The 57,671-nt window shown below is 36.4% G+C and carries 61 protein-coding genes and 2 tRNA genes (2 of these 63 running past the window's edge); 23 read left to right on the top strand and 40 right to left on the bottom strand.

The genetic code is table 11. The annotated features are described in order from the left end of the window. The 3 genes from PXG98_RS05690 to PXG98_RS05680 all read right to left on the bottom strand — a co-directional run. Positions 1-105, bottom strand: partial view of a TonB-dependent receptor gene (locus PXG98_RS05690; RefSeq protein ID WP_276389485.1) — the 5' portion only. It extends 2,313 nt beyond the left edge of the window; 105 of the gene's 2,418 nt are visible here — the first part of the coding sequence; its start codon is at positions 103-105; its stop codon lies off the left edge, out of view. An 81-nt stretch (positions 106-186) separates the two neighbouring features. Then, positions 187-1,329, bottom strand: coding sequence for a DUF4249 domain-containing protein (locus tag PXG98_RS05685; RefSeq protein WP_276389484.1), 1,143 nt, complete (start codon positions 1,327-1,329; stop codon positions 187-189). Between the two features lie 111 nt (positions 1,330-1,440). After that, entirely contained in the window at positions 1,441-1,941 is a 501-nt protein-coding gene (locus tag PXG98_RS05680; RefSeq protein ID WP_276389482.1) for a DUF5004 domain-containing protein, read from the bottom strand. Between the two features lie 300 nt (positions 1,942-2,241). Between PXG98_RS05680 and rplM the strand changes: the two genes are divergently transcribed. The 4 genes from rplM (at position 2,242) to tsf (ending at position 5,281) form a co-directional block, all read left to right on the top strand. After that, positions 2,242-2,697, top strand: a complete 456-nt coding sequence (gene rplM / locus PXG98_RS05675) for a 50S ribosomal protein L13 (RefSeq protein ID WP_276389481.1) — start codon at positions 2,242-2,244, stop codon at positions 2,695-2,697. Continuing rightward, positions 2,698-3,084, top strand: coding sequence for a 30S ribosomal protein S9 (gene rpsI / locus PXG98_RS05670; protein ID WP_276389480.1), 387 nt, complete (start codon positions 2,698-2,700; stop codon positions 3,082-3,084). Between the two features lie 198 nt (positions 3,085-3,282). Next, positions 3,283-4,392, top strand: a complete 1,110-nt coding sequence (gene rpsB, locus PXG98_RS05665; RefSeq protein ID WP_276389478.1) for a 30S ribosomal protein S2 — start codon at positions 3,283-3,285, stop codon at positions 4,390-4,392. Positions 4,393-4,456: 64 nt separating this feature from the next. Further along, entirely contained in the window at positions 4,457-5,281 is an 825-nt protein-coding gene (gene tsf, locus PXG98_RS05660) for a translation elongation factor Ts (RefSeq protein ID WP_276389477.1), read from the top strand. A gap of 94 nt (positions 5,282-5,375) precedes the next feature. Here tsf and PXG98_RS05655 read toward each other — a convergent pair whose 3' ends face one another. Further along, positions 5,376-7,250: a M61 family metallopeptidase gene (locus tag PXG98_RS05655; RefSeq protein WP_276389476.1), complete on the bottom strand. Its 1,875-nt coding sequence runs from the start codon at positions 7,248-7,250 to the stop codon at positions 5,376-5,378. Positions 7,251-7,392: 142 nt separating this feature from the next. On the opposite strand from PXG98_RS05655, the gene pyrH reads away from it, so the two are divergent. Both pyrH and frr read left to right on the top strand, forming a co-directional pair. Next, positions 7,393-8,100, top strand: coding sequence for a UMP kinase (pyrH, locus tag PXG98_RS05650; RefSeq protein ID WP_276389475.1), 708 nt, complete (start codon positions 7,393-7,395; stop codon positions 8,098-8,100). A 37-nt stretch (positions 8,101-8,137) separates the two neighbouring features. Continuing rightward, positions 8,138-8,692 carry a ribosome recycling factor gene (gene frr / locus PXG98_RS05645; protein WP_276389473.1) on the top strand — a complete coding sequence of 185 codons (555 nt, stop codon included), beginning with the start codon at positions 8,138-8,140 and terminating at the stop codon, positions 8,690-8,692. 27 nt (positions 8,693-8,719) lie between these two features. Here the strand turns inward: frr and PXG98_RS05640 are convergent, their stop codons facing one another. After that, positions 8,720-8,863 carry a hypothetical protein gene (locus PXG98_RS05640; protein ID WP_276389472.1) on the bottom strand — a complete coding sequence of 48 codons (144 nt, stop codon included), beginning with the start codon at positions 8,861-8,863 and terminating at the stop codon, positions 8,720-8,722. 295 nt (positions 8,864-9,158) lie between these two features. Here PXG98_RS05640 and PXG98_RS05635 point away from each other — a divergent pair, with 295 nt between their 5' ends. The 4 genes from PXG98_RS05635 to PXG98_RS05620 all read left to right on the top strand — a co-directional run bounded on the left by PXG98_RS05635 (position 9,159) and on the right by PXG98_RS05620 (position 15,210). Further along, positions 9,159-11,564 (top strand): efflux RND transporter permease subunit, encoded by a 2,406-nt coding sequence (locus PXG98_RS05635; RefSeq protein ID WP_276389471.1) that lies wholly within the window; start codon positions 9,159-9,161, stop codon positions 11,562-11,564. A gap of 90 nt (positions 11,565-11,654) precedes the next feature. Further along, a complete protein-coding gene (gene asnS, locus PXG98_RS05630) occupies positions 11,655-13,088 on the top strand; it encodes an asparagine--tRNA ligase (protein ID WP_276389469.1) in 1,434 nt (477 codons plus the stop codon). Between the two features lie 59 nt (positions 13,089-13,147). After that, the gene (gene rpoN, locus PXG98_RS05625) at positions 13,148-14,605 is read left to right on the top strand and encodes an RNA polymerase factor sigma-54 (protein WP_276389468.1); all 1,458 of its coding nucleotides are present in this window, start codon (positions 13,148-13,150) and stop codon (positions 14,603-14,605) included. Next, the gene (locus PXG98_RS05620; RefSeq protein ID WP_276389467.1) at positions 14,605-15,210 is read left to right on the top strand and encodes a hypothetical protein; all 606 of its coding nucleotides are present in this window, start codon (positions 14,605-14,607) and stop codon (positions 15,208-15,210) included. Before rpoN ends, PXG98_RS05620 begins: the two co-directional genes overlap by 1 nt. Here the strand turns inward: PXG98_RS05620 and PXG98_RS05615 are convergent. From PXG98_RS05615 to PXG98_RS05580, 8 genes are all read right to left on the bottom strand, one after another. Then, positions 15,205-15,888, bottom strand: coding sequence for a porin family protein (locus PXG98_RS05615; protein ID WP_276389466.1), 684 nt, complete (start codon positions 15,886-15,888; stop codon positions 15,205-15,207). The two genes, PXG98_RS05620 and PXG98_RS05615, sit on opposite strands and share 6 nt — an antisense overlap. A gap of 101 nt (positions 15,889-15,989) precedes the next feature. Continuing rightward, positions 15,990-16,472, bottom strand: coding sequence for an ExbD/TolR family protein (locus PXG98_RS05610; protein WP_276389464.1), 483 nt, complete (start codon positions 16,470-16,472; stop codon positions 15,990-15,992). A gap of 18 nt (positions 16,473-16,490) precedes the next feature. Continuing rightward, entirely contained in the window at positions 16,491-17,099 is a 609-nt protein-coding gene (locus PXG98_RS05605) for an ExbD/TolR family protein (protein WP_276389462.1), read from the bottom strand. Between the two features lie 11 nt (positions 17,100-17,110). After that, a complete protein-coding gene (locus PXG98_RS05600) occupies positions 17,111-17,554 on the bottom strand; it encodes a hypothetical protein (protein ID WP_276389460.1) in 444 nt (147 codons plus the stop codon). 24 nt (positions 17,555-17,578) lie between these two features. After that, positions 17,579-18,364 (bottom strand): MotA/TolQ/ExbB proton channel family protein, encoded by a 786-nt coding sequence (locus tag PXG98_RS05595; protein ID WP_276389459.1) that lies wholly within the window; start codon positions 18,362-18,364, stop codon positions 17,579-17,581. Positions 18,365-18,557: 193 nt separating this feature from the next. After that, positions 18,558-18,645 (bottom strand) — tRNA-Ser (locus PXG98_RS05590). Between the two features lie 68 nt (positions 18,646-18,713). Beyond that, the gene (locus tag PXG98_RS05585) at positions 18,714-19,742 is read right to left on the bottom strand and encodes an asparaginase (RefSeq protein WP_276389458.1); all 1,029 of its coding nucleotides are present in this window, start codon (positions 19,740-19,742) and stop codon (positions 18,714-18,716) included. Between the two features lie 40 nt (positions 19,743-19,782). Further along, on the bottom strand, positions 19,783-20,550 hold the full coding sequence (locus PXG98_RS05580; protein ID WP_276389457.1) for a TatD family hydrolase: 768 nt from the start codon (positions 20,548-20,550) through the stop codon (positions 19,783-19,785). Positions 20,551-20,587: 37 nt separating this feature from the next. On the opposite strand from PXG98_RS05580, the gene PXG98_RS05575 reads away from it, so the two are divergent. Further along, entirely contained in the window at positions 20,588-21,031 is a 444-nt protein-coding gene (locus PXG98_RS05575; protein ID WP_276389456.1) for a retropepsin-like aspartic protease, read from the top strand. A 3-nt stretch (positions 21,032-21,034) separates the two neighbouring features. Here PXG98_RS05575 and odhB read toward each other — a convergent pair whose 3' ends face one another. Beyond that, positions 21,035-22,255 (bottom strand): 2-oxoglutarate dehydrogenase complex dihydrolipoyllysine-residue succinyltransferase, encoded by a 1,221-nt coding sequence (gene odhB, locus PXG98_RS05570; RefSeq protein ID WP_276389454.1) that lies wholly within the window; start codon positions 22,253-22,255, stop codon positions 21,035-21,037. A 4-nt stretch (positions 22,256-22,259) separates the two neighbouring features. Continuing rightward, positions 22,260-25,079 (bottom strand): 2-oxoglutarate dehydrogenase E1 component, encoded by a 2,820-nt coding sequence (locus PXG98_RS05565; protein WP_276389453.1) that lies wholly within the window; start codon positions 25,077-25,079, stop codon positions 22,260-22,262. Positions 25,080-25,176: 97 nt separating this feature from the next. Here PXG98_RS05565 and PXG98_RS05560 point away from each other — a divergent pair, with 97 nt between their 5' ends. Continuing rightward, positions 25,177-25,704 carry an alpha-ketoglutarate decarboxylase gene (locus PXG98_RS05560; RefSeq protein WP_276389451.1) on the top strand — a complete coding sequence of 176 codons (528 nt, stop codon included), beginning with the start codon at positions 25,177-25,179 and terminating at the stop codon, positions 25,702-25,704. A gap of 21 nt (positions 25,705-25,725) precedes the next feature. On the opposite strand, the gene PXG98_RS05555 is transcribed toward PXG98_RS05560, so the two are convergent. From PXG98_RS05555 to PXG98_RS05545, 3 genes are all read right to left on the bottom strand, one after another. Further along, positions 25,726-26,079, bottom strand: coding sequence for a hypothetical protein (locus tag PXG98_RS05555; protein WP_276389450.1), 354 nt, complete (start codon positions 26,077-26,079; stop codon positions 25,726-25,728). A gap of 42 nt (positions 26,080-26,121) precedes the next feature. After that, on the bottom strand, positions 26,122-27,138 hold the full coding sequence (gene galE / locus PXG98_RS05550) for a UDP-glucose 4-epimerase GalE (RefSeq protein WP_276389448.1): 1,017 nt from the start codon (positions 27,136-27,138) through the stop codon (positions 26,122-26,124). Positions 27,139-27,232: 94 nt separating this feature from the next. After that, positions 27,233-28,387 (bottom strand): DegT/DnrJ/EryC1/StrS family aminotransferase, encoded by a 1,155-nt coding sequence (locus PXG98_RS05545; RefSeq protein ID WP_276389446.1) that lies wholly within the window; start codon positions 28,385-28,387, stop codon positions 27,233-27,235. Between the two features lie 96 nt (positions 28,388-28,483). Between PXG98_RS05545 and PXG98_RS05540 the strand changes: the two genes are divergently transcribed. The 8 genes from PXG98_RS05540 (at position 28,484) to cls (ending at position 36,270) form a co-directional block, all read left to right on the top strand. After that, positions 28,484-29,719 (top strand): 3-deoxy-D-manno-octulosonic acid transferase, encoded by a 1,236-nt coding sequence (locus tag PXG98_RS05540; RefSeq protein WP_276389444.1) that lies wholly within the window; start codon positions 28,484-28,486, stop codon positions 29,717-29,719. A gap of 107 nt (positions 29,720-29,826) precedes the next feature. Then, positions 29,827-30,036, top strand: a complete 210-nt coding sequence (locus tag PXG98_RS05535) for a hypothetical protein (protein WP_276389443.1) — start codon at positions 29,827-29,829, stop codon at positions 30,034-30,036. 52 nt (positions 30,037-30,088) lie between these two features. Further along, entirely contained in the window at positions 30,089-31,441 is a 1,353-nt protein-coding gene (locus PXG98_RS05530; RefSeq protein ID WP_276389441.1) for a sugar porter family MFS transporter, read from the top strand. Between the two features lie 139 nt (positions 31,442-31,580). Further along, a complete protein-coding gene (locus PXG98_RS05525) occupies positions 31,581-31,709 on the top strand; it encodes a hypothetical protein (RefSeq protein ID WP_276389440.1) in 129 nt (42 codons plus the stop codon). 251 nt (positions 31,710-31,960) lie between these two features. After that, entirely contained in the window at positions 31,961-32,923 is a 963-nt protein-coding gene (locus PXG98_RS05520) for a TRAP transporter substrate-binding protein (RefSeq protein WP_276389830.1), read from the top strand. Continuing rightward, positions 32,920-33,381 carry a TRAP transporter small permease gene (locus tag PXG98_RS05515; protein WP_276389439.1) on the top strand — a complete coding sequence of 154 codons (462 nt, stop codon included), beginning with the start codon at positions 32,920-32,922 and terminating at the stop codon, positions 33,379-33,381. Before PXG98_RS05520 ends, PXG98_RS05515 begins: the two co-directional genes overlap by 4 nt. Positions 33,382-33,383: 2 nt before the next feature. Then, positions 33,384-34,679, top strand: coding sequence for a TRAP transporter large permease (locus PXG98_RS05510; protein ID WP_276389437.1), 1,296 nt, complete (start codon positions 33,384-33,386; stop codon positions 34,677-34,679). 112 nt (positions 34,680-34,791) lie between these two features. Next, on the top strand, positions 34,792-36,270 hold the full coding sequence (gene cls, locus PXG98_RS05505; protein ID WP_276389435.1) for a cardiolipin synthase: 1,479 nt from the start codon (positions 34,792-34,794) through the stop codon (positions 36,268-36,270). 138 nt (positions 36,271-36,408) lie between these two features. On the opposite strand, the gene PXG98_RS05500 is transcribed toward cls, so the two are convergent. Next, positions 36,409-36,579, bottom strand: coding sequence for a DUF6747 family protein (locus PXG98_RS05500; protein WP_276389433.1), 171 nt, complete (start codon positions 36,577-36,579; stop codon positions 36,409-36,411). 577 nt (positions 36,580-37,156) lie between these two features. Here PXG98_RS05500 and PXG98_RS05495 point away from each other — a divergent pair. Continuing rightward, positions 37,157-37,279, top strand: coding sequence for a hypothetical protein (locus PXG98_RS05495; RefSeq protein WP_276389432.1), 123 nt, complete (start codon positions 37,157-37,159; stop codon positions 37,277-37,279). 275 nt (positions 37,280-37,554) lie between these two features. On the opposite strand, the gene PXG98_RS05490 is transcribed toward PXG98_RS05495, so the two are convergent. The 14 genes from PXG98_RS05490 to PXG98_RS05425 all read right to left on the bottom strand — a co-directional run bounded on the left by PXG98_RS05490 (position 37,555) and on the right by PXG98_RS05425 (position 49,186). Next, complete coding sequence (locus PXG98_RS05490; RefSeq protein WP_276389430.1) at positions 37,555-38,424, bottom strand: phosphatase PAP2 family protein; 870 nt, start codon at positions 38,422-38,424, stop codon at positions 37,555-37,557. Between the two features lie 100 nt (positions 38,425-38,524). Continuing rightward, entirely contained in the window at positions 38,525-38,851 is a 327-nt protein-coding gene (locus PXG98_RS05485) for an ArsR/SmtB family transcription factor (RefSeq protein WP_276389429.1), read from the bottom strand. A gap of 199 nt (positions 38,852-39,050) precedes the next feature. Next, the gene (gene arsB, locus PXG98_RS05480) at positions 39,051-40,097 is read right to left on the bottom strand and encodes an ACR3 family arsenite efflux transporter (RefSeq protein ID WP_276389428.1); all 1,047 of its coding nucleotides are present in this window, start codon (positions 40,095-40,097) and stop codon (positions 39,051-39,053) included. Positions 40,098-40,099: 2 nt separating this feature from the next. Continuing rightward, a complete protein-coding gene (locus PXG98_RS05475) occupies positions 40,100-40,732 on the bottom strand; it encodes an arsenate-mycothiol transferase ArsC (RefSeq protein WP_420909559.1) in 633 nt (210 codons plus the stop codon). A 22-nt stretch (positions 40,733-40,754) separates the two neighbouring features. Further along, entirely contained in the window at positions 40,755-41,222 is a 468-nt protein-coding gene (locus tag PXG98_RS05470) for a DUF6428 family protein (RefSeq protein ID WP_276389424.1), read from the bottom strand. A 48-nt stretch (positions 41,223-41,270) separates the two neighbouring features. Next, entirely contained in the window at positions 41,271-41,603 is a 333-nt protein-coding gene (locus PXG98_RS05465; protein ID WP_276389423.1) for an ArsR/SmtB family transcription factor, read from the bottom strand. An 82-nt stretch (positions 41,604-41,685) separates the two neighbouring features. Beyond that, positions 41,686-42,732, bottom strand: coding sequence for a M14 family metallopeptidase (locus PXG98_RS05460; RefSeq protein ID WP_276389422.1), 1,047 nt, complete (start codon positions 42,730-42,732; stop codon positions 41,686-41,688). A 169-nt stretch (positions 42,733-42,901) separates the two neighbouring features. After that, positions 42,902-43,543 (bottom strand): metal-dependent hydrolase, encoded by a 642-nt coding sequence (locus PXG98_RS05455; protein ID WP_276389421.1) that lies wholly within the window; start codon positions 43,541-43,543, stop codon positions 42,902-42,904. A 442-nt stretch (positions 43,544-43,985) separates the two neighbouring features. Next, positions 43,986-44,783 (bottom strand): DUF6090 family protein, encoded by a 798-nt coding sequence (locus PXG98_RS05450; protein ID WP_276389420.1) that lies wholly within the window; start codon positions 44,781-44,783, stop codon positions 43,986-43,988. Positions 44,784-44,860: 77 nt separating this feature from the next. Continuing rightward, positions 44,861-46,288: an arylsulfatase gene (locus PXG98_RS05445; protein ID WP_276389419.1), complete on the bottom strand. Its 1,428-nt coding sequence runs from the start codon at positions 46,286-46,288 to the stop codon at positions 44,861-44,863. A gap of 444 nt (positions 46,289-46,732) precedes the next feature. Then, positions 46,733-47,314 carry a hypothetical protein gene (locus PXG98_RS05440; RefSeq protein ID WP_276389417.1) on the bottom strand — a complete coding sequence of 194 codons (582 nt, stop codon included), beginning with the start codon at positions 47,312-47,314 and terminating at the stop codon, positions 46,733-46,735. Between the two features lie 160 nt (positions 47,315-47,474). Beyond that, positions 47,475-48,329, bottom strand: a complete 855-nt coding sequence (locus tag PXG98_RS05435; RefSeq protein ID WP_276389415.1) for a CPBP family intramembrane glutamic endopeptidase — start codon at positions 48,327-48,329, stop codon at positions 47,475-47,477. Between the two features lie 178 nt (positions 48,330-48,507). Next, positions 48,508-48,888 (bottom strand): DUF2200 family protein, encoded by a 381-nt coding sequence (locus PXG98_RS05430; RefSeq protein WP_276389414.1) that lies wholly within the window; start codon positions 48,886-48,888, stop codon positions 48,508-48,510. 216 nt (positions 48,889-49,104) lie between these two features. Then, positions 49,105-49,186, bottom strand: a tRNA-Leu gene (locus PXG98_RS05425). A gap of 129 nt (positions 49,187-49,315) precedes the next feature. On the opposite strand from PXG98_RS05425, the gene PXG98_RS05420 reads away from it, so the two are divergent. Further along, on the top strand, positions 49,316-50,719 hold the full coding sequence (locus tag PXG98_RS05420) for a dipeptidase (protein WP_276389413.1): 1,404 nt from the start codon (positions 49,316-49,318) through the stop codon (positions 50,717-50,719). 123 nt (positions 50,720-50,842) lie between these two features. Further along, on the top strand, positions 50,843-51,943 hold the full coding sequence (locus tag PXG98_RS05415) for a DUF4407 domain-containing protein (protein WP_276389411.1): 1,101 nt from the start codon (positions 50,843-50,845) through the stop codon (positions 51,941-51,943). 10 nt (positions 51,944-51,953) lie between these two features. Here the strand turns inward: PXG98_RS05415 and PXG98_RS05410 are convergent, their stop codons facing one another. The 7 genes from PXG98_RS05410 to hemW form a co-directional block, all read right to left on the bottom strand. Continuing rightward, the gene (locus PXG98_RS05410) at positions 51,954-52,961 is read right to left on the bottom strand and encodes a metal-dependent hydrolase (protein ID WP_276389409.1); all 1,008 of its coding nucleotides are present in this window, start codon (positions 52,959-52,961) and stop codon (positions 51,954-51,956) included. A 3-nt stretch (positions 52,962-52,964) separates the two neighbouring features. Next, a complete protein-coding gene (locus PXG98_RS05405; RefSeq protein ID WP_276389408.1) occupies positions 52,965-54,743 on the bottom strand; it encodes a MutS-related protein in 1,779 nt (592 codons plus the stop codon). A gap of 36 nt (positions 54,744-54,779) precedes the next feature. Further along, the gene (locus PXG98_RS05400; RefSeq protein ID WP_276389406.1) at positions 54,780-55,139 is read right to left on the bottom strand and encodes an MmcQ/YjbR family DNA-binding protein; all 360 of its coding nucleotides are present in this window, start codon (positions 55,137-55,139) and stop codon (positions 54,780-54,782) included. A 20-nt stretch (positions 55,140-55,159) separates the two neighbouring features. Beyond that, entirely contained in the window at positions 55,160-55,561 is a 402-nt protein-coding gene (locus PXG98_RS05395) for a Dabb family protein (RefSeq protein ID WP_276389404.1), read from the bottom strand. A 24-nt stretch (positions 55,562-55,585) separates the two neighbouring features. Next, positions 55,586-56,209 carry a DUF4230 domain-containing protein gene (locus PXG98_RS05390; RefSeq protein WP_276389403.1) on the bottom strand — a complete coding sequence of 208 codons (624 nt, stop codon included), beginning with the start codon at positions 56,207-56,209 and terminating at the stop codon, positions 55,586-55,588. A 148-nt stretch (positions 56,210-56,357) separates the two neighbouring features. Further along, positions 56,358-57,125, bottom strand: a complete 768-nt coding sequence (locus PXG98_RS05385) for a cyclase family protein (protein ID WP_276389401.1) — start codon at positions 57,123-57,125, stop codon at positions 56,358-56,360. A 52-nt stretch (positions 57,126-57,177) separates the two neighbouring features. Then, positions 57,178-57,671, bottom strand: partial view of a radical SAM family heme chaperone HemW gene (gene hemW / locus PXG98_RS05380; RefSeq protein ID WP_276389400.1) — the end only. Its footprint extends 640 nt past the window's final position; 494 of the gene's 1,134 nt are visible here — the last part of the coding sequence; its start codon lies off the right edge, out of view — the gene reads right to left on this strand; the stop codon is at positions 57,178-57,180.

Below are 57,671 nucleotides of genomic sequence, written 5' to 3'. Positions count from 1 at the left end.
TGCCAAGACTTCAAACCGCAGGAGATATTCTTCGGCCTGTCCGTATACAAAGCCGAGACCTACAAAGCAAAATACTCCCAAACCCCTAAGTAAATCTCTCAACATAAATGATACTCAAATTTTTTAATAAACTTCCCATTTAACAGATGATGGTCTGGTGTTAAGGCAAAATGTAAAGCCTGAAAACTACGGCCAGTCTGCTGGTTCAATTCCGGTTCTAAATGTGCCTTCTTCACAGGGTGCCATTGTCTGAAATGGTTCTGGTGTACCACCGCCAAACTCTTCATAAATACCCGGAACAAATTCCTCCAATGGTGGCTCATCAATAAACAACCTTTCTATAAAAACACTTTGCGTTCTAGTAGATGCTGCGGTAAACCTTCCTAGTACAAATTCTTCACTGTCGTTAGGATTAAATAAGTTTCCCACCAAAGCCGCTGGTATTGGAGCGTTAAAACTTCCACTATTATCAACTATATCCTGTAAGGTTTTAAAATAAGAATAAGCGGAAGGAGTAAGCGAAAACTGCTGTACTTCAACGAGTATATTCTTTTTGGTATAAAGTAAAATATCCGCTATATCTAAGTCTGTAGTCGTTAGACCATCTGTAAACTCATCTGAAAAGATCTCAATATTTTGACTGAATCTGATTTGCCAACAATCAGATTCACACACATAAGTATAATAAGGCATAATAATCGGCAGTTCGGCCTGGGTAGCATTTACACATCCATCATCTCTAAAATACCCGGCAAAGCAAATTTCGCAATTAGTGAGTTTTTCAAAAGATTTATATCGCCAGTAATAATAATTCTCTTCATTTGCAGGGTCATCAAACGTGACCGATATTTTGTGTCCCGGAACGAAATCGTTAAACGAATCGCTAAATACTAATTCCGGATTGTAGGTTACCTTTGCATCCGTAATAGGCACAGATGGTACAATGGTCTCGGTCTCCGACAAAATCTCCTTACCATCTGCCAGTACAATTCGCAAAGACCAGGTCTCTCCAACATTTGCAGAAAAATCTGCAGGAGGCAAATAGGCCTCCTTAAATTCAGTACAAATCACTTCAGCGTTTGTAGTTTCATTGACCAGAACAACACTGGCACCTTGTTCAAATATATTCTTATTAATCCCAAATTCTTCTACCGTTTTATAGATGTTTATATAAGAAGCACCAGGTGAAGTAGAAGCTAAGGCATCGACATAAATCAGACCCAATTTAATCTGAAATTCAGGTGGTACCGGATCTATACAAGCCGACAAGAGTATAAATAATAGACTAAGTAAAGAAGATTTCCATGAAAACTTTAGGCTTTGGAGCATAGGGCTATTATAGTTATTTTAAATATACAACCTTTTATTCTAGTTAAAAGCAAAAACAATAAAACCTCACCGTATGGTGAGGTTTTTTCTGTAAATATGTAGTTATTAGTGCTATCTTTTGGTAAACACCAAAACACCCCCGTCATTGAAGTTGGCGAAATCTAAGTCTGTAGCACTGATGCGCATTGTATTTCCCGAAAAACTTACGCTAACTTTAGTCTCTTGTAAATCTTTGTCAATATAAGTCAAAACTTCCCCATCAAAGGTGTAGTTGTCTACACTTGTATCTTTGCTGGTAGGGCAGGGAACGTCTAAACCGGTTCCAGCAGAGTTCACATTAATCTCAAGATAGTTACCGGAATTCTCCGTTATAACAGATAGATCCTCATTAAAGGTCAGGGTTATCAAGGAACAATCAATAGCAGCTAAGAAATCTAAGATGTCACTGGCGTTTTTTTCATCGTCACTTGCGGCAGCCTCATCAATCTCTAAAGCAGTGAGTTCCCAGCTTCCTATTAAGTTATCTTCAGAAAGAGCAGGATCCTCTTTATCTGATGAACAGGAAAACATTAAAGTACAAGCCACGAACATGGTAAATAAATAGGTTTTCATTAGAATGGGTTTGTTATTGGTTAATCTTAGGTGAAAACGTAAAAAAGTTAATTTTATTATGGAGACAGAAGTAATGGACTGGCTAAAAAATAGTAGAAATTGAAGAAGAATTTCTAGTTCTAGTTTTAAAACTATAAGTAACATTTTCTTGGGTTTAGCCTTAGGTCCTTAAAATGTGCTAGCTAAGACTGTAAAAAATTAAAAAAATTGAGAAACAACCATTTGCTTTTCAACTTAATAGTTGTACATTTGCAGCCCGTTAAACGGGATTGAAGTGTTTAATTATAAAAACCTATAGTAGTGGATACATTAAGCTACAAGACAAAGTCTGCCAATAGAAATACCGTTGAAAAGCAATGGTTACTGGTAGATGCCGATGGTCAAACCCTTGGTAGAATGGCCTCTAAAGTTGCAAAAATATTAAGAGGAAAATATAAAACTGATTTTACTCCTCATGTAGATTGCGGAGATAATGTCGTAATCATAAATGCGGAGAAAATCCAGCTTAGTGGAAACAAATGGCAGGATAAGACCTATTTGAGATATACTGGTTATCCAGGGGGCCAACGATCTACTACCGCAGAAGAACTGTTGGCTAAAAACCCCTCTGCCCTTGTAGAGAAGGCAGTTAAGGGAATGTTGCCAAAGAACCGACTAGGGGCAGAATTGTTTCGAAACTTAAGGGTTTATACAGGTCCAACACACGACCAGGAAGCACAAAAACCAAAGACTATTAACTTAAACGACCTAAAATAAATGGAAATTATTCATAAAATAGGTAGAAGAAAAACAGCTGTTGCAAGAGTTTATATCTCCAAAGGAAAAGGTAACATCACTGTAAACAAAAGAGCTTTAGAAGATTACTTTTCTACAGACACACTTCAATACAAGGTTAAACAGCCTTTTACATTGACCAATACCGATGGGGATTATGATGTTAAGGTAAATGTATACGGAGGTGGTATTACCGGGCAGGCAGAAGCTGTTCGTCTTGCCCTTTCGAGAGGATTGTGCGAGATTGAAGCCGAAAACAGAGAAGTCTTAAAACCTGAAGGATTACTTACTAGAGATCCGAGAATGGTAGAACGTAAGAAATTCGGACAGAAGAAAGCCCGTAAGAAATTCCAGTTCTCTAAAAGATAAAATTATTTACCGGTTATTTGCCGGCATTATTAACCAAAGTTCATTGAAAGTCTCTTTTAGTAGAGGCAATTAAAGACTCTGTCATAAAATTATATACAGGAGTCGAATTTAGTTTAGCATCTAAATAAGGAAGGCTTTCCCTAGTGGAATACCACTTTCTTATTGCTAATTCAAAAAGAACGTAAACTAAGTATTAAAATGGCTAAAAAAGCTGAAGTTAAAGATTTATTAGAAGCAGGTGTTCACTTTGGACACTTAACCAGAAAATGGAATCCAAACATGGCTCCTTATATCTACATGGAGCGCAATGGAATACATGTTATTAACCTTTACAAAACTGTTGCAAAATTAGATGAAGCAAATGAAGCTCTGTCTAAAATTGCTGCATCTGGCAGGAAAATATTATTCGTAGCAACGAAAAAGCAAGCGAAGGATATTGTTTCGGAGAAGGTTTCAAATGTTAATATGCCTTATATTACGGAAAGATGGCCAGGTGGTATGTTAACAAACTTTGTTACCATTCGGAAAGCTGTTAAAAAAATGGCCTCTATTGACCGTATGAAAAAAGACGGTACATTCAATACACTTTCCAAGAAAGAAAGATTACAGGTAGACAGACTACGTGCAAAATTGGAAAAAAACTTAGGCTCTATTTCAGATATGACTCGTTTGCCGGGCGCACTATTTATTGTTGATACAATGAGAGAGCACATTGCAGTAAAAGAAGCCCAAAAGCTAAATATTCCAATTTTTGCTATGGTGGATACCAATTCAGATCCACGCCCAATAAATTATGTAATTCCTTCTAATGACGATGCATCAAAATCTATTGATGTTATTCTTACGGAAGTAACCAATGCCATTGCTCAAGGATTAGAAGAAAGAAAATCCGAAAAGATAGCAGCAAAAGAAGGTTCCTCTTCAGAAGATTCTAAAAAAGAAGAAAAGAAAGTGGCAGCTCCTGCACAAAAGGAAGAGGTTGCTAAGACCGAAACAGCTAAGCCAAAAGAAGAGGCTGCTGTTGTTGCTAAAGAAACCACAGAAGAAACTTCTACAGCGGACGATTTAACTAAAATTGAAGGAGTTGGACCTAAGGCTGCGGAAGCCTTGGTAGCGGCCGGAATAGACACTTATGCAAGTCTTGCGAAGTCGGAAGCTGAAAAGATCAAAGAAATTTTGACAGAAGCCAGTTCACGTATGGCACATCTTGATCCAGGTAGCTGGCCAAAACAGTCGCAAATGGCCGCCGATGGAAAATGGGAAGAGCTTAAAGAATGGCAAGAGAAGGTAAAAGGTGGTGTTGAATAACAGAAAATTAAAATTAATTCACAACGGAAACCCTAAATAAAGGCTTCCACAAAACAATATCAAAATGGTAAAGATTACCGCTGCAGACGTAAATAAATTAAGAAAAACCACAGGTGCAGGAATGATGGACTGCAAAAATGCCTTGGTTGAAGCTGAAGGTGACTTTGATAAGGCAATTGAAATTCTTAGAAAGAAAGGTCAGAAAGTAGCTGCCAAGAGAGCCGATCGTGATTCCTCTGAGGGTGCTGCAATTGCTAAAGTAAGTGAAGATAAAACAGAAGGCGTAATTATTTCTCTTAATTGTGAAACTGATTTTGTTGCAAAAAACGACAGTTTTGTTAGTCTGGCTAATGAGCTAGCAGATTTAGCCTTGTCTTTTGATTCAAAAGAAGACTTTCTAGCTTCGGCCTTTAATGGGGTTACCGTTCAAGAAAAGTTAACAGAACAGACAGGTGTTATTGGTGAGAAAATAGAAATAGGTGGCTTTAAAAGACTTAAAGCTCCATTTGTTGGATCTTATATACATGCAGGAAATAAGATTGCAACTTTAGTTGGTTTGTCTAATGCAGTTGAAGGCGCTGCTGTAGCAGCAAAAGACGTTGCCATGCAGGCGGCAGCGATGAACCCAGTTGCCTTAGATGAAGCCGGAGTTGACCAGACTGTAATTGATAAAGAAATTGAAATTGCAAAAGATCAATTAAGACAAGAAGGCAAGCCGGAAGCAATGTTGGACAATATTGCAAAAGGAAAATTAAAAAGATTTTTTAAAGACAATACGCTAGTAAACCAAGCTTTCATTAAGGATAGCAAACAAAGTGTTGCACAGTATGTAAAGTCTGTAGACGGTCAATTAGAAGTAGTAGGTTTCGAGAGAGTAGCCTTAGGTTAATCTTTTTAAGATAATATACTTGATCCCCTCTTTTGTTAAAGGAGGGGATTTTTTTTTCTATTACCTTCTAGACTTCCTTAGAATTGGAAGCCTATCAATCTTTTAACCAACGATGTTTTAGGTTTTGTTCCGCCTCACTGCTATTTGTGGAGGGTATAATTTCTGTACTGTTCATTACGGGAGTCCCTACCACTCCTTGTAAGGTAATTTCATTTTCACCACGTTTTACACGCATAGTAATATTCCTGGTGGGTTTCCATGCAAAACTTTCTCTAATAACCGACCCAATTGTTTCTAAGGATATGGAAACTCCATCTATGCTAACTAAAGTATCTCCTCCCTTCACCCCTAGGTTTATCCAAAAAGAGTTTAATGGAATTCCTTTGCGAACAAAAATTGAATTCTGACTATCAGGACGTACGTCAATAAATGGTTCTTGTCCATAAAAAAAATAGGCTGTTTCCGGCGTCTTAACCTCTACATGAAGCCCTACCTTTTTTAATACTTCATCATAATCTATAGGGGTATCACCAACAATATGTTCTTCAAAAAAGTTGCCTATCTCCGGATAGGTCATGGAAATGATTTCTTCAATAATTTTATCATCGTCGAAGGGAATATTCTGATTGTATTTGAAGCTTAGTTCTTTCATTAACCACAAGACTCCCCGCTCACCATCACTTAAGTCTCGCAAAAGAATATCAAGACACATACTAATTAGAGCTCCTTTTTCATATACGTTAGCGTAGTTCGACTTATTTGGTTCAACTAAGACATTAGAACTCATAGAAGTAAAAGACAAACTATCGTTATACATACTGGAATTATCTATTTTTTGCGACATTCTTAGCAAAAAGTCTTGCTCATCTATAATACCCTGTTGTATTTGAAACAGGTTTGCAAAATATTCCGTGGTACCTTCATACATCCACAAATGTTTGGACATTTTTGGATAGTTAAAATTAAAGTATTGAATCTCTCTTGAGTGCACATTCAGGGGAGTGACTATATGAAAAAACTCATGTGAGATCAGGTCGATCATGGTTTCTTCCAAGTCTTTTTTATTCATTTGCTCCGGTAATACGGCTACCGTGGAAGTATGGTGCTCTAAGGCGCCAAATCCAATAGCATCATCTTCATTAACAGCGGATAAATAGAGCAAAATAGTATAAGCAGGTGTGGAATTAATTTCACCAAGAAAACTCTTTTGAGCACGCATCATTTTTTCAATACTGGGCCTTAAATCTTCTGCCACATATACCCCATTTGGCGAGTACACTGCAATGGTGATTTCAATACCATCGACCATAAAAGAAGCGGTATTAAGCTCCGAATACATGATTGGATTGTCAATAACATCAAAATAACGCTTAGCGTAAAAGATGTCCACACCTTCTTTTGAAACGTTCGGACTAATATTTAAAGATGTTACTGGTTTGAGGTTTTCCGGAGCATAAATTTGTAACACGTAAGGGCTTTCTAATAGGTCTTTAAAATAACCAACGAAACCGTGAAGATTTAAAATAAAATTCTTGCCTTCAGAAATATTTGTGCCAGCCGGAGAAAAAATTGGTTCTTTTTTCTGTGTCTCCGTATCGTAAGTATCGTTTACATAATACCTTACTTTATCTAAATTTTTGGCATCTTCTATAAACCATTCATTTGTATTTCTATGAATAACCGGCAGCTCATTACCTTGATAGTCGTAGACCTTCAAATCTTCAATATTTTGCCCATAATTATCCAAGCTATAAGTGCCCGGGACTATCTTAGGAAGATAAAAAGTTGTACTTGAAGAACTAAACACTTCTGGATCAATAGTTACTTGAACTCTGTCTTCCTGAATATTTATGAGATCTATCTCTGCCCGGATTTCTTCTTTGCTATTCTGATTAATAGACTGTGAAGTTCCGCAACTAAAAACAATAGGCAGGAAAGAGAAAATGTAAATCCACTTTTTATAATACATATAGAGGCAACTTATTCTTAAGGACCAAATCATATGAAACACAACGAAAATTTAAATCGAATGTCATGACATTAAACTTATTAACGAACAGTTGCCATAAATATTTTTGATTATTTTTGTTTGCGAATCTGGAAAACATAATATGCAATACAAAAGAATTCTACTAAAACTAAGTGGAGAGGCCCTTATGGGGCAACAGAATTACGGAATTGATGCAAAAAGGCTCTCGGAATATGCTGAAGAGATCAAAGAAGCAGTAGATTTAGGTGTGGAATTGGCAATTGTTATAGGGGGAGGTAATATTTTTCGAGGTTTGGCCGCCGCCAATAAAGGAATGGATAGAGTTCAGGGAGATCATATGGGAATGTTAGCCACTGTAATTAACGGTCTCGCATTGCAAAGTGCCTTGGAAGACAAAGGTGTACAGACTAGATTACAGTCTGCTATTAAAATAAATGAAGTGGCCGAACCATTTATTCGCAGACGGGCGATGAGGCATTTAGAAAAGGGGAGAGTAGTTATTTTTGGTGGAGGCACTGGAAATCCTTATTTCACTACGGATTCGGCGGCAGTACTAAGAGCGATTGAAATTGAGGCTGATGTGATATTAAAAGGAACTCGGGTGGATGGCATCTACACTAGTGATCCTGAAAAAGATAAAACCGCAACAAAATTCGATACACTCAGTTTTAACGAAGTCCTGACCAAAGGATTAAAGGTAATGGACACCACCGCATTTACACTTAGTCAGGAAAATAATTTACCGATCGTAGTTTTTGATATGAATAAAAAGGGGAATCTACTAAAAATCGTATCAGGAGAAAATATAGGTACGGTAGTGGATCTATAAAATTTTATGAAAATCTATACGTAATTCATTTTAGGTTATGAACGAAGAAATTAAATTTATTCTCGAAGCAGCACAAGAAAGTATGGACAATGCAATTGTGCATTTAGAAAAAGCTTTAGTGAAAATTAGAGCCGGAAAGGCAAGCCCTTCCATGCTGTCCTCTGTAATGGTAGACTACTATGGATCTCAGTCTCCCTTATCACAAGTATCCAATATTAATACTCCTGACGGAAGAACACTTTCTGTGCAGCCATGGGAGAAGAGTATGCTTTCGGAAATTGAAACAGCCATAATGAATGCCAATCTAGGATTTAATCCAATGAACAATGGGGAAATGATAATTATAAATGTCCCTCCATTGACCGAAGAGAGGAGAAAGCAGTTGGTTAAGCAAGCTAAAACAGAAGCAGAAGAAGCGAAAATTAGTATTCGTAGTGCCAGGCAGGATGCCAATAAAGAAATTAAGGGAATTGGTGTTTCTGAGGATTGGGAAAAAAATGCAGAGATAGACATCCAAGAAATGACCAATAAGTACACAGATAAGGTAGACGCTATATTTCAGGTAAAAGAGGCAGATATAATGAAAGTATAGTTACTTCTTGCCAGGGTAAAAACTTTGTTAGCCCATCGAATAAATCCCAATTATTCCAGCGATAAGAACTGCCAAAGAGATAAGTATTAAAAGTCTGTACAAGACAATAGCGATTCTACTATAGCGTTTTTTAGAATTGTTTCTCTCCACCTTTTTTTTCTGATGAGCCATTGTTTTGAATTAATAACTACTAAAGTATTTTTGCCCTTTGATGTAAAAAGATCAAAGCCATATAGTATAAACTGCCCAAATTTTTAACAAAACTATTTTAAAACAAACAATAATTTGGCTCAGTTTAGGTTCAAAGCTACTGGTTTTTTACCTTTGCCGTTTATTAAAACTCTCACAAAGAGGCTTTAGGCCATAATCATTTATGATTGCTTCAAAAGATATTTTTCAGAATCCTATTTATGGCATTTCGCAATTGTACTATAAAATGAATCCTTTTAATCTTTTTTGTTAACGAATGGTGGCCAAACTCACTAGAGGCTTCTGGGCTAAGGTAGCTAGAATTATTCTTAGGAATAGAATACTCATATTGATTCTAATTGCTGCCATTACTGTAGCGCTTGGATTTCAATGGGAGAACATGCGTTTCTCCAGTAATGAAGCAAATCTTCTGCCTGATGACCACCCAATGAATATTCAATATGAAGGCTTTCTCGAAAAGTTTGGAGAGGAAGGAAACATTGTTGCGCTGGCAATAAAAGATGACCGATTTAAAGAGGTTAATGAGTTCAATAGCTGGAATACCCTGAGTAAAAAATTAGATGCATTCCCTGAAGTAGACTATGTGGTATCTACCGACAATTTGCGGGAGTTGGTTATGGATAAAGAGAATAACCGTTTTGCTCTTAGCAGATTTCTAAAAGAGAACCCTACAAACAATTCGGAAGTAGATAGTCTTCTACAGCATCTGTACAATGAATTACCGTTCTATGAAGGACTACTTTACAATAATGAAACAGGTACCATTAGAACACTTGTTTATTTAGACAAAGACATTGTTAATACCTCAGTACGAAAAGTATTTATTCTTAAAGATCTCACGAATCTAATTAATGAATTTGAAGAAGAAACCGGGCTCGATGTTAGAATATCAGGAATGCCCTATATCCGTACCCTAAATTCACAAAATATAATTGATGAGATTGGTATTTTTATTGGGGCTGCTCTGCTAATTACGTCCTTGATATTCTTCTTTTTCTTCCGGAGTATTAGAGCAACTTTTATATCGATGTGTGTTGTACTTATCGGGGTAATGTGGGCCTTTGGGATATTAGGACTATTACAGTATGAGATAACCGTTCTAACCGCACTAATTCCTCCTCTAATAATAGTAATTGGCATACCCAATTGCATATTTCTGATTAATAAGTATCAACAAGAGGTTAAAAAACATGGAAATCAAGGCCTAGCCCTTCAGCGTGTAATTTCTAAAATCGGAAATGCTACCTTAATGACGAATGTAACCACCGCTTGTGGATTTGCAACTTTTATTATTACAGACAGTAAGCTATTGACCGAATTTGGCATTGTAGCATCGATCAACATAATTGGAATATTTATACTATCCCTTTTAATTATCCCAATTGTCTACAGTTTTATGTATCCCCCAAAAACCAAGCATTTAAAACATTTAAACAAGAAATGGATTGATGGTTTTGTGAATTGGATGGAAAGGATAGTAAGAGAAAAGAGAATTACGGTATATGTTGTTTCCATTGTAGCATTAATTCTAAGTATAATTGGTATTTATCAAATAGATATTTCAGGAAGTCTGATTGAAGATATGCCCAAAAAAACAGACTTTTATAAAGACATAAAGTTCTTCGACGAAGAGTTTACGGGAATTATGCCGATAGAAATAGTAGTAGATACGGAGAGGAAGAAAGGCGTACTAAAACCGGCTACCTTAAAAAGAATAAATGAACTGCAAAATTTTATAGACGAAACACCAGAATTATCCAAGCCTTTATCTGTTGTTAACTTGGTAAAATATTCCAAACAAGCATTTTACAATGGAATTCCGAAGTATTACCAGCTACCAACCTCACAAGAGAATACATTTATTATGGATGTGGCTAAAAATTCTAGTGGAAACGAGAATCTATTGGAAAATTTTGTGGATAGCACTGGGCAAGTTGCGCGCATTACCACCTTTATAAAAGATGTGAATACCAAGCGAATGGAGGAAATTGAACAGTCACTGCTCCAGGAAATTGCCAAAACATTTCCGGAAGATCGATATTCACCATATATAACGGGGAAGGCTCTCCTTTTTCTTAAGGGGACAAAGTATTTAGTGAAGAATCTAGTACTTTCTCTGTCCCTAGCTATTGGCTTAATTGGGTTGTTTATGGCCTATTTATTTCGGTCCTTTAGAATGATTGCTATCTCTTTAATCCCCAATATTTTACCCTTGGTAGTCACTGCCGGAGTAATGGGTTTTGCTGGGGTACCAATAAAGCCCTCGACAATTTTAGTTTTCAGCATTGCTTTTGGTATTTCTGTAGATGATACCATCCATTTTCTAGCCAAGTATAGGCAAGAGTTAATGGCAAATCACTGGAGAATTCAGAAATCCGTTTATGCTGCCTTGAGAGAAACGGGTGTTAGCATGTTCTACACTTCTATTGTATTGTTTTTTGGTTTTTCTGTCTTTATGACTTCAAGTTTTGGAGGCACGGTGGCCTTAGGAGGGCTTGTTTCGGCAACTTTATTGTTTGCCATGCTGGCAAACCTAATTTTACTTCCTTCTTTACTGTTATCTCTTGAGCGCAGTATTGCAAATAAAGAAGTACTGAAAAAACCACAAATCGATATTTTAACTGAAGAGGGATCAGGTAAAAAGGGCAAAGCAAACGAATAGAGTGTTCCCCAGACCCTTTTAAAAGTATAATTCTATAAATAACTTTTTGGAAAAGCTATATTTGCGATTCAAAATTAGATTTGATATTAAATGGAAGTACAGAGTATTAAGGAATTACTAGTTTCAGTTCCAAATGGCCAGGTTGTAATAGTAAAAGGTTGGGTTAGAACTTTCAGAAGTAACAGATTCATAGCCTTAAATGATGGATCCACTATTAATAATATCCAATGTGTTGTAGATTTTGAGACCCTTGGAGAAGACCTGCTGAAACAAATCGCCACTGGTGCTGCTTTAGAAATACAGGGAAGCCTTGTGGAAAGTCAGGGTAGAGGACAAAAAGTGGAAATCCAAGTAGATGACTTAATTGTTCATGGTAAAGCGGATCCCGAAACCTATCCCATACAGCCCAAAAAACACTCTATGGAGTTTTTGAGAGAACAGGCACATTTGCGCATACGCACAAACACCTTTTCTGCAGTTATGAGAGTTCGTTCGGCCTTGGCATTTGCCATACACGACTACTTTCGGAAAAATGGTTTTTATTATTTCCATGCACCAATTGTTACAGGTTCGGATGCCGAAGGTGCTGGTGAAATGTTCAGGGTAAGTACCTTAAATCCTAAAACACCCCCGCTAACACAAGAGGGAGAAATAGATTATAAACAAGATTTCTTTGGAAAGGAAACAAATCTTACAGTCTCCGGACAATTGGAGGCCGAAGCATACGCAATGGCTCTAGGGAAAGTATACACTTTTGGCCCCGCTTTTAGAGCAGAAAATTCTAACACTTCAAGACATTTGGCCGAGTTTTGGATGATTGAACCAGAAATGGCATTTTACGATCTTCAGGATAATATGGATTTAGCAGAAGACTTTATTAAAAGTATAATTGCATATATTCTTCAAAACTGTAAAGATGACCTTACCTTTCTAGATAAAAGGCTGCAGGATGAAGAAAAAGTTAAGCCAATGGCACAAAGAAGCGAGATGGGTTTATTGGAGCGTCTTAACTTCGTAGTAGAAAACAGTTTTATAAGAATTACATATACCGAAGCCATTAAAATTCTACAGAACAGCAAACCGAACAAAAAGAAAAAATTTCAATATGTAATTGACGAGTGGGGAGCTGATTTGCAAAGTGAACATGAGCGTTACCTTGTTGAAAAGCATTTTAAGTGCCCGGTTATTCTCTTTGATTATCCTGCCAAAATCAAAGCCTTCTATATGCGTCTGAATGAAGACGGTAAAACGGTCAGGGCCATGGATATACTATTTCCCGGAATTGGCGAAATTGTTGGTGGTTCTCAAAGAGAAGAAAGATTAGATGTTCTTCAAAATAAAATGAAAGAATTGGGCGTTGAAGAGGAAGAGCTGTGGTGGTATCTAGATTTACGTCGATTTGGTTCTGCCGTGCATAGTGGCTTTGGCTTAGGTTTTGAACGAATGGTTCAATTCTCAACAGGAATGGGAAATATTAGAGATGTTATTCCATTTCCAAGGACTCCACAAAATGCAGAGTTCTAAAGAGCCCAATAAACATTATTTTAATTCTTAACTTTATCAGAGGAAAAGTATAACTGCAAATGCTAAAACAACACTTACAGTTCAAATTATCTCAGAAGCTTTCTCCTCAACAAATTCAGTTGATGAAGTTGATTCAGCTGCCAACTCAGGCTTTTGAGCAAAGACTGAAACAAGAGTTAGAGGAAAATCCAGCATTAGAAAGTGGTAAGGAAGAGAAGAGCACTCTAGAAGACGAATTTGAAAGTGATTTTGAAGCTGATACAGGCAACGAAGAAATAACGGCAGAAGATATCAATATTGATGATTATCTCAGTGATGATGAAGTTCCGGACTACAGAACCCAGGCTAACAACTACAGCCCTGATGATGATGAAAAAACCATCCCCTATGCTGCAGGAATATCGTTTAATCAGTACCTATTAAACCAATTAAACACACTTTATATTAGCGATAGTGATTGGGCAATTGCCGAATTTCTAGTAGGATCAATAGATGAAAGTGGCTATATCAGAAGACCTCTTTCAGATATTGCTGATGATCTAGCCTTTACACAAAATATTTATGCGGAAGAAAAAGATGTGGCGAGAGTTTTAAAGATTGTTCAGGAGCTTGACCCCCCTGGGGTTGGCGCACGTACTTTAGACGAATGTCTAATTATTCAATTAAAGCGAAAAGAAATAACGCCCTCCATTGAATTAGCCATTGATATCCTGGAAAAGTCCTTTGATCATTTTATCAAAAAACACTATAGCAAACTAATTCAAAAGTATTCCATAAGTGAGGAGGAGTTAAAAGAGGCCATTACAGAAATTGAAAAATTAAATCCAAAACCAGGAGGATCTTATGCAGGGAACAATAAAATGGTAGAGCATATTGTTCCTGATTTTGCTATTAAAATTGCTGACGGGAATTTGGAACTGACGCTGAACGGAAGAAATGCACCAGAGTTGCATGTTTCAAATGAATACAATAACATGCTTGCGGGTTATAAGAATTCTAAAACTAAATCGAAGACACAAAAAGATGCCGTCATGTTCATCAAACAGAAACTTGATGCAGCCAAATGGTTTATTGATGCCATAAAACAGCGACAACAGACCTTATATATTACCATGAATTCTATAATGCAGTACCAAAAAGATTACTTTCTTACTGGTGATGAACGTAAACTTAGACCGATGATTCTGAAGGATATTGCAGATGACATCAATATGGACGTCTCTACAGTTTCCAGAGTTGCAAACAGCAAATATGTAGATACACCATATGGCACCAAACTCATTAAAGAGTACTTTTCAGAATCTATGAAAAATACTGAAGGAGAAGATGTATCCACAAAGGAGATAAAGAAAATTCTTGAGACGGTTATTGGCAATGAGGAAAAGAAAAAGCCGCTCACGGATGATAAATTAGCAGGACTACTCAAAGAAAAAGGATATCCTATAGCGAGAAGAACCGTCGCTAAATATAGAGAACAATTGGGTATTCCTGTTGCTCGATTAAGAAAACAGATATAATGGCTCTTCTCTTTAGGAGTATTTCCTATTTATTTCATCCCCTTTTTGTTCCTATCGCAGGAACAGCTGCCTATTTCATAGTTACGCCAAAGTACACTCCACTAAGTTTGCAAAGTGGTAACATACTACCCATATTTATACTCACTGTCATAATTCCAATTATTTGTTTTTTTATTCTTAAGAATTTAAGACTGGTACAGTCTGCTTTTTTGGTTAACATTAATGAACGAAGATATGCCTTACTTATTAATATAGTAATCCTTCTTATGATTGTTCTCAAAGTGATTCCTAATAATTATGTCCTAGAAGTATACTACTATTTTATTGGACTCTTAACGGCTATTTTAAGCTGTTTTTTTCTATTATTCATAAGATTTAAAGCAAGCCTCCATGTTCTTGGAATAGCCAGTTTCCTAATGTATCTCATAGCACTTAGCATTCATTTTGAATTAAATATTATAGTCGCTATAAGTGCATTTACGTTGTTATGTGGTCTGGTTGCCACTTCCCGACTGTTTTTGAATAAAAATTCAAAAAAAGAAGTAATAGCCGGATTTATGATCGGTATAATCTCTCAGCTAATTACCCTTAAGTTTTGGTTATAGGATGTAAAAAATAATCCCCAATCTAAAAGGAGTAAATTCAATGGCCTCACCTTCAACGGTACTTATACCATCTTTAAACAAATTATTTAAGGCATAATACAGGTGAACATTGAAGGTACTGTAACCAAAATTTAGCATAACTCCGTACCTAAACTTTTCAATATCATTGTTCTTAAAGGCAATTTTATCGTCACTAGAGACAAACTTAGACCGTGCTCCTAGCACATAACCCAGTTTCATTCCCGCATATACCCTCCAAAACTTATAATCCGTTGGGGTAGAAGTACGCCATCTAAATTCTATTGGAAATTCAAGGACATGTGTATCTACTTTATTTCGTTTATAAGAAACATCATCATCTAAAACAATATAGTCTATTCCAGTAGTGCTCTCTACGGCCAATAAATTTGTATAATAGTTATTGTAGGCGTATCCAAATCCTAATCCAAAACCCACATTCCGGTTTCTATTTACAGGAATATCTTTTATAAAACCACCCATTAACCCATAAGAGAAGTTTCTCTGGCTAACATTTGTAGGTTTGTTAAGTACAATATTATACGTCGTCCCTAAATAAAACTGATCTTCTAAATATTTTAAATCGATCTGCTCTTCTCCTTGCTGCCCAAAGACATTACCTCCAAGGATAAGTATGAAAATCCAGATAATATAACGCATAAAACTAAGGTAGTTAATATATAAAAAGCATGCCATAAAAAAACGCTTCAAATATTACTTTGAAGCGTTCCAACTATCTTATTTAAGTTTGATTACCCTATTTATTGCAAGTTTCTAAAGGCATCGCCTTCGAAAGTTGTATAATTTACTTTTAGAGCATTTACTTTACGTAACTCTTGCTTAATATCTGATATTAGACCCATATTAGCATTTCTATCTACTTTTAGGGCAGTGGTAAGTACATTCTGCAATTCTTGTGGCTTTTTAGCCCTTTCCTGCAGAATAAAATCTCCTACCTCCGATACCGCGGCAAACTTATCGTTTAATTGAATTTTTGGTTCTGTACCGAATACTTTCTGATATTCTCTAGTAGGCTTCCCTACATAGATATATAGTACTCTATCCTTCTTTTCCAACTTCTTTACCTCACTAGCGTTTGGTAAAACATTGTCGACCATTAATGAACTATCCTTCATAACAGTTACTGTCATAAAAAAGAATAGAAGCATAAAGACAATGTCTGGCAAGGAAGCAGTAGAAACTGCTGGTAAATCCCCATCTTTTTTCTTATTAAATTTAGCCATAATTTACTCTTTATGTTTTTAGTTACTAGTCGAAGTTTCGGCCTCTGATAATTTTTGAGGAAACAACTCTTGGATCGTTTTTACTTTTTCTTTTAGCTCCTCACGAACGCTTGAAGGTGTTTCAGGATTTAAATATTCCGCTTCCATATCAGTGAAATCAACTCCGTACAACCTCTGGGCTTCTCTATTACGCAAGTCGTTATAGGCCCCAACTAATTCATTTTGAACAGTAATATAAGTCCCGTATTGCGTTTCCCTATCGTTCTTAAGAGAGATAATAGCTTTAGACGGATTGTCTGAAGAACTTTCATCCTTAGCACCTTTACAATAATTACAGGTTTTATCCCCACCATTATCTAAAAATGCAATAGTCTTTTCTCTTAAATCATTCAAATTAAGAAGTTCCTCTTCCACTAATAACTGACCATCCTTATTTATGTTTACAGTAAAGATGTTCTTTTGCTTAATTACCACATTATCCTCTGGCGGCTCCATTGGGGGTAACATCCTATCCAGTCCTGCATCTGTTTCAATAGTAGTAGTTACTAAGAAAAAGATAAGAAGCAAGAAAGCGATGTCTGCCATAGATCCTGCATTAACTTCTGGTGGTCCTCCTCTTCTAGGCATAGCTTTAAATTTTATTTATTAGTCATTTTCTTGAATCCTCCGTAAAGCATTGAACCTACTGCTATTACTACCAGCAAGAAAAATACATTAAGACCTGTTCCAATTCTCTTTACTGTAGTTTCAGAAGTTTCAATACCTCTATTTGCCATTTCCTCCAGATTAATATCTGTTCCGTCAGCCAAGACGTAAGAAATAACAACTACCAAAAGAAAGCCCCCAACTACCATTAAGGTTTTCTTTAAACTTTTTGGATTAGCAAATAAGTTTTTTAAGGTAAAAAGAAGACTCACAGCTACTGCTATCGCCAAAAGAAGATAAGTAATAATGAACATAAAATTCATTGCACCACTATTTACCGCCTCAGAGGCTGGCACATCTCTTCCTGGCAACTGATACCAAAGTATAGCTGACAATACACCCAAAACTATCAATACTATTTTTATTATTTTACTCATAATATTAAAATTTAAGGGTACAAATTATTTTTTGTGATCTACCAACATATCGATCAAAGTGATCGAAGAATCTTCCATGTCATTTACAATACTGTCTATTTTAGCAATGATATAGTTATAGAAAATCTGAAGTATAATAGCCGTAATAAGACCAAATACAGTAGTCAATAATGCTACTTGAATATCACCCGCAATTAAGGAGGCACTCAGGTTACCCACTGCGCTAATCTTTTGGAAGGCTTGTATCATACCAATAACCGTTCCCATGAAACCAAGCATTGGTGCAATAGCTATAAATAAAGACAACCAAGAAACATTCTTTTCTAATTGTCCCATTTGAACCCCACCATAAGCGATAACCGCTTTTTCGGCAGATTCGATACTTTCATCAGCTCTATCCAAACCTTGGTAATAAATAGAAGCAACCGGGCCTTTTGTGTTTCGGCAAATCTCTTTTGCAGCCTCTACGCCTCCAGAAGAAAGTGCATCTTCAACCTGCTGCTTAAGCTTTGCGGTATTGGTGCTTGCCATATTTAAATAAATAATTCTTTCAATAGCCACTGCAAGACCTAAAATCAAACATAACAATACAATGCCCATGAAGCCAGCACCACCTTGTATAAATTGTTCTTTTAAAACTTGAGTAAATCCTTTTGTGCTTTCTGCGGCTGCATCATCCTGCAACATTACAGCAACCGTAGCCATTGATGATGATAGATTGGAAACTACTGCGTTTGCTTTTGCGCTTACCGTATTTGTACTTAGAACAAATAGCCCAGCCATAGCTAGGATCGAGAATAATCTTTTCATTTCTTTCAAACTTAAATTTAGTTAGTTAATAGGGTTAAAGATAAAAAAAAAATGCAATTAAAAAATTAAAAGTTGCTACTTCTAAAATGAATAGGTAGATAATAAAATTTCCTAGACTTGCATCACAGACAAAAAACGCTGACCGCCCTTCCTAAACCTTCTAAGAAATACGAGGCATTTTTTAGTCAACTTGCAGAGAGGAAGGGATTCGAACCCTCGATACACTTTTGGTGTATACACACTTTCCAGGCGTGCGCCTTCGACCACTCGGCCACCTCTCTATTCCTATTATTTCAGGGCGGGCAATAAACAAAAAAAAATTAGTTTAAAAAAACTTTAGAACTATATTTTAAGTCATTTCCCCTCGTAAAGAAGTTTCGAAAATTGTTTGAAATGATTTGCGGGATACACCATTCCCTAAAAGATACATTATTTTGGTTATGGCTGCCTCTGTGGTTATGTCGCCACCACTTATTACTCCCAGCTTTTTTAGCTCTTCACTGGTCTTATAATTCCCCATTAAAACGGATCCGCCAGTACACTGGGTTACATTAACTATATGTATTCCTTTCTTTATTGCATCTTTGAGCATATTAAACAGCCATTCCTGTGTTGGGGCATTCCCGGCACCATAGGTTTCTAAAATAAGTGCTTTAAGGTCTGGGGTGTGTAAAACAGCTTCCAGAAGTTTTTGATTAAGCCCGGGAAAAAGTTTTAATATTGCCACATCTGAAACCAAATTCATATGTACCTTCAGCTTTTTCTTCCCTTTCGATTTTAATAAATACTCTGAATTGATTTTTAAATGAACTCCAGAAGTAGCTAGGGGAGGGAAATTTGGCGAATCAAATGCCTCAAAATGTTCTGCATTTACCTTGGAAGTTCTATTAGCCCTGTATAGTTTGTACTCAAAATATAAACAAACCTCTTGAACAACGGGGGTTTCGTTCTTATTTAAGGCGGCAATTTGTATTGAAGTTATTAAATTTTCCTTGGCATCTGTTCGCAAATCTCCAATTGGCAATTGAGACCCCGTAAAAATCACTGGTTTGGCAAGGTTTTCAAGCATATAACTCAGCGCAGAAGAGGTATAGCTCATAGTATCGCTACCATGAAGTATAACAAAACCATCATAGCTGTTATAATTGTCTTCAATGATCGACGACAGTAATACCCAATCCTTTGGGGTCATATTGGAAGAGTCTATTGGTTCCTCAAAAGATATACTTTCAATCTCGCAGTCCAGCTGGCTAAGTTCGGGGATATTATCCTTCACTTTGTTAAAATCAAATGGTTTTAAGGCACCGGTTTCATAGTCCTTTACCATTCCTATGGTACCCCCAGTATAGATTAATAATACCTTCGATTTTACTTCCATTTGATTCTCTTCTAATTAATCCTTTATTAAAGACTTTCTATTACAAACCAAAAACATTTTTAGAGTTTTGGGTGGTCGCCTCAATTATTCTTTCGGACTCTAGATTGTAGATGTCCGACAGCTTATTAACAACATTGTGAATATAATGAGCCTCGTTGCGCTTCCCCCGAAATGGAACAGGTGCTAAATAAGGAGCGTCTGTTTCCAAAACAATATGCCTCAAATCTATTTCACTTAGAAATCTATCAATCTTACCGTTTTTAAAAGTAACCACCCCACCAATTCCTAGCTTCATATTAAAATCAATAGCGCGCAGTGCTTGTTCCTTGTTTCCCGTAAAACAGTGAAATATTCCAAATAATTTCTCGTCTTTTTCCTCTTCCAGTACTTGAAAAATCTCGTCAAATGCCTCGCGACAATGAATTACAATAGGCAAGTTATAGGCTTTTGCCAGTTGAATTTGTTTTTTAAAGGCGAGCTTTTGTTCCGATAAAAAAGCTCTGTCCCAATACAAATCAATACCGATTTCCCCAATGGCGCAAAAAGATCTTAATTCTAAATTATCCTCAACATGCCGAAGCTCATCTTCAAAATTGTCTTTTACATGAGTCGGATGAAGGCCTGTCATTAAGAACATATTCTTGGGATAAGATTTTTCTAAATCATACATTGCCTGGGTATATGTAGAATCGATTGCTGGAATAAAAAAACGCTCCACGCCTGAAGCAAGAGCCTTCTCAATAACTTCATCCCTATCCTTGTCAAAGGCCTCACTGTACAGATGAATATGGGTATCGGTAATGATCATAGAGCAAAAATAGGATTATCTTTGTCAAAAAGCAGTCATGTCGAGCCTTAAAAAGATCTTATTAAAAAAGGGGTATGTAAAAATACCTTTGGTGGTTACCGCTAGTAATCACTTGGAGGTTTTTGCAAAAATCAACAAGGTTAAGGGAAGGTTTATTTTGGATACTGGTGCATCTAACACCTGTGTTGGTTTAGACAAAATTGATTTCTTCCATCTAGTATCCATAGATTCGGATGTTTTGGCGGCCGGGGCAGGCGCAACGAATATGACCACAAGATTGTCCCATAACAATCATTTAAAAATAGGAGACTGGAAGAAAAAAAATCAAGAAATTGTATTATTCGATCTTTCGCATGTAAATACCGCCTTGACGGCGCACAACGCTTTACCAGTTGATGGTATTATTGGCGCCGATATACTGCTGCAATCAAAGGCATATATTGATTATAAAAATCATTGCCTTTACCTGAAAAAAAAATAGAATTTATAATTCCAACGCTCTCTTAACATCCCCACCCATTAAGAGTTCTGTAGGATTTTCCAGGGCTTCTTTTACAGCCACAAGAAAACCGACAGATTCCTTTCCATCGATGATTCTATGGTCATAGGATAAGGCGACGTACATAATAGGTGCAATTTCTACAGCGCCATTTTTTACTATTGGTCTTTCCACAATATTGTGCATCCCTAGGATACCACTTTGAGGAGGATTAATTATTGGCGTAGACAACATAGATCCAAAGACCCCACCATTTGAAATTGTAAATGTTCCACCTGTCATCTCATCCACGGTAATTTGGCCATCTCTAGCCCTTATGGCCAGACGTTTTACTTCTGCCTCGACACCTCTGAAACTAAGATTTTCTGCATTTCGGATTACCGGAACCATAAGTCCTTTCGGGCCGGATACGGCAATAGAAATATCGCAGAAGTCAAATGAAATCATTTCCTTTCCATCAATCATTGAATTAACAGACGGGAACAATCCCAAGGCTCTAATAACCGCCTTGGTAAAAAACGACATAAAGCCTAAGCTAACCTCGTGCCTTTCCTTAAAAGTTTCTTTATACTCTTTTCTCAAGGCAAAAACTGCTGTCATGTCTACCTCGTTAAAGGTGGTCAACATGGCTGTTTCATTTTTTGCAGAAACTAGTCTTTCGGCAACTTTGCGACGAAGCATGGACAACTTTGTCCTTTTTTCCCCTCTGTTGCCTCCTGTAGGAGTCCCCATAGAAGGAACTGCTTTTATGGCATCTTCTTTTGTTATTCTTCCATCTCTTCCTGTTCCGTCTATAGAGGTAGCATCTACCCCTTTTTCATCTAAAATTTTCTTGGCTGCAGGGGAAGGAGATCCGGTGGCATAAGATGCTTCTTTTTTGCTCTCTTCAGCTTTTTCCTTTTTTATATCGGGCTTTACTTCATTCTCTTGTTTTACTTGTTTGGCACTTTCGCTCCCCTCTGGCTTTTCTGCACTGGTATCAATAAGACAAACTACCTCTCCAACAGCTACAGCATCACCTTCCTCAGCTTTTAACGTAATTATTCCACTTTCCTCAGCAGGTAATTCCAAGGTGGCCTTGTCCGAATCAACCTCAGCAATTGCCTGATCCTTTTCTACATAATCTCCATCACTAACCAGCCATTCTGCTATTTCTACTTCTGTAATAGATTCTCCCGGAGACGGGACTTTCATTTCTAAAATCATTCTTTTACGAATTTGTATTATTTTCTTTTAACTTTTTTCGAGTCATATTGTCCTTGGTCTTATCAAAAACATAGTCAATTACTTGCTGATGTCTAGCCTTAGAACGAACTGCACTTCCGGCAGCTGGTGAGGCATAAAAACGTCTAGAAGCAACACGGAAGTTTCGGGCTTCCGAAAAATGTGTTACTAAATGACTCCAAGCTCCCATGTTTCTTGGCTCTTCCTGGGCCCAGACAAAATCATCCGCCTTTTTATACTTTTTAATAACTTCCAATAGTTGTACCTCAGGTACAGGAAATAATTGTTCAATTCTTACAAGTGCTACATCTTTTCGATCATTTGCTTCTTTAAAAGCCAATAAATCGTAATAAAATTTTCCCGTGCAAAAAACAACACTTTTCACAGATGCAACTTTAGCCGTTTGGTCATCTATTACTTCCTCAAAAGAACCGTCATAAAAATCTTTAGCGCTGGAAACGGCTTTCGGGTGTCTTAACAGACTTTTGGGAGTGAAAATTATTAGCGGTTTTCTAAAACCAGCCTTCATCTGCCTCCGTAAGATATGATATATACTTGCAGGAGTACTGCAGTCTGCAACGTACATATTATCTCTTGCACAAAGTTGCAAATACCTTTCCATTCTTGCCGAGGAGTGCTCAGCTCCCTGTCCTTCATAACCATGCGGCAATAATAAAACTAAGCCGTTCTGTAGCTTCCATTTATCCTCCGCGGCAGAAATATACTGGTCAATCATAATCTGAGCTCCATTGCTAAAATCACCAAATTGGGCCTCCCAGATAGTCAAAGTATTTGGACTAGCCATGGCGTAACCATAGTCAAAACCTACTACACCGTATTCAGACAACAAGGAATTATATATTTGAAATTTTCCCTGCCCTGATGTTAAATTATTAAGCAGCATTATTTCTTCTTCACTCTCCTCCACCTTCATAACCGCGTGTCTGTGAGAAAAAGTTCCTCTTTCTACATCCTGTCCAGAAATTCTAACATTAAAGCCTTCTTCCAATAAGGTTCCATAGGCTAGCAATTCTCCCATAGCCCAGTCCAATTTATCAGATTCAAAAAACATTTTTTTCCGATCTTGAACTAGTCTTTCCACTTTTCGCAGAAACTTCTTATCCTTGGGTAGCTCTGTAATTGTCTTGGCAATTTCGCTCAGCTTCTTTTTATCATAAGACGTATCTACTTTGTCCATCATTTCCCATTCCCGAACATTCTGAAATCCACTCCATTCGTCGGCCATAAATGGGGTTATAATAGTTTTATCTTCTTTACGTGAATCAACCAATTCTTCCTCGAGACTGGCCTTGTATTCTATTTCTAAATTCTTAACATAATCCGCATCAATTATGCCCTGCTCTATTAATTTTGCAGCGTATATATCTCTGGGATTCTTATGCTTTGCAATAGCTTTATACAGCTTAGGTTGGGTAAAGCGAGGTTCATCTCCTTCATTATGGCCATATTTTCTATAACCCAACAGGTCTAAGAAAACGTCTTGTTGAAAGCGCATTCTGTATTCCAAAGCAAAAAGTGACGCGTGCACAACAGCCTCCACATCGTCTGCATTTACGTGCAGTACTGGGCTAAGGGTTACTTTCCCTACATCGGTGCAATAGGTAGAAGATCTGCCATCCAGGTAATTAGTAGTAAATCCAATCTGATTGTTTACCACAATATGGACGGTCCCATTGGTTTTATACCCATCTAACTGAGCCATTTGTACCAATTCGTAAATTAATCCTTGACCAGCAATAGCTGCGTCGCCGTGCACAACAATAGGCAATACTTTAGAAAAGTCCGTTGGATAATGAGCGTCCTGTTTAGCCCGTGCTATCCCTTCCACCACGGCACCTACAGTTTCTAAGTGAGAAGGGTTAGGGGCAATATTCATGTTAATCTTGTTCCCATTATCTGCTTTTCTATCTGAAGTCCAGCCCAAATGGTATTTTACATCGCCATCAAAAATCTCCTGCTCGTAGTCTTTGCCATCAAACTCGCTAAAAATATCCTTTGCAGATTTTCCAAAAATATTGGTCAGCACATTCAGTCGACCCCTGTGGGCCATGCCCATTACAAACTGTTTAACCCCAAGCTCGGCAGCTTTCTCTACAATAGCATCAACGGCGGGAATTAAGGACTCATTTCCTTCTAAAGAAAATCGTTTTTGACCCACATATTTTGTATGTAAAAACCCTTCAAAAGAAACGGCCTGATTAAGTTTCTTTAAAATGTGTTTTTTACGAGCAACATCGTATTTTGGATGGTTATCGTTAACATTAATCCAATCCTGAATCCATTGTACTCTTTCTGGTTTTCGGATATACATATATTCCACACCGATAGCATCGCAGTAGATTCTTTTTAAATGACTAACTATATCCTCTAAAGTATTTGGGCCAATTCCAATTACTTCTCCCGCACTAAAAACCGTATTTAAATCGTCCTTTGTAAGTCCAAAGTTTTCCAAATCTAGTGTAGGAACATATTTCCTTCTGTCCCTAACTGGGTTTGTTTCGGTAAACAAGTGGCCTCTAGTTCTATAAGCATCGATTAATTTTACTACTCTAAACTCTTTGAGTAAGTTTTCTGGAACTGCCACAGTTTGTCCATTAAGACGTATTTCTGTCTCGGAGACATTACTATCTAACAAATCATCCAAACTGTTTTCGATACCAAAGTCGAACCCTTGAAAAAAAGCACGCCAACTTGGTTCAACACCATCGGGATTATTTAAATACCGATCATATAGATCCGAAAAAAAAGAAGGATGAGCTGTGTTTAAAAAGGAATACTTATCCATGAACACAAATTCTGCACGTTATAAAAATTTCCATCAAAAATACAATAATTAATAGTTTATGAGTTTATATAAAAGTGTATATATTTAAAAAAAAGCCATGTCTTCATATAAAAATTGTCTAAAGAACTTTTTAATAATCACGGGAATACTAGTTTTTAGTGTCAACCTATGCAGTGCCCAGCAGCAGAAAAGTGACTTTTGGCAAAATGTAAGATTTGGCGGTGGTCTGGGTCTTGGGTTTGGAAATGACAGTTTTTATATTGGAGTCTCTCCTAGTGGCATTTATCAAGTAAGTGACAAATTCGCTACCGGTCTTGGGTTAAATTTTAACTATTCTAAATTCGGTGATTCAGAATTTACGGCCTATGGAGCCAGCTGGTTAAACTTCTTCAATCCAATACCACAAATACAACTGTCGGCAGAGCTACAACCCCTTCGTGTGAGTACTAATTACCCCTCCAATTTTCCAGATTTGGATGAAAACTATTGGACTACAGCCTTATTTCTAGGCGTTGGGTATAGCACCCCACATGTGACCTTTGGAATACAGTATGATGTTTTATACGACAGTGGTCGAAGTATTTATTCTGATCCTTGGATTCCTTTTATTAGGGTATACTTTTAATGGCAATCCAATCTATGATTTTCAGGTGTAAAAGTTCTTGTACCAGACCTTTTGCCATATTCTCTTTAATATTAAAAACGTAAGCTCTTCACTAGTGGTAAGAACGTTCTTGTTGGCGTTATTAATAAAATAATTCTCCGGCAAATCAACTATGTAAAGAAGGTTTACAAATTGCTCTTTTTCTTCCTCAATTAATCGTTGAACTTCATTTAATAGTATCCTCTTAAGTTCTCTTGGTTCCGTTGTCAGATCCAAGTCTAGCTCAATATTGGCTAAACTAAAATCTTTTGTTAATTGTCTTAAGAGAGCCTTATAAAGATCTTTGCTTTTGGCCAGTTCAATTAACTCTTCTGTACTTGCAGCCATTGGAAGCATAACTATAGTAAGTCTTAATAGTCGTGGGTTAACATTTTCTAACTAGGATCTAATTTTTAATTCCCAGTCCCAGGCAGATTTCATTGCCTCATCAAGAGAGGACTCCGCCTTCCAGTTTAACACCTGATTGGCTTTGGTAGTATCGGCATATGCAGTTATTACATCTCCTTCACGGCGGTCTACTATCTTATAACGCAAGGGTCGCTCTGCCACTTTTTCAAAGCTTGAAATGACTTCTAAAACGCTACTCCCGGAACCGGTCCCTACATTAAAGACCTCATAATTTTTATCATTATCCTTCTGAAGGATACGCTGCATGGCAACGACATGTGCTTTAGCCAAATCTACAACATGTATATAGTCTCTGACACAGGTCCCATCGGGTGTTGGGTAGTCATCCCCAAAAACAGATAATTCCTCTCGTAATCCAACTCCGGTTTGGGTAATAAACGGCACTAAATTTTGAGGAACCCCTACTGGAAGTTCTCCGATATGAGTGGACGGATGTGCCCCCATTGGATTAAAATATCGCAGGGAAATTGCTTGTAATCTAGGAGTCACTTTACAGGTATCTCTTATAATTTCTTCCCCAATCTGTTTGGTGTTTCCGTATGGGGATTCTGCTGGTTTAACCGGTGCGCTTTCTGTTATAGGCATTTTATCTGCCTGACCATAAACTGTACAAGAAGAGCTAAAAATAAAATTAGAACTCTCGAGCTCCAGTATTTCCTGCAGAATATAAATTAACGTATTTAGGTTGTTTTCATAATATAGCAAGGGTTTTTCCACACTTTCACCCACTGCCTTGGAGGCAGCAAAATGAATAACTCCGCCTATATCGTTATGTTCCTTAAAAAATTGGTGAACTGCTGCTTTATCTCTAAGATCCATTTTCTTAAAAAATGGCTTTACACCCGTAATCTCAGTTATTCCTTCAAGCACCTTTACCGATGAATTCGAGCAATCGTCTATTATCACTACCTCGAACCCATTATTTTGTAATTCCACTACGGTATGGGAACCAATAAAACCCAAGCCTCCAGTTACTAATACTTTCATAAAAACTATATAAATTGTAAGATGTTCTATGCTTTCTAACGCTTAAAACTTGGTTTGAAGTATAATGAGACATTTGGAATGTTAAAAAACAGGCTTAGGCGTTCAAAAAATCCACAATTGTCGTTGCAATATAGGCGATCTGCTCATCGTCTAATTCCGTATGCATTGGCAATGAAATGACCTCTTTTACTAATTTGTTTGTAACCGTAAAGTCAGCCTCTTGGTAACGCTCATCAACATATGCTTTTTGCCTGTGCAGGGGAATTGGATAGTAAATACCATGTGGAATACCTTTATCATTTAAATGAGCAGCTAAAGCGTCTCTTTTTCCACCAAGTATTCGTAAGGTAAATTGATGAAATACATGGCAGTCGCATACCTCACAGATACCCTCACAATTCTTGTTAGCCCTGGGCAAAATAATTGCAGGATGTCCTTTAAGTGCAGCCATATATTTTGAAGCTGCTAGCCTTCTCCTGTTACAATAGTTGTCTAAATGCGGTAATTTTGCCTTTAATACTGCAGCCTGTATGGTATCTAATCTGGAATTAACGCCTACTACATCGTGATGGTATCGGGTATACATACCATGATTTACAATTCCCCTTATGGTGTGGGCCAGGGCATCATCATTGGTGAATATGGCTCCTCCATCTCCATAGCACCCAAGATTTTTAGAAGGGAAAAAAGAGGTTGAAGCGATATGCCCAATACTACCTGCCTTTTTCTTTAAACCACTGCTTGAAGTATAGGTTGCTCCAATCGCTTGTGCGTTATCTTCGATCACAAACAGATTGTGTTTCTTGGCAATATCCATTATAGCATCCATATTGGCACACATCCCAAAGAGATGCACAGGAACTATTGCCTTTGTCTTAGGCGTAATTGCCTTTTCTATAGCAATAGGATCTATATTAAAAGTATCTTCTTCAACATCAACCAATACAGGAGTTAAATTAAGCAGGGCAATAACTTCTACCGTAGCCGCAAAAGTAAAATCGGCTGTAATTATTTCATCTCCAGGCTTTAATCCTAAACCCATCATGGTAATTTGTAAAGCATCTGTACCATTGGCGCATGGAATAACGTGTTTTACACCTAAATAATTTTCTAAATCCGATTGAAACTGATGGACCGCAGGTCCGTTAATAAAGGCCGCTGAATTTAATATTTCCTCGATTGATTCATCAACTTCTTCCTTTATATCTTGGTATTGGCCAACTAGGTCGACCATTTGAAGTTTTTTCATTATAACTATTTAATAGGGATAGTAAAATTACAAAAATAAGTGACCGATGGCAATGAATCTGACAAAGAAGCTTAATTTAGCTCCAAATCAGATCTTGTGTTTTTCTTATATAATTTTTTAGGAACGGTACTCTCCTTTTTACTGAGATTTGTTGCCTTGTTTAGTTCTAAAATTGAACTATTTCTCCATGGGAGGAAAGATTTGTTCAAGTTGCTAAAAAAGAGGATCGATCCAAATGACAAAATTATTTGGATTCATGCAGCTTCCCTTGGAGAATACGAGCAAGGGCTTCCGGTTTTAGAACTATTAAAACAAGAATATCCTTCACACAAATACCTTATTTCCTTTTTTTCGCCTTCCGGATTCGAGGTAAAAAAAGATAGTCATGAAGCAGATTACATAACCTATATACCTCTTGACACCAAAAAAAATACAAAAAGATACTTAGACACTGTTAATCCTGTTCTTGCTGTATTCATTAAATACGAAATTTGGCCAAACATGCTGCAACAGTTGTCTAAAAGGGAAATTCCCAGTATTTTGATATCCTCGATTTTTAACAAAAAACAAACCTATTTTAAATGGTATGGAGGGTTTATGAGAAATGCACTTTTCAAATTTGAACATATTTTTGTGCAGAATCTTGAAAGTCGGGCCTTATTAAATGCCATTGGTTATAATGAAGTTACAATTTCTGGGGACACCCGCTTTGATAGGGTCTCCAAAATACTATCCCAAAAAAATAAACTAGATTACTTAGACACTTTTAAGAAAGACACCTTTTGTTTCGTAATGGGAAGTACTTGGAAAGAAGATGAAGAACTCCTCATCCCTTATATAAATGGAAATGATAGTAACGTATCTTTTATTATTGCACCACATAAGATTAGTAAGGATCATTTGCGACATTTAAGTGAAAAAATAACCAAGAATACGCAGTTGCTTTCAGAATATATTCAGACCAGGACCGAAAAAACCGAGGTTCTACTCATAGATTCCATAGGGTTATTAACAAAAATATATGGTTACGCAGACCTGGCTTATGTAGGAGGTGGGTTTGCTACCGGCCTTCACAATACCTTAGAACCAGCAGTTTTCGGAATACCAGTACTTGTTGGACCCAGGTATCACGGCTTTAAAGAAGCAGAAGATTTAGTGAAACTGGGAGGGATAATCTCTATTTCCTCTTACAAGGAGCTTTCTAAAACCGCCGACACTTTTGTTAAAGACAACGAATACTGCAATAAAATTGGACATATTAATGCTTCTTATGTTCAAAATAAGACGGGAGCAAGCGTCCAAATTGTGACGCATATACGTAAATTACTCTAGATTCTATCTTTAAACGGGTACGATCGTATCACCTTTTGTTGGTCCGATTTGCGTTTAACTCCTATGATGCCCTTCCCTTTTTTGGATAGACCATTAAAACGACTTAGATGAAATTTGCCCCTTTTATTATCGTTTTTACTCTTTTATATTTGATAGGTTGTAAAGAAAAGGAACCTAAAACAAAAAGAACTTCCCCAAAACAGGTGACGCCTGCTCAATTCCAAAAGCCGTCAAAAGACCAGAATGAGCTTCCCAAGGAGAAGGATAAAAACTCTCTTTTACTCGATTCTCTGAAAGCTCGTACCGCGTCGCTCTAATTCATTTGGATTGCGCATATTTTTTTTCCTAGCTTTACCAAAACCAACATTTATGGATAAGAGACTTTTTCGCATTTCACTTACAGCGGCGTTAGCCGGCTTCTTATTTGGCTTTGACACTGTGGTAATAAGTGGGGCCAATTTACCTATCAAGGAATTATGGAATACTTCTCCTTGGTTTCATGGCACCTTCATCATGTCTATGGCTCTTTGGGGCACGGTTGCCGGCTCTTTATTGGGCGGTATCCCTTGCGACCTCTTTGGAAGAAAAAAGACCTTATTCTGGATTGGTGTTCTGTATTTTGTCTCAGCCATGGGTTCTGCATTAGCGGTAGATCCTTATATGTTCTCATTTTTTAGATTCGTTGGGGGCTTAGGAGTTGGTGCCTCTTCAGTGGCCGCTCCAATTTATATATCGGAAATATCTTCTTCTAAAAATAGGGGGCAACTAGTAGCTCTGTATCAATTCAACATTGTTTTCGGAATTTTTTTAGCCTTCATATCTAACTATTTATTAAAAGGTTTTGACGGGGCAAACGATTGGCGATGGATGCTAGGTGTTGAAGCAATTCCTGCGCTTATTTATAGCCTTTTAGTAATAAAGATACCCAACAGTCCTCGCTGGTTGGTTATTACGAAAAAAGATGAGAAAGCAGCTTTAGAATCCTTAGAATTCCTATCGAATGACAAGCGTGCTAAAGATAAGTTAGAGGAAATAAAAAGCAGTTCCACAGAAGACAATGAGAAGGAAAGACTTTTTACGGCCAAATACAAAACCCCGTTAATACTGGCCTTTTTACTTGCTTTTTTTAATCAATTATCAGGAATAAATTTCATTTTATACTACGCTCCAGAAATTCTAGAACGGGCAGGTCTGGCTGCCAAAGAATCCCTGTTTAGCTCCATCTCTATCGGTATTGTAAACCTATTATTTACGCTGGTTGGGATACGATTAATAGACAAAATGGGGAGGAAACAACTTATGAAAATAGGTTCTTTAGGATATATTCTTAGTCTTTCTATGGTTGGATGGTGCTTTTATACCGGCGCAAGTTCTACCCTTTTATTAGTATTCATTCTCGTGTTTATCGCTTCCCATGCTATTGGGCAGGGCGCCGTAATATGGGTTTTTATATCCGAGATCTTTCCGAATAAAGTCCGAGCATTTGGGCAGGCATGGGGCACAGGTATACACTGGGTTTTTGCCGCAATAATTACATTAATAACACCTATTTTTTTAGACGCGAATGATGGTGTTTTTAAAGATAATCCGTGGCCTATATTTATTTTCTTTGCCTTTATGATGGTTCTACAACTCCTTTTTGTGGTATTTATGATGCCTGAAACCAAAGGAATCTCCTTAGAAGAGATAAGTAAAAAACTAGGAATTACACAAGAAAAGTAGATAATTCTACCCGCTGCTATTCTGCAGAAACGGCTCCGCTATTCTCTTGATAAGCTTTATTTTACTTTTGGTCGAAATAAGACACTAGGATTATAAAGGATTACCATTATTGAGTAAATTGTTGTAAATTATATGAATTATGGAAGATCAAATGACTTATGGGACAAAGATTCTTAATGGATTCTTAAGTGTCATGGTAGTAGTTTTGGTTCTGATATTAGTAGCTGTAGTAGTATGCCTTATTTTGGCAGGCCTAGGCTTCTTTTAGAACCGTTATGGTACCATATTCCCCTGATCTTACCACTATTATTAACCTACAATTATTACCACTATACCCTACTCCTCTTAAAGATATAGGAGTTAGCATCTTATACTAAGGCACTTTAAAAAAGATGTCTCGGTTTAATAAAGGGCTTCTATTGAAGCTACTTTAGGATCGATATTCGTGATTCGTTGCTTCTATATAATAAAACAGCTATATTCACAAATAATCTTTATAGCCTGTACCCTTTGCACCGTATTTATTTTATACCTCTACTCTCTCTTCTATTTTTAGGATGCTCTGCCTTAAAAGAATACAAGACCATTAAATTAGCCCATGGACTTGATGTTAATCATTCTGTACATCTTGCTATGGTAATGATGGGGGATGATTTATTGGAGCGGTCAGGAGGTAAAATAAGAGTAGAAATTTATCCCAACCAACAACTTGGAACAGAAAGGCAATGTCTAGAATTATTGCAAATAGGTAGCTTGGATATGACCAAGGTATCTGTTGGAGTTTTGGAGAATTTTGCCCCCAAAACAAAAGTTTTAGGTCTTCCTTTTCTTTTTAGAGACCGGGAGCATTCCTTTCGAGTATTAGATGGCCCTATTGGTAGATTACTATTAGACGACGGTATTAAATACAGGTTAAAAGGCCTGGGGTATTATGATGCCGGGAGTAGGAGTTTCTACACTAAAGACAGGCCAATTAATGCCCCAGAAGATCTAAAAGGCCTAAAAATCAGAGTCATGGAGAGTGCTACTGCCATTGAAATGGTAAATGGTTTAGGTGGCTCCCCAACCCCTATATCATGGGGAGAGCTATATACTTCGTTACAGCAAGGTGTTGTAGACGGAGCAGAAAACAATCCTCCAAGTTTTTATCTATCCCGGCATTATGAAGTATGTAAATATTATTCCTTAGATGAACATACCGTGCTTCCAGACGTACTCCTGGCAGGCACACATTTGTGGAATAAGCTTAGTGCGCAGGAAAAGACATGGTTAACTGAATCTATAGAGGCTTCTGTTGCTTATCAAAGAGAATTGTGGATGGCTTCGGAGAAAGAAGCTTTAGAGGCGGTAACAAAGGCAGGGGTGACTATTATTTATCCAGACAAGTCATTATTTGCTAAAGAATTAGAAGGATTGCTTAGCCAGTATAAAGATAATGATGAGATGTACAATATCATTATGGAAATTCAGAATACTAAATGAAGCTTAGAACCAAAATAGACCAAATTCTAGGAAAGACTCTAGTACTAATAATGAGCCTTATGGTTATCAATGTTCTATGGCAAGTGTTTAGTAGATTTTTTTTAGGAGAACCCAGTTCATTTACAGATGAGCTGGCGAGATATTTAATGATATGGATTGGCATCTTGGGTGCGGCTTACGTGGCTGGTAAAAACAAACATGTTGCTATTGATTTTTTTCCAAAACGTTTGTCCACTAATATGCAGGCGAAATTACTTTTTGCCGTTAGAATAATTGTTATTCTATTTTGCTTGTTCGCTATGGTAATTGGTGGCTTTCGGTTGGTCTACATCACTCATATTTTAGACCAGTATTCGCCTGCTTTGCAAATTCCTTTGGCGTGGGTATACATGTGCATACCAATAAGTGGCTTGCTAATTATCTATTATAAAATAACCGATATTCTATACCGTAATTAACTATGGACTATATTCCAATTTTAGTTCTTATTTTTAGTTTTATAACTCTTTTAGCCATAGGTACTCCTGTTGCTTGGAGCATTGCCATTTCTGCCTTATTAACCATGCTGGTTAGTATCCCATTTATGCCAGCCCTGACAACCGTGTCGCAAAGGATTGGGACAGGCCTAGACAGTTTTGCACTGTTAGCCATTCCCTTTTTCATTTTATCCGGAGAGCTAATGAATAAAGGGGGCATAGCCCATAAATTAATTGCCTTTGCAAAAACCTTGGTGGGTGCCCTACCAGGAGGATTGGCTCTAATCAATATAATATCTGCAATGCTGATGGGTGCAATAGCTGGTTCTGCTATGGCTTCTGCTTCAGCTATGGGTAGTATTTTAGGTCCAGAAATGGAAAAGGAAGGATATTCTAAAGAATTTGGAGCAGCAGTAAATATTACTTCCGCCACCACGGGGCTGCTTATACCCCCCAGTAATGTTTTAATTGTTTATTCCTTAGCCAGCGGAGGGGCCTCTATTGCAGCGCTTTTTCTTGCCGGTTATATCCCAGGCATATTAACCGGAGTATTACTTATGACCATTGCATCTATTTGGGCTAAGAAAAAAGGGTATAAACTTGGTCAAAAAAGCAAGTTAAAGTCTGTTGTAAAAACGTTTATTGATGCGCTGCCCAGCTTGTTTATGTTAGTGGTGGTTATTGGCGGGATTGTTACGGGCGTTTTCACTGCTACCGAGGCTTCGGCTGTTGCGGTGCTTTATAGTCTCGTCCTAGGTATTATTTACAGAAAAATAAACACTAGAAATATTTCCCAAATTTTTCTGGATTCTGCTTCCACTACAGCCATTGTTATGTTACTTATAGGAGCATCTATGAGTATGTCATGGGCGTTGTCGTTCGAAAATATTCCACAGGATATTAGCAATGGCTTACTTAATATTAGTGATAATAAAATTATCATTTTACTTATCATAAACCTGATTCTCTTAATAGTGGGAATTTTTATGGATATGACGCCGGCTGTATTGATATTTACACCCATATTTTTACCCATAGTAACAAAACTTGGGCTAGACCCTGTTCACTTTGGAATAATCATGATATTGAACCTTTGCATAGGTCTGTGCACGCCTCCGGTAGGGTCGGTTTTATTTGTTGGAGTTGGCATTGCAAATACAACAATAGAAAAAGTTATAAAACCCTTAATCCCATTGTTTTTGGTAATGATACTAGCCCTGTTTTTAATCACTTATTTCCCCTTTTTAAGTCTTTGGCTACCCGGGGTTTTTGATTTATAGAAAAGCATGAGGTAAGATCTAAAACGTTGAGATTGGTTAAATTATAATGAGCAAGAATAGGATATAAAACCGGAAGATAGGACAAACCAAAGATTATTTATTCTGACAAACTATGTGGCTTATAGATTTTTATAAAACCTCTCCAATGATGCTGGCGTTTACCGGCCTTTATCTTTTATTATACGTCTTTAGCCTTGTGAAAGTGCTACTTAATACCCATTCAACACCAAAAACCCTGGCCTATATCCTGTTAATTACAGTTGTCCCAATTATAGGAATGTTTACCTATTTCTCTTTCGGGGTCAACTACAGGCATAAGGCTTCCTCTAGAATAACAAAAAGCCACCACAATTTAATAAGTAAAAACTTTGCATCCATTATAAAGGATAATACCTTAGAGCTTCAAAAAAGCAACGCCGCTCTTCTAGGGAAATACCATAATCTTATTCATTTTATTTACTCTTTGGGCTCCGAATATCTCAGTCTAAATATTTTCCATCTGCTCTTAAATGGAGAAGCAAAATTTCCAGAAGTTTTAAAAACCCTGACCGCCGCGCAGTCATCTATCCATATGGAATACTATGATTGGGAAAACGATGTCAGGGGCAATCAGATAAAGGAAATCTTATTAGACAAAATAGACCAGGGTGTTGACATAAGAATAATGTATGACGACTATGCCAGTAGAAAGATTAAACACAATATCGTAAAGGAGTTAAAGAATGCGGGAGCAGAAATATATCCCGTTTTAAAAGTAAAATTAACCGCCTTTGCCAATAGACTGAATCATAGGGATCATAGAAAGGTCATTATAGTAGATGGACATACCGGATTTGTTGGAGGCATCAATATTTCCGACCGTTACGATAACTCTATAGACACGGGATTGTATTGGAGAGATACACATATCAAAATAATTGGAGAAAGCGTGTATAATCTACAACGACATTTCTTAGTGAATTGGAATAGTTGTCAGGAAAACGAACTTACATTAAACCCTAAACTCTTCCCTCCTATTCCAACAATTACAGAAGGAAATAGGCAGGTTATTTCCCAAATTGTAGCAGGTGGGCCCATATATCCTATCTCCAATATAATGCTGACCTACTTTAAAATTTTCACCCACGCAAAGCAAAAACTATATATTACAAATCCTTATTTCATACCTAGTGATAGTATTTTAGACGCATTGAAACAGGCCGCCATAAGTGGTGTAGACGTTAGAATTATGATGCCAGAAAAGTCGGATTCTGTAATTGTTGGCGCAGCATCAAAATTCTTCTATAATGAAATACTAGAGGCTGGAGTAAAAATATATTTATACAAAAAAGGATTTGTTCATGCGAAAACGGTAGTTGCAGATGGGGATTTAAGTGTGGTAGGCACTGCCAACATGGACATCAGAAGTTTTGATTTAAACTTCGAAATTATGTCGATTAACTACGGAACTGCTTTGGCTTCGGAATTGGAAACCTCCTTTATTAATGATCTCAAAGATTGCAGAGAGGTCTCTGTTAAGGAATGGAATTCCCAAAGCAAGTTTATGTTTTTGCTATACTCCATTGCCAGATTAGTCTCGGCATTCCTTTAGAGTAGTGAGGAATCGAAATAGAATTTTCCAGGAATTCTGGTATCTATTTAAGCAAAATACTCAAAAGTACCAACGAAGCGGCTAAAAAGGCACTACTAATAAAAGTAAAAAGATAACTCTTTTTGGTTTCCATAGGCCCTAATCAAATGCGAATCCTGTGAAAACTCTAAACAAAAAGGCATATACTACTATAGAAAACATGGACATAGTAAACCACATAAATCCTTTAAAATAGTTTCTGACCATAAAGCTTCCCAAATTTCTAAATCCTTCCAAATAGATATTTCTTATAAGTAATGCTGTCTTCATAAAATCTTTTTTAATTAAATAATTATTTGTTCTTCTAAAAAATAGATCCCGTATTCCACATATATAACCATGCAACACAAGCGATACTAAAACAGATTAAAAAACGTCCTACTTCAATTAAATCAATACGTAGTTTCATAACTATTATATTTTGCATTTATACCCTCAAATGTAAATGGCCCAATAAAACTTCTTATTAAATTTGGACAAACAACAGGGGAAGACAGTTAAAATCCATAGAAATCTCCTTTGGTCTGGATTTATAAACCTTTTAAAGAACTGCTTCATACAAGCAAGATTCGTTTAAATGTCCTAAAAGTGCCGGGACAGGTATATGAATGATGCTTCTTCCTTTGATAAAAGATAAAGTGGCCCGGAATATTCGAATCTTCTTTATTAAACCCTCTGGCAATTGCCGGTACTCTATAAGAGTTCTATGGATGCTGTGCATAGGAGATAATAAGCCCTCTGCCCTGTTAAACTTCTCCCAATAAAGTAATAATACGAGAAGTTTTACGTCTAACAGACTAACAAATTAGGGTGTATTGCATTCTTATAAAAAGTAAAATTTAGAATCATGAATAATAATAAAAAACAATCTCAGGAAAAAGGGTCGGGTTTAGACTATAACCCAAGCAGGCATATGAGCTGGAAAAATCATCGCAGGCATATGGGCGTAAAACTGATACGTTTTTCTTAAAAAAGGAAATAAAAAAGGGGGCTAAAGCCCTCTTTTTTTGTGCCTATCGCCACTTCTTCACTTGGCTTATAACTGTTCAACTACACTACCAATCTTTTAATCAACACCGAAGTAAACTGCCGTCTGAATACCTCCTGGCTTATAATAGATCAATTCGTGCCAGAGGTTTTATGATAGAAAAAAAGTGAGGTGTTTGAATTTCTGCTGAATTCTTTTGGAGACTTCAGGCTTGTATACAGTAAACTATGCCGCTTGCTTTGTATCGTTTATTGAATTTAGTTCCATTCTGCCTTGGCCTTTTCCAAATCTTTTTTGAATTCCGGATTATCTGTCATTTTTACAAGCATAGTATGCGCAAGTACTCGGGCAGCTTCTTCATCACTAGGATAGTGAATCCCCATAATCTCTCTTGAATGACCAACTTCAAAAGCAACAGCTAAAAATTCTGAGCGTTTTTCGGGTAATAATTCGCTCCAGACAAAAGCCTGAATATATGCCCAAAGTGTATGACCACTTGCAAAGGATGGTGATCCCATTTGTTGCATATTATGGAGCTTAGGCTCTAATAAATAAGGTCGGGCTCTTAAGAGATGATATTTTACCGTGAATTCCATAATACGCATATCTCGTGTCACTCCGGCGAGCAGCTTTAAGGTATTAGGGTAGTTGTCTAATGCGGCTTCCTTATTAGTTACTTCTTCATACTCCCAGAACAAATGATCTGCATTTTGTCCCAGATCATTTGTGTTCTTTTCAAGAGGTGGCCAATATCCTATTTTTGCCAACTGTAAAACTCTGGCTTCAGAAGCTGTTGTTCTCTCCTTTTCTAACTTTAATAGATAGGTTAGTTCTGCCCTAGTTTGTTCCGAGCTATTTGCAGGAAATTCAAAGCTTGTTTTTAATGTTGCCACTTGTTCCTTTGTAAGATAACTAGGTTCAATACCTATATACTGTCTTCCGGGCATACTGCCATCCATAGGAAAACTAATTGCATCTAAATTGGAATACATAGGATTAGCCTCCTTGTTTAACTTTTGTAATTTTTTGTAATGCGCACTAACGGCTTCCAATTCATGAATTTCCTGTGAGGATACTTTTCCGGCAAAAACAACAAAAAGAAGTAGTAATAGGGTTGGTGTTTTCATAAAATAGTTTTTATATCGCTTATTAACGATATACGAATTTATATTAAAAAGTCGGTTAAATCAAGAGTTGTGTTATAAGATTCTGTTAAAAAGAAAAACCTTATAAAAAATCCAAATCGTTCTTAAACTGATTAAGTAGGTCTATATTAACATAGTAAAAGGTAAACTTATCTTTACTTTCGGTCACAAACAGACCGCAGTTTTTAAGAATTTTTACATGCTGAGAAATGGTAGACTGTGAATAGTTAAACATATTTACCAGATCTTTATTACATGTTTCATTATCAACACCCTGTCCACTATTTTTGGTCTTAACATACCTGAACAGTGCAACTCTTAATGGATGCGCCAGGGCATCAGCAATCTCGGCAAGTGCAATGTCCTTATCGCTTATATAATCGCTGGAAATATCAGATCGTATTCTCATAACATATAGCTTATTGCAAATATATCATTAATTGATCTATGAAAATACTGTCCTTTTATTTAGTACTGGACCTATTGTTTATGAGCTTGGCAAAGGAGAATACAATAACTATTTTTAGAGGCAATGGTGGTTCAGTTTTCCACCTAAACCACTATTTTCCAGATTTGTTTTCTACCAGCCTTTTTCAGTCGGCTTGTATTTAAGCCTTAGCAATTCCGTAGTATTTTTTCCGTAACCAAAAGGAAACTCGAACTAATAAAATCAAAGCTGGCACTTCAACCAGAGGACCAATTACTCCTGCAAATGCTTGTCCTGAATTAAGTCCAAAAACCGCAATTGCAACTGCAATCGCTAACTCAAAATTATTTCCTGCTGCGGTAAATGCCACTGAAGCCGTTTTGTCATATTCTGCACCTGTTGCTTTGCTAAAGAAAAACCCAATGATAAACATTAGTGTAAAATAGATAAGCAAAGGAACCGCAATAATCAGAACGTCCATCGGTATTTGAACAATCAGTTCCCCTTTCAATGAGAACATAACTACAATGGTAAAAAGCAAGGCAACCAAGGTTAATGGGGAAATTGCCGGAATAAAATTATTTACATACCAGTGCTCACCCTTTAGTTTTACTAAAATTAGTCTGCTTAAAATTCCTATGAGGAAAGGAATCCCTAAATAAATGGCGACACTTACTGCAATCGTTCCGATTGAAATATCTACAATGGCTCCATCAAATCCAAAATAAGGGGGAAGAACCGTAATGAAAATCCAGGCATAAAAGCTGTATGCAAACACCTGAAAAATACTATTTAAGGCAACCAAACCTGCCCCATATTCGCTACTCCCTTCTGCCAGGTCGTTCCAAACCAAAACCATAGCAATACAACGAGCCAAACCGATCAAGATTAGTCCAACCATATATTCCGGATAATCCCGTAAAAATGTAATTGCCAAAACAAACATTAAAACCGGACCTATTATCCAATTTAGAATAAGTGAAATAGTAAGGATTCTTGTATTGCTAAAAACTTTTGGCAGTAATGAATAATTGACCTTTGCCAAAGGTGGGTACATCATTAAAATTAAACCAATTGCGATTGGAATATTTGTTGTTCCGCTACTAAATGAATTTATAACATTTGGAAATGTAGGTAAAAAATAACCAATACTAACCCCAAATGCCATTGCAACAAAAATCCATAGTGTAAGATTTCTGTCCAGAAAACTTAATTTTTTTAAAGCCATTTTTATGAATTTACTTGAGAGAAAACGTAAAACATTTCCGTAGCTATTTGTGCACTTCTTTCCTTATATTTTTCTGCTTGTTGTGGCGTATTGTCAAATACTTTCGGATCTTCAAAAGTTATGGGAATACGTTTTTCAGCCCCGGGCACAAACGGACAAGCTTCGTTGGCCGAATCGCATGTCATAATTGCTGCAAACTCAGATTTTGGATTAAAATCATCGTCTAATTTTTTTGAAAACCCAATTATTGGATGCTCGTTATCGCTATATTTAATGCTATAAATCGGATTGTCGTTTTTTGAGATGGCACTTATTTTAAAGCCTGAATTTTGCAAAGTTTCTACGACCATTGGAAAAAGTGCAGTTGCCTCTGTTCCGCCTGAATAACAAAACACCCGCTTAATTTGGAAGTAGTTTGCTATTGTTTGCGCCCAAACTTGCGATAAATGACTTCTTCTTGAATTGTGAGTACAAATGAAATTGATACGGATTTCTTGGTTTTCAGAAGTCTTTGATCGTATAAAATCAATTAATGGTTGTAAAACTTCTTTTCGTTCGGTTGAAATGGTCTGAGGGTTTAGCGCTTTAACCAAATTAGCTATTTCTAAAAAGATAGATGGTTTTGTCGTGGAGATTTTTTCCATACTTAAATTGGTTTTAGCAACAGTTTCCATCTGGTGAACAACAAGGCTCATTCGTTAAGGTTGATAATTCTACTTTCGTTTTTTCTGCTGGAATTCCACATTTTTCCTTTGCTAAACAGTCGGTTTGCTTACAGATGAGCAAGAAAAATTGCCCGTTAAAATCAAGTCCGAATTTCCCTATCGTATCGGACTGATATTCTACTTCGATTTCCAAATCCTTTATTTTTAGAACCTTTTCCGAAAGTTCAATAATATTTAATAGCTTTTCCGGATGCAATCTGTGATCATAATCGTTGGCATTCCAAAGTTGGAAGTTTACTACTTCTTCAATTCTTTCAGTTCCACCACAATCGATAAAGTGTTTAGTGATTTTACCAACTTCTGTAACGTGAAAATGGTTTGGAACTAATTCTCCGTTTGGTAATTGAAAACCAATAGTTTCCAATTCTTTTAAAACTAATTTTACCTGTGATAATTTCATTATTTTATTTCTTTATTGCGATTATACGATTAATTCATTTAATTTTTTTTAGCAGCAATTTGACTTTTCTTCTAGATCCTGGTTAAGAAATTCGTTCATCACAGATTTCATTGCTTTCCAATTTTCTGCGTGAACACAGTAGCAAACACTTGTTCCTTCTACATTACCTTTAATCAGACCCAAATGTTTCAGTTCTTTTAAGTGTTGTGAAATTGTTGGCTGGGCTAATCCAATTTCGTTTACCAAATCTCCACAAACACAAGATTCTATTTTAAACAAATGTTGTAAAATTGCTACTCTCGCAGGATGCCCGAATACTTTAGCAAAAAGTGAAATTTGATTTTGTTCGTCGGTAAACATTTCGGTTTTTGCTAGTCCCATCTTAGTACTTTATTATTTCATTGCAATATTACGATTAATATTGCAATGATCAAAAATTATATTACAAAAAAAACACAAAAGCTTAGTTCTCTACATAAGAACTAATACACATGACGGTATCTTTTGCATTTACGGGTGGGGTAGCTAGCATATATAAAATAATTCCGTCGCTTATTGCTATGTGTTCTTCTAGGATTGTGCCAAATTCATCCGTCGTATAGCCAACAACTTCATCTTTTTTTACCTCATCTCCGGCTTTAAAGTTACTATAAAAAATTCCATCAACATTTGCTTTAACATAGGTCTGTCTATTGCGATAGACTATATCTTTATGAGCGCCGGTTCCATTGTAATACATGTCCATAGTTTCAAGCATATTATAAATGCCTTGCTGAATTAGATTTACATTCTCTTTTTGTACGTTTCCTAACTTACCGCATTCAATGCTTAAAGCGATTTTTCCATCTTGTACGGCCTGCTTAAAAGTATATTTCGCCGCCTCGGTTGCCGTAAGCTTGTATGGATAAGAGACCACATATTGAAATCCGCTGTTTTCCGAAAGCTTTTTGGCCAAATTAGTTTGCTCCTGTTTTCTTTGGTTGTCATAATAACAAACAAAGGGAAGTAAATCTTCTGGGGCATCTCCCCCATGTACGTCCAGAAAAACATCGCTTACAGCAATAATATTTTCCCTTATAAAAAACGCTATTCGATCTGTGATACTACCCACTTTTTTTCCGGGAAAAGCATTGTTTAAATTTTTCTGGTCCTGTGGATTAATAAAAGGGGTTCGAGTATAGAAAGAAGCCAAATTGGCAATTGGAATAATAATTAAGGTTCCTCTTAGTTCCTCTGGATTGATTTCTTTGAGTAATGCTTGGGTAGCAATAATGGGTGGGTACTCGTAGCCGTGTACCCCGGCAACTATGGTAAAAACTGGTCCATGAGTTTTACCCTTTATAATGGATATAGGTAAATAACCAGAATTCCCTAAATCATCCAAAAACTCTATGCGAACATTTTCTTTTGTTGAATTAATTTTAGAATTGAAAACTCTCTGAAAGTCATTTTGTGCAACAGTGAATTGTAATATAAAAAACATCAAAAGAAAAAAAGCTATGGTTTTCATATGGTTATACATTCTTCTATTTTTCGTTAATTTACTCAGACAAAAACCCTAAACGCTCTATAATTGATAGGTGTTTGTCTGAATTCTCATTCTCTCGGAAATCATTATAAAGTCTAAAACTTCCATCGTAAGATACAATCCATATCGGCTTGTTTTTGTATACAAATAATCAATTGCTTGAGGGCTTTTTTTCTATCCACCATGCCCAAATAACAATTAGCCACATCAAATTAGCCGACCAGGCAACTGCTACAACACTCGGTGGTGGTGGGCTTAATAAATTCATCATATGAACAATAAGAAGAAAAAGAACTAACAACCAAAAGGCAATTTTCCGTTTGAAGTTTGGAGATTTAAAGTATAGAAATGCTCCAATTCCAAAAAGAGATAGTTCAAGGATTGTTTCTAAAACAGGATAATTCCATAGTCCAAGACCAACTTTCAAATCGCTGAAGGGTGCTATTGGTAAATCGGGTCGATGTGTAATGAAATCCAGAATCCAGTGACTCATCACTAAGGCTCCTAGAATCAAAGAGCCCTTTTTATTTTTCGTAAATAATAAATAACAGAGCCCAAAGATTATGCTCCACATCAAGGCCATAAATAAGCTGTGAGAATAAGGGTAAAACTCAAAATTTAAATGGGTCAGTTTAGTATTGCCAGGATCGATGGATAGAGATTCAATTCCAAGTAAAACAAGAATAGGCCAAATTAAATCTAATAGTTGAACGGCAATAAACATGATGGCTAATGAAGGTAGTTGTTTATTCTTTTTTGCTAATAATCCTATACCGTAATGACCTATAAACATAGTTGTTTTTTATTCGAGAGGCATAAGTCTTGCTAATTAATAGTTAGAGTATGGCTCATTCCAAGAGCTTCTAAGATAGTAAAAGGGGAGTTAAACCTTTGGAAAATCTACCGAATATTAGATGTACTATTAAAACTACTAGTATGTCCAAGTAAAATTTAATAAGAATCGGGTACTACCAATTTTTGTTGCAGGGTGTTAGGTTCCGTTTTTTCTCCTTCTTCATTCCAGTTATTAATCTACAAAGCAATTAAAAATATGATCACTACTAGTATAATTTCTCCAACGGCATAAAGTAAATGCCTACTGAGTCTTTTTTCATCTAGCAATAGGTGTCTTATACGTCTAAAGTCTTAACCATAGTTTCTATTCTTGATTCCCACACCTCAGTATACCATTAACAGTAAAGAATCTGTTAGCACTCAGATTTCACTTAATCCAACTAACGAATATTATCGCTGCCTAATTTTTCTTCAATTAATGTTATTATAGAATCGCACTCTGCACTTGCCGCTTCAATTTGAGGAATTACGAATTGTAAATTAAATTCTAACAAATTCAGAAAACTTTTAAAATGACGATCCTTTATAAAGTATTCGGCGTCCTTTTTATATCGTTCCACGTCCTTGCTCTTGGAAAAAGATTCCTCTCTTTTTTTAATAACCTCGAAACCAGTATCCGCAATAAATAAACCGTTAAAATCAATATGGTTTAAAGTAAGGTCGTTATATAAATATGCAGCTCTGTCTTCATAAACATGTTCCTCATTTAACTTAATACTTTTATAAGAGCTTCTTAAATCCAGTATTCTATTTTTAATTGTTTCATCTGTAATAAATCGTAAATGCGATGAATTTAAAACCTCTTCTAAAGTATTAGAGTTAGGAGTAAACCTATAAAAGGGAAATAAAAAATAATAATGGTTATAAAAGGTGTCTAAGTCATATTCCTCAGATTCTATCATCCTAAGTAATGCATTGGCACTAATGCTCTGCTTTTTTCTTGCCGAAATTAAAAATTCTAATAGGATACGGTCTTTTTCTAAATCTGTAACAAAGCCATCATAATATTTCTGAGTTATAAAATTTTCTTGCCTTAGCTCATTCCAATTATTAATCTGTAAAGCAATTAAAATTCCAATAACTACAAGTATAATCTCTCCTAAGGCATATTTTAGGTACTTCCCTGTTTTATTTTCAGAGAGTAATTGCTGTCTTATCTTTCTAAAGAAATTAATCATTGGTTGAGGGTTAAATAATTAAGCAGAAGGATAGTGAATATACTATTCTAATGAACTTCATATAGTATTAATAATAATTATTTTGGTTCGTATGGATCTTTCTGACCTGCAGGAATAGGAGGATTTTGTTGAAGTGATATCAGATGTTCCTCAAATTGTTTCAATGCGGCCTTTGGAACCCATGTATGTGGGAATAACACATTATTTCTTTCCTGTGGATCATCGTATAAATTATATACCCTTGGCATGGTATACGTATCCCTCACGGTATTCCATGATTCCTGTTCTTTAAAGTGAAGCTTCCAGTTTCTCCATTTCACCCCAAAAATATCATTCCCCATATAAACAATAAAACCATCGCGACCAGATTTATCCGTTTCATTAAGAAAAAAATCGCTCATATCTATTCCGTCAATTATTCGGTCTTGGGGTATTTTACTATTCGTGAGTTTGGCGAGGGTGGGGAAAAGATCCATGGCATGTACTATTTCATCACTGCTAATACCGGCTTTAATTTTACCCGGCCATTTAACCGCAAAAGGAACTCTGAGTGCACCTTCAAATCCTGTAAATAAAGTCCCGCGCCAAGGACCTGCAGTACCCTGAATAGAAGTTTCAACTGTTAAATTAGTACTGCCATAGTTTAATGCTTCAGGACCATTATCTGCCGTAAATATAAAAATTGTGTTTTCTGCAATACCTAATTCATCTATTTTATCCTGAAGCTCACCCAAGTAACTATCAATTTGCAGAAGCAGGTCCGCCCACAGACCATTGCCAGTCTTGCCTTCAAAATCTGGGTGTGGCATTGTGGGAAAATGTGTTGCTGTATAAGGAAGATACAGAAAGAAAGGACTATTTTCCCTTGCATTTCTCTCCATAAAGTCTAATGCTTTATCGGTAAGATCTCTATCAATCAAAGGTCGATAGTCTAGTCTGTAGGGTCTAACTTTTTCTGGAACACCACCCTTGGCAGAGCTCATTACATAAGTTTCCGGAACATCACTTTGGTTGAAACCCCTCATGGAGGAGTACGTTGACTCATCTGTTGAATTAGGCACACCATACCATTCGTCGAATCCCTGGTCTGTTGGAAAGCGACCTTCTGTTCTTCCCAAGTGCCATTTACCAAACATGCCGGTTTTATATCCATTGTTAGACAGTATTTCAGCTAAGGTTACCTCCCATTGCACAAGTCCGTACACGCCATCTCCAATTGGCACGGTTGCATTCCCACTCCTGATCGCATATCGACCCGTCATCAGGGCCGACCGTGAAGGAGTGCACTGTACTTCAACGTTAAAATTGGTGAGTCGAAATCCCTCCTCCGCTAATTTGTCCATTCGCGGCGTAGGCGTACCCCGTATTACTCCGCCTCCATTAAAACCTGGTTCTCCCCAACCAAAATTATCCAAAAACACAATTACTATATTCGGTTTGTCTTGTGCAACCATCGTAAAAGAGGTGATTAGGCAGATAGAAATAATCAAGATTTTCTTTTTCATGACAATTTGTTTTAGTTAGGTATAATGTTCTCTACTAATTGTAATTAACTTAGTTTAAATAGGCCTTATTCTGTTTTTACTACTACTATTTTAATTTAAGCGACAATTCCTATTATAAGAATAAGATATAAAAACAATCTTCTAAACTTGGATTGGGAATATATGTTAATACTTTTTCCCTAAGAATGATCCAAAAAATCAATAAAAATGGTAAATACTTTAAATCATGCTTGTGACTATGTCCATTATTGCAGTAGGCAATAGTTCTCGAAAAATCGATCACTAGGCGTTCAGACTTAGCATAAGTATTACCCAAAGTTCGGGCTATAATTTCGTAACCTTAATGGCCAACTAAATTAGCAAACAAACCATAATAGAGAACCAGCAAAGCTTTTTGTATCCAAGCAAATACTAGCAATTATTATGCGCAGTCTTAGCAAATCTTTATTTATTTATTATTAAACTTTTTACGGTTCCACTGATAGGTGATATTGTAACATCAGACCTATCCTTAATAAGATAAAATATATAAGAACTATTTTTTCCAATAACTTCTGCCTTAATTGAATTCCCATCTATAAAACTTATGCTGTCATTATAGTCAACATCCCCTGATCTTATTTTGTTTTTTAGTTTTTCTCCTTTTCCGAATCCAGACCCAACAAAGATCCCTACAAAAAATATGACTGAAAAAGTAGTTAGGGTGTTAAGGACTTTTTTTTCAACGACTATACCTTCCGTATTTAATTTAAAAAAGTTTACAAACCACTTTTTATCTTTTAACCTGTTACTCCACTTAGGCAATACGATAACCAATACTATTACCAATAGAGATAAGCTTAGTAATATTATATTAGAAGTCAGCTGTGAAATAGGACTTAATAAAACATCCAGGATATCGGAGTATTCCAGAATATTAACCCCAAACTGACTATAGAATAAAGTTTCATGGATAATTCCAAGTACTACTAATAGCACATATCCTAAGTATAAAATACTTTGTGTTTGTTCTAGATTACTCTTCATTTTTTAAAAATTGTTTTAATACTTGCCAGCGATCTAATGCATGGTATTCGCCCATTGCTTTCTCCATCAGCTTATATGAAATTTAAACTCGTTGAAAGATATTAATTTTGGGTAAGGATTAATGCATTCGAAGTACAAATAGTAAGGACTTGTGTTACTATTACAACTTTTCTTTAATTGCTTTTCTCCAATAATAAATGGCAAAGACGAAAGTTACCATTGCGAATATAATTCCATTTTCACCAAGCCAATATTCCGATCCTTCTATCTTCCTTGTTAAAGGCGGAAATATTTTCTGGATATAAACATTACTAACGGCGTGAAAGATCACTGCAGGCCACAAACTCTTAGATTTGAAGGTGTAATAGGTAATAATAAAGGACATTGAAATAATAACTACAAAAAATGCCGCCATTTCCAACAAAACATTTCCTCCATAATACACTAGTAACGGCCAGTGCCAAGATGCCCAAATTATTCCGCTAAAAAGTGAAACACCTGTGAAAGAAAGAACCTTTCTCAGTTCATAGATAAAAAACCCTCGCCAACCGATTTCTTCTCCTAAAGTTGTTGCCATAGCTCTTATTACACCGACTGTTCCTAATAAAGCAATAGCTATAATTAAGGCATATGTAGGATTCAATGATCCAATTCCAAGCAATCCGAGTTCTTTAGCCCAATCCAAAACCTCTGCTTCGCTGGCTAAACCACCCAATCCAAGTATCCAGATAAGCAAATAGGTAGTAAAAGCATACAAGGCAGGAACGGTATAAGAGAAGCGGATATATTTCCAATTCCCCCAACCCCAATTGAGTGAAGAGATAGCCCTTCCCTTATATTTTAGTGTAATTATTGCGGCTAAGGCTGGGCACCACATTAGCCCTCCAATATAGATACTTGAAGGGTATAAATTAACTATTGCATAATGAAATATTGAACTAAAAATTGTAAGAATTAAAAGGAAAATAGAGATAGTTTTCCAAGTTTCTTTGCGTTCTGATTTTTTTTCGAGCATTTAACTTATTACTAGATTATCTATTGGTAGACGATATTAAAACAGTTTTGTTTCATTGGACCTAACGGTTCGGTTAAAAGTAGAATTCGTCTAAACCAACAGAAGCACTCGATCATATAATTTATTCTTTTTTAAGCTTGGGACATGTATTCATTTTAACTTTTGTTAGCTGCCGTATTTACTTGTTTTCTTTTCGCAAAATTCTTTCCATTTTGCGGCCTTTTGCCAATTCATCTATCAGTTTTTCCATGCGTCTGCAATCGCGATATAAGGCAAATTCCTCGGGTATTTCTTCAATGCGATAACCACAAACTACTCCTTTAATCATGTAAGCATTTTGATGGACTTTGGCTCCCTCAAAAAAATCTCCAAAACTTCCATTGCCGGCAATAAAGGCATCTAATTCTCTCTGACTGTATGCCGTTAACCACATAATAATTCTGTCGAGTTCTTCCTTAGTTCTGCCGTGTTTTTCTATTCTTTTAAGGTAATGCGGATAAATGGATCCGAAGTTCATTTTACTGAATTGCTCATTTTTTTTAGCTGTAACTTTTGGCATTTCTCTGAACTAATTTTCGCTTAACGCCTTCAATGTAAGGTTAGTTGCGATAAAATATTTATTAAACTTTTTCACTGTTAAAGATAATTGTTTGCAGGATAATTTAAGACTAAAACACAACCGCAATTTATTATACATCTTATTTGCGGAGATATAGAAGTATTGGGTTATCTACAAACAAAAAAGCCGACTCCTATGAGTCGGCTTTTAACTTTGTACAGGCGGAGAGACTCGAACTCTCACACCTTTCGGCACTAGATCCTAAGTCTAGCGTGTCTACCAATTCCACCACGCCTGCATTTCCCAAACTGGCACCTGCCTGTTTAACGGGTTGCAAATATAAAGCAAATTTTCAATTTAAAAATAATGGAAGTGAATTTTATCAACCTTCTTTTTGTAAATTTAATGGCAATTCAAAATTAAATTAATGCAAAATATTAAGGCTTACCTGGAGGAACACAAAGATGAATTTATAAAAGAACTTATTGAACTCTTAAAAATTCCCTCGGTAAGCGCAGACTCCGCTTATTCTCAAGACGTCCTCAATACGGCAGAGGCCATGGCAGTGGCTCTTCAAAAGGCTGGTTGTGACCTTGTAGAGATTTGTGATACAAAAGGCTATCCAATTGTATATGGTGAAAAAATCATTGACACAGAATTACCAACTGTATTGGTATATGGGCATTACGACGTACAACCCCCAGACCCTGTTGATTTATGGGATTCACCTCCTTTTGAACCTGTAATCCGCAATACAGAACTACATCCAGATGGTGCCATTTATGCCAGAGGGGCTTCGGATGATAAAGGACAGGTCTATATGCATGTCAAAGCCCTGCAATATATGATTACACAAAATTCCCTGCCTCTAAATGTAAAATTTATGATTGAAGGGGAAGAAGAAGTTGGCAGCGAAAGTCTAAGTGATTTTGTAAAAGAGCATAAAGAGAAGCTTCAAAATGATATAATTCTGATTTCCGATACGGGTATGATAGCTAATGATATTCCTTCCATCACCACCGGACTTAGAGGTCTCAGTTATGTTGAAGTGGAAGTGACTGGCCCTAACAGGGATTTACACTCTGGTCTTTACGGAGGGGCTATTGCAAACCCTATCAATATTCTTGCAAAAATGATTGCGTCCTTGCACGACGAAAATAACCATATAACTATTCCCGGATTCTATGACAAGGTAGATGAATTAAGCCTGAAAGAAAGAGAAGCCATGGGTAAAGCACCTTTTAACATAGAAGCTTATAAGGATACCCTGGATATTGAAAGTGTTTATGGGGAAGATGGCTACACAACAAATGAGAGAAATTCTATTAGACCCAGCCTGGATGTAAACGGAATTTGGGGTGGGTATACGGGAGAAGGCGCGAAAACAGTAATTCCCAGTAAGGCCTATGCTAAAATTTCTATGCGTCTTGTACCGCATCAGGACTGGCATGAAATAACGGATTTATTTAAAAATCATTTCGAGAGTATTGCTCCGAAAGGAGTAAGAATAAAAGTAACTCCTCATCATGGAGGGGAGAGTTATGTTACACCAATAAATAGTATTGGTTACCTGGCCGCAAGCAAGGCATATGAGACTACGTTTGGTAAAACCCCTATTCCGAAAAGAAATGGCGGAAGCATCCCAATTGTTCCATTATTTGAAAAAGAATTGGGCTCTAAATCTATTCTAATGGGTTTTGGTTTAGACAGTAATGCCATCCATTCACCCAATGAACATTTTGGTGTATGGAATTTCTTAAAGGGAATTGAAACCATTCCTTATTTCTATAAATACTATGCCGAATTGAGTTCTGGCAAACAAAAGGATTAATCCCCTAATAATCAAAATTCTAATTTATTTTAAATATCGTATTCAGAAAAATATTAACCATTTATTAAGTACCAAATTTTTTAAACCTACGTTCTTTTATCATCAATCAAAACGAACACTATCATGATTCAACAATTTTTTATTCTTTGTTCCGGAGCCGATTCGGATATTCTCAACACATGTTCTAAAGGCGAAAAAAACAAATATGCAGGCATCGGTGCAACCGTTTTTTTTACTGCTGTTATGGCCTTTATAGCCAGTAGTTATGCATTATTTACCGTATTTGACAACCCCTATATTGCGCTATTTTTTGGACTTATTTGGGGATTGCTAATCTTTAATTTAGACCGATTTATTGTCTCAACTATCAAAAAAAGAAATAGTAGAAGAAATGAATTTATCCAGGCCGTACCGAGGATTTTGTTGGCGGTAATTATAGCGGTGGTAATTTCAAAACCTCTGGAAATTAAAATATTTGAAAAAGAAATCAATAGGGTTCTTCTAGAAGAAAAGAATAACATGACTTTGGCAAATAAAGATCAAATTGCTCTGCAATACAGTCCTCTGATTACTACATTAACAGAGGAAATTGGCCTTTTAAAGACAGAAGTTGCAACAAAAGAAACCGAAACTAATGCCTTATACGACACCTATATTTCAGAGGCAGAGGGAAGAGCCGGAACTATGTTGCTCGGAAAAGGTCCTGTTTATAAGGAAAAACGAGAAAAACATGATGCAGCCTTAGCGGAACTCCAGGAATTAAAAACACTTAATGCAACCAAGATACAGGACAAAGAAAACCAAATCCTCAAACTACAAACAGATTACGAGTTGGCCGTAAACAATAGTCAACCCATTATTGACGGTTTTGATGGATTGATGGCAAGAATAAATGCACTGGGAAAACTGCCATGGTTTCCTTCCTTCTTTATTTTTCTTTTATTCCTTGCTATTGAAACCTCTCCTATTATTGTAAAGCTATTAGCTCCAAAAGGCCCATACGACTTCAAATTGGAAGAAGAAGAGAGTACCCTTGAATCTTGGGTAACACAGAAGGTTACACAGCGTCAAAAACTGGTGGAAACGGATGGAATTTTAACCGAAAAAGTCTACTCTGAAATAGCAGAAGAAGAGGCTCTTTTTGCCTATAAGAAAGAAAAAGCAGAAGAACTTATCAGACTGCAAGCGGATGCCTTCCAAGATTTACAGATAAAAAGTCTGTAGCTTATAAGCATTAGTCTTGGCCACCCCATATACGATACCAAAGACCCGATAAGACCTCTCTGGCATCACCTTTATACTTGGGCACCTCCTCTACTTTGAGTTTATCCTTAAAAGGGAGTAGTTTATAACTAAAGGCATATATAGGATCTAAGGGGTCTGATTTTATTAGTCCAAACCTTAGGTCGTTATACACTATTACTTTGGCATTCATGCTTATAGTATACCAGCCTTTAGTAACTTTTATCAACCGCTGTATCTTATCATTTGAAGATAATTCCCCTAAAAGCTCATGATTCTTTCGATAGGGTGTAAATCTAATCGGTTTGGTATCAAAGAATGAGTATTCACCAATTAAATAGGCATCCTCCATATCAATATTTGCCGTCCATAAAATAGTATTAAATGGGGTTGGTCGAATTTCAATTTGATGGTATTGAATTTTTTGATTCTCTAAATTTTTGATAAAACTACTATAAGCAAGGGTCTTTAATCCTATTGTAAGTAATAGGTAAGCCGAACTTAGAATTAATCCCCACCTATTGTATTTAGATCTCCTGGGATCACTTATGGGTAATCGCATAGCCAAGATTAAAAAACACAAAAAAGGAAGTGTGTATAAGGGATCAATAACAAATATGCTTTGAAAGGCCAATCGCAAATCAAAGGGCCAGAACAATTGCGTGCCCCAGGTGGTAAAGCTGTCGAGTAGTGGGTGGGTAAAAAGCCCCCAAAACATAAGTAAAGACCAATCTCTCCAGCTTGCTTTAGCAGGACGTTCTATTTTAGAAATAATCCATCCAAACAAGGGCGCAAAAAGTACACTAAATAAAATAGAATGGCTAAAACCTCTGTGCCATTCTATTGCAGTAACTGTATCTACAAAATATCTCGATATAACATCTAAATCTGGTATGGTTCCGGCAATGGCCCCATACAACATAGCCCTGTTGCCCACTTTCTTTCCCAAAACAGCTTCCCCCACTGCTGCCCCCAATACAATTTGTGTTAGCGAATCCATAGTCTAACTATCAATAATTTTCATTTTTTTAAGTAAAAATGAAGCATTCATATTGGTACATATGCCCTCCTGGAACCTGTAGTCAAAAAATAACTCATTCTCTCTGGTCTTGGCATCAAAATAATAATTCTTCACCATAGCGTTTTTATGAGCCAGCTCACACAAACTTATATCGTGGGTTGCAGTAATGCCTCCTACTTCGGAGTTTACTAACTTTTCAATAAACTTCTCTGAACCAACGGCCTTGTCTTTACTGTTGGTCCCCTTCAGAATTTCATCAAGAATCACAAAATAACTGTCTTCTTTAATTACTTCTGTAATATACTTTAACCGTTTTAGCTCCGCGTAAAAATACGATTCATTGGAAGCTAGTGAATCTACTGTACGCATGCTGGTAATAAGCTTAATAGGCCTGTAGTCGGCGTATTCTGCACATACAGGCAAGCCAACATTAGACATTACAATAAACAAGGAGATTGTCCGTAAAAAAGTACTTTTTCCTGCCATATTTGCACCGGTTATAATATAGAATTGACCGAGCTGAATATTAAAATTGTTTACTACGCTCATCTCCGGGTCTAGCATTGGATGTCCAAGATTATTTGCCTTAATTATGGTATCTTCCGCTATTAATCTAGGGTAGATATATTGGGGATGGTTGAAGGCAAAATTCCCTAAACTATTATAGGCGTCAAAATACACCAAGGTTTCTAACCACGACATTAAATCTGCGCTATTGTTTGCTATCCAGGATTCTATGTTAAAAGCCTGTCTTAGATCCCATAAGAAAAACCCATTTAAAACCACCCCAACTAATATATTATTTCTTTGATCCAGTGCATCCAGATATCTGTAAAATTGCCGTAGAACTTGTGAAGAATTGTTATTCTTATCCAGTAAACTAAGTCGCTTCTCCTTCAAGATAGCAGATGTAAATTCTCTCTCTTCAATCAGAGCCAGAAGTTTCTGATACTGTTGCAAGGAATTCTGAATTCCCGTACATGCCTGCGAAAGCCTGTTTATTCTTAAAACATATTTCCCTGTAATCCCCAGTCCAGTAAAAAACCAAAAAAGTAAAAGAACTCCCGGAACAATATTTATAAAGTAGAGAAGAATTAAAAGCATGGAAAACGAGGAGAATGCTATGGGGACAAATTGCATTACTTTAGGTACAACAGGAGTATAACCTTCTATCCACTTCTTAAGATTGGCCATGGACATTTCTTGTTTAATAAGTCTGGCAATTGCCATAAAATCTTGTCTCCACTCGGGCAAGGCACTCAATTCCTTAATAATTTCCTGTTTATCTAAAATGTCCTCGGGATTATTCGAATTTAAAATTCCTGCCAATACAGACTGTCCTTCTGATAAAACAGATCTATTTAAATACTGATAGAAAGAACCTCCACCAAACAAATCTATATCCGAACTGTAGAAATGCTCTGGGTTAATAAAATCTAATCCTTCGTTCAAGTCCCTAAACTGACGATCTAAGACATCTAATTCTGTTTTATTTATGCTGACTAGCGCTTGTGTCTTGTTTTTTTTATAAGAAAGCTTTTTATGCCTTAGAAGTAGCCATACAAAACAACTAATACCAGCAATAAACACGAACAAAAAAGGGTACATCGCGCCATAAAAAAAATAAGCTCCACCTATGGTAACAACAAAAGTAAGCAGTCTTAAAATGCTGGAAATCTGCAGGCTTTTTCTGAGGGTCTTTAGATCCGATTTAAAACAGGCAATACGCCGTTTATAGAAATCCCGGGGATTGGATGTCATATTAGAATTTTAAAATCTTATTCATAAGGCAAAAGACTAGGATAATAAAGCCAATTTGGCTTTGTCTTTTTTTGTAAGCTTACTAACTACCAAATTATAGGAATGCAGTACCAATTCTTCCATTAATTCTCTAGGAAGGGCCTCAAGGCGTATTGTATTCCAATGTAACTTACTCATATGGTAACCAGGTGTAATAATATCTGAATATTTATCCCTGAGCGATATCGATTTTTCCGGGTCACATTTTAAGTTAACCGTATGGGGAATTCTTTCTAAGGGTACCAAAGCAAACATTTTGCCCATTACTTTAAAGACTAAGGTATCTTTGTCGAATGGAAAGTCTTCCGTAGTTCCCTTTAGGCCCAGGCATAGAATTCTAATCTCTTCAACATTCATTTGTAAAAAGAATTCTTTTCTTAAAGCTTGATTCCCTGAGAATCGTATACGATTACTTTGTTCCAAAGTTCACTTGCTTCCTCTATAAAGACCAAATGGGGCTTTTCTTCCTGGTATTTCTCTTGAGCCTTTGCAGATTTAAAACTTACAATCAAAGCGTATGTAAAAGAGTCGTCTACAACATCTCTGGTAGCCTTCGGCGCTTTTCCTATGTAAAGTGTTTTGGCGTATTTTGATTTCTTTAAAAATTTCTTTAATGCCTTTTCAAAAATCTTCTGATCATCTTCACTATCCGGATTTTTTAACCAGAAATATACATTGTGGACGAAGGCAGGATCTAAATCTTTCATATGTTTATCGGTTTGACTAAATGCACTACAAGTAAGGAGTAAAAAAACTAAGCTAAAAAAAGTTGTCTTCATAATATGGTGTTTTATAGTATTTATCTAATTCTTAATATAATTCTCGGCCTGTTCCTTTAGCTCTAATGCAGAATAATCTAGTTTCCAGCCAATGGTTTCTACTATTTTTTCGATTATTAAAACTGCTTCCAGGGCCTCTCTTTTAGCCGTTTCCATTAAACCACTTTCCGGAATCTTTTCCCTGACATGCTTAATGGCCTCCTGATTTAAATTAGTTAAATCTTTAGGCGTAAAGGCATTAAAAAACCCATTTTGAATATCATAGAATTCCAACTCAGGTTGTATTGAAAGCACCTCTGGCTGGGGGAAGTTAGTAAGAATAATCTTCTTATTATCTGTGTCGGCATGCATTTGCACCTTCTTTAAATTAAAACCTATTTGTGCCTTAGCATTAATTACAATAAGTGCCTTTTTTTTACTAACCAAAATACTTAAAAACCGCTCTTTGGTATTTTCATACTTATATATCTCTGCAAAATCTCCTTCTACCGTAATTAATTTACAAACACTTCTTATTTCTTGTAATAATACGGTAGACTGATGTTGCGTTAATTCCTTGGAACGTTTTACTCTAAAAAAAGAGAATATCCAGTACATCATTATAGCACCAAGAATAAGTCCCAAAAAAAGTTCTAATATACTATCCATTTAACCACTAATACTTCATGCGGTAATTCCGCACTTCTACTATTTAAATCCACTTTTTTCCAAAGTCGATAAAAGCGAAAATAAACTAATTCTATGAGCCTTCATAATAGAACCTTACCATAGTTGAAGAGTTTAGTTTTAAAGAAGCCTAAGTTATATTAATCTCCTTCTCCCTTAAAGAAAACAAGACAGGTCTGCTAGGGCTGGCATCATTCTCTATAGGTGCTACTTGAAGGTTTAACAAATAACTACCGTCCAAAATAGTATTTCTGACAAAAACAAACTCTGTAATTGTAGCTTGTTTACGAATATTCGTATGTAGCCCCCAGAAAGCCTTATGGGCCAAGAGCGCGCCCTTATCCTTTTCCTTGTCTACAGAAGGAAGGTCTATTAACAAATGTTCTACCCCTATTTCGTTCAAAAATAATGCGGATTCTTCGAGCAGATATGCAGGATTGGTATTGGAATAATTTTGAAATAGCTTCTCTTTTAAATTCGGTAAAGTCCTAATAACCAGAGCAGATGGTCTTTTATCTTTTAAGGCGTATTCTAATTGCCTCTTCGATATTACGAAATCGTCCTTATACTTTTCAGGAGCAATGGTAATCAATTCTGCCAAAAAGAAAAATTGCTTTAGTTCCTTATTTATGGAATACACTTCTTTTGTAATATGACCCACGCATTCTGTATGGGTTATGTGCGAATGTGGATTGAAATTTATATTATTGAAATTTACCGACGCACCTTCCGAAACCTTCCCCACAAAACCATCTTTTTCATAAGGCTCAATTTTAGGAAGTTCCGCATCCCAGGCTATAACATTAGAAGAATCTCCACGCAGAGAAATGGAGATATCTAAGCCATTTTTCAGGTCAACCTTATAATCTTTATTATTAAATCTGTATACAACAGTCATAGAATTCTTAGCCTTGCTTCTATATAATAAAATAACTCTGAGCCACTTCTTCTCAACTCAATTTAATCATAAAAAGATCACTTGCAATGCCATCCGATAAAAACTTTCCCTCTTTAGAAACTTTAAGAGTCTCACCCTCCTGAATTAATAAACCTTGTTTAATCCGATCTGAAGCCTGTAATATTGTAAACTCGGCATATTTATCACCAAAGCGATTGGCTATTTCTGTTAGAGAAATGCCCCACATAGTCCGTAAAGAGGTCATTATATACTCATTATAGCGATCTGTTTTAGTCAAGGTTTCTTTTTCATAAGGCAATTTATCTTTCTGAAGGGCTTTAATGTATTTTACATTATTTCGGACATTCCATTTGCGTGATAATCCATCATATGAATGTGCAGAAGGTCCAATTCCCAGATAGCTCTTGCCTGTCCAATAAGCAGTATTATTTTTAGAAAAAAAATCTTTCTTTCCAAAATTTGAAACTTCGTAATGCAGGAAACCATTTTTTTCCAAAAGGTCTATAAGAACAAAAAATTGCGCGG

The sequence above is a fragment of the Eudoraea chungangensis genome (assembly GCF_029360665.1).
Lineage (GTDB): Bacteria > Bacteroidota > Bacteroidia > Flavobacteriales > Flavobacteriaceae > Eudoraea > Eudoraea chungangensis.
Note: the sequence above shows the minus strand (reverse complement) of the source record. Positions and strands in the feature narration are given on the sequence as shown.

What these genes read in the sequence shown, in the direction of transcription:
- PXG98_RS05685 (WP_276389484.1), bottom strand. Translation starts at nt 1,329, where the DNA reads ATGCTCCAAAGCCTAAAGTTTTCATGGAAATCTTCTTTACTTAGTCTA.
- PXG98_RS05680 (WP_276389482.1), bottom strand. Translation starts at nt 1,941, where the DNA reads ATGAAAACCTATTTATTTACCATGTTCGTGGCTTGTACTTTAATGTTT.
- rpsI (WP_276389480.1), top strand. Translation starts at nt 2,698, where the DNA reads ATGGAAATTATTCATAAAATAGGTAGAAGAAAAACAGCTGTTGCAAGA.
- rpsB (WP_276389478.1), top strand. Translation starts at nt 3,283, where the DNA reads ATGGCTAAAAAAGCTGAAGTTAAAGATTTATTAGAAGCAGGTGTTCAC.
- tsf (WP_276389477.1), top strand. Translation starts at nt 4,457, where the DNA reads ATGGTAAAGATTACCGCTGCAGACGTAAATAAATTAAGAAAAACCACA.
- PXG98_RS05655 (WP_276389476.1), bottom strand. Translation starts at nt 7,250, where the DNA reads ATGTATTATAAAAAGTGGATTTACATTTTCTCTTTCCTGCCTATTGTT.
- pyrH (WP_276389475.1), top strand. Translation starts at nt 7,393, where the DNA reads ATGCAATACAAAAGAATTCTACTAAAACTAAGTGGAGAGGCCCTTATG.
- frr (WP_276389473.1), top strand. Translation starts at nt 8,138, where the DNA reads ATGAACGAAGAAATTAAATTTATTCTCGAAGCAGCACAAGAAAGTATG.
- PXG98_RS05640 (WP_276389472.1), bottom strand. Translation starts at nt 8,863, where the DNA reads ATGGCTCATCAGAAAAAAAAGGTGGAGAGAAACAATTCTAAAAAACGC.
- PXG98_RS05635 (WP_276389471.1), top strand. Translation starts at nt 9,159, where the DNA reads ATGGTGGCCAAACTCACTAGAGGCTTCTGGGCTAAGGTAGCTAGAATT.
- asnS (WP_276389469.1), top strand. Translation starts at nt 11,655, where the DNA reads ATGGAAGTACAGAGTATTAAGGAATTACTAGTTTCAGTTCCAAATGGC.
- rpoN (WP_276389468.1), top strand. Translation starts at nt 13,148, where the DNA reads ATGCTAAAACAACACTTACAGTTCAAATTATCTCAGAAGCTTTCTCCT.
- PXG98_RS05620 (WP_276389467.1), top strand. Translation starts at nt 14,605, where the DNA reads ATGGCTCTTCTCTTTAGGAGTATTTCCTATTTATTTCATCCCCTTTTT.
- PXG98_RS05615 (WP_276389466.1), bottom strand. Translation starts at nt 15,888, where the DNA reads ATGCGTTATATTATCTGGATTTTCATACTTATCCTTGGAGGTAATGTC.
- PXG98_RS05610 (WP_276389464.1), bottom strand. Translation starts at nt 16,472, where the DNA reads ATGGCTAAATTTAATAAGAAAAAAGATGGGGATTTACCAGCAGTTTCT.
- PXG98_RS05605 (WP_276389462.1), bottom strand. Translation starts at nt 17,099, where the DNA reads ATGCCTAGAAGAGGAGGACCACCAGAAGTTAATGCAGGATCTATGGCA.
- PXG98_RS05600 (WP_276389460.1), bottom strand. Translation starts at nt 17,554, where the DNA reads ATGAGTAAAATAATAAAAATAGTATTGATAGTTTTGGGTGTATTGTCA.
- PXG98_RS05595 (WP_276389459.1), bottom strand. Translation starts at nt 18,364, where the DNA reads ATGAAAAGATTATTCTCGATCCTAGCTATGGCTGGGCTATTTGTTCTA.
- PXG98_RS05585 (WP_276389458.1), bottom strand. Translation starts at nt 19,742, where the DNA reads ATGGAAGTAAAATCGAAGGTATTATTAATCTATACTGGGGGTACCATA.
- PXG98_RS05580 (WP_276389457.1), bottom strand. Translation starts at nt 20,550, where the DNA reads ATGATCATTACCGATACCCATATTCATCTGTACAGTGAGGCCTTTGAC.
- PXG98_RS05575 (WP_276389456.1), top strand. Translation starts at nt 20,588, where the DNA reads ATGTCGAGCCTTAAAAAGATCTTATTAAAAAAGGGGTATGTAAAAATA.
- odhB (WP_276389454.1), bottom strand. Translation starts at nt 22,255, where the DNA reads ATGATTTTAGAAATGAAAGTCCCGTCTCCGGGAGAATCTATTACAGAA.
- PXG98_RS05565 (WP_276389453.1), bottom strand. Translation starts at nt 25,079, where the DNA reads ATGGATAAGTATTCCTTTTTAAACACAGCTCATCCTTCTTTTTTTTCG.
- PXG98_RS05560 (WP_276389451.1), top strand. Translation starts at nt 25,177, where the DNA reads ATGTCTTCATATAAAAATTGTCTAAAGAACTTTTTAATAATCACGGGA.
- PXG98_RS05555 (WP_276389450.1), bottom strand. Translation starts at nt 26,079, where the DNA reads ATGCTTCCAATGGCTGCAAGTACAGAAGAGTTAATTGAACTGGCCAAA.
- galE (WP_276389448.1), bottom strand. Translation starts at nt 27,138, where the DNA reads ATGAAAGTATTAGTAACTGGAGGCTTGGGTTTTATTGGTTCCCATACC.
- PXG98_RS05545 (WP_276389446.1), bottom strand. Translation starts at nt 28,387, where the DNA reads ATGAAAAAACTTCAAATGGTCGACCTAGTTGGCCAATACCAAGATATA.
- PXG98_RS05535 (WP_276389443.1), top strand. Translation starts at nt 29,827, where the DNA reads ATGAAATTTGCCCCTTTTATTATCGTTTTTACTCTTTTATATTTGATA.
- PXG98_RS05530 (WP_276389441.1), top strand. Translation starts at nt 30,089, where the DNA reads ATGGATAAGAGACTTTTTCGCATTTCACTTACAGCGGCGTTAGCCGGC.
- PXG98_RS05525 (WP_276389440.1), top strand. Translation starts at nt 31,581, where the DNA reads ATGGAAGATCAAATGACTTATGGGACAAAGATTCTTAATGGATTCTTA.
- PXG98_RS05515 (WP_276389439.1), top strand. Translation starts at nt 32,920, where the DNA reads ATGAAGCTTAGAACCAAAATAGACCAAATTCTAGGAAAGACTCTAGTA.
- PXG98_RS05510 (WP_276389437.1), top strand. Translation starts at nt 33,384, where the DNA reads ATGGACTATATTCCAATTTTAGTTCTTATTTTTAGTTTTATAACTCTT.
- cls (WP_276389435.1), top strand. Translation starts at nt 34,792, where the DNA reads ATGTGGCTTATAGATTTTTATAAAACCTCTCCAATGATGCTGGCGTTT.
- PXG98_RS05500 (WP_276389433.1), bottom strand. Translation starts at nt 36,579, where the DNA reads ATGAAGACAGCATTACTTATAAGAAATATCTATTTGGAAGGATTTAGA.
- PXG98_RS05495 (WP_276389432.1), top strand. Translation starts at nt 37,157, where the DNA reads ATGAATAATAATAAAAAACAATCTCAGGAAAAAGGGTCGGGTTTAGAC.
- PXG98_RS05490 (WP_276389430.1), bottom strand. Translation starts at nt 38,424, where the DNA reads ATGAAAACACCAACCCTATTACTACTTCTTTTTGTTGTTTTTGCCGGA.
- PXG98_RS05485 (WP_276389429.1), bottom strand. Translation starts at nt 38,851, where the DNA reads ATGAGAATACGATCTGATATTTCCAGCGATTATATAAGCGATAAGGAC.
- arsB (WP_276389428.1), bottom strand. Translation starts at nt 40,097, where the DNA reads ATGGCTTTAAAAAAATTAAGTTTTCTGGACAGAAATCTTACACTATGG.
- PXG98_RS05470 (WP_276389424.1), bottom strand. Translation starts at nt 41,222, where the DNA reads ATGAAATTATCACAGGTAAAATTAGTTTTAAAAGAATTGGAAACTATT.
- PXG98_RS05465 (WP_276389423.1), bottom strand. Translation starts at nt 41,603, where the DNA reads ATGGGACTAGCAAAAACCGAAATGTTTACCGACGAACAAAATCAAATT.
- PXG98_RS05460 (WP_276389422.1), bottom strand. Translation starts at nt 42,732, where the DNA reads ATGAAAACCATAGCTTTTTTTCTTTTGATGTTTTTTATATTACAATTC.
- PXG98_RS05455 (WP_276389421.1), bottom strand. Translation starts at nt 43,543, where the DNA reads ATGTTTATAGGTCATTACGGTATAGGATTATTAGCAAAAAAGAATAAA.
- PXG98_RS05450 (WP_276389420.1), bottom strand. Translation starts at nt 44,783, where the DNA reads ATGATTAATTTCTTTAGAAAGATAAGACAGCAATTACTCTCTGAAAAT.
- PXG98_RS05445 (WP_276389419.1), bottom strand. Translation starts at nt 46,288, where the DNA reads ATGAAAAAGAAAATCTTGATTATTTCTATCTGCCTAATCACCTCTTTT.
- PXG98_RS05440 (WP_276389417.1), bottom strand. Translation starts at nt 47,314, where the DNA reads ATGAAGAGTAATCTAGAACAAACACAAAGTATTTTATACTTAGGATAT.
- PXG98_RS05435 (WP_276389415.1), bottom strand. Translation starts at nt 48,329, where the DNA reads ATGCTCGAAAAAAAATCAGAACGCAAAGAAACTTGGAAAACTATCTCT.
- PXG98_RS05430 (WP_276389414.1), bottom strand. Translation starts at nt 48,888, where the DNA reads ATGCCAAAAGTTACAGCTAAAAAAAATGAGCAATTCAGTAAAATGAAC.
- PXG98_RS05420 (WP_276389413.1), top strand. Translation starts at nt 49,316, where the DNA reads ATGCAAAATATTAAGGCTTACCTGGAGGAACACAAAGATGAATTTATA.
- PXG98_RS05415 (WP_276389411.1), top strand. Translation starts at nt 50,843, where the DNA reads ATGATTCAACAATTTTTTATTCTTTGTTCCGGAGCCGATTCGGATATT.
- PXG98_RS05410 (WP_276389409.1), bottom strand. Translation starts at nt 52,961, where the DNA reads ATGGATTCGCTAACACAAATTGTATTGGGGGCAGCAGTGGGGGAAGCT.
- PXG98_RS05405 (WP_276389408.1), bottom strand. Translation starts at nt 54,743, where the DNA reads ATGACATCCAATCCCCGGGATTTCTATAAACGGCGTATTGCCTGTTTT.
- PXG98_RS05400 (WP_276389406.1), bottom strand. Translation starts at nt 55,139, where the DNA reads ATGAATGTTGAAGAGATTAGAATTCTATGCCTGGGCCTAAAGGGAACT.
- PXG98_RS05395 (WP_276389404.1), bottom strand. Translation starts at nt 55,561, where the DNA reads ATGAAGACAACTTTTTTTAGCTTAGTTTTTTTACTCCTTACTTGTAGT.
- PXG98_RS05390 (WP_276389403.1), bottom strand. Translation starts at nt 56,209, where the DNA reads ATGGATAGTATATTAGAACTTTTTTTGGGACTTATTCTTGGTGCTATA.
- PXG98_RS05385 (WP_276389401.1), bottom strand. Translation starts at nt 57,125, where the DNA reads ATGACTGTTGTATACAGATTTAATAATAAAGATTATAAGGTTGACCTG.